Source organism: Niveispirillum sp. (assembly GCF_017996735.1).
Lineage (GTDB): Bacteria > Pseudomonadota > Alphaproteobacteria > Azospirillales > Azospirillaceae > Niveispirillum.
Map to the genome: position 1 here is coordinate 1 of NZ_JAGOGJ010000052.1, position 43661 is coordinate 43661.

38 protein-coding genes, 2 tRNA genes and 1 pseudogene are annotated in these 43661 nt (G+C 64.5%); 22 read left to right on the forward strand and 19 right to left on the reverse strand.

The window, feature by feature from the left end; genetic code table 11:
• Positions 1 to 186 precede the first annotated feature (186 nt).
• A complete protein-coding gene (locus tag KBA48_RS16765; RefSeq protein ID WP_292908395.1) occupies positions 187 to 615 on the forward strand; it encodes a hypothetical protein in 429 nt (142 codons plus the stop codon).
• 27 nt (positions 616 to 642) lie between these two features.
• Here the strand turns inward: KBA48_RS16765 and KBA48_RS16770 are convergent, their stop codons facing one another.
• A complete protein-coding gene (locus KBA48_RS16770) occupies positions 643 to 4443 on the reverse strand; it encodes a hypothetical protein (protein WP_292908397.1) in 3801 nt (1266 codons plus the stop codon).
• Entirely contained in the window at positions 4440 to 4895 is a 456-nt protein-coding gene (locus KBA48_RS16775; RefSeq protein ID WP_292908399.1) for a hypothetical protein, read from the reverse strand. The genes KBA48_RS16770 and KBA48_RS16775 overlap by 4 nt, the downstream gene beginning before the upstream one ends.
• Before the next feature lie 86 nt (positions 4896 to 4981).
• Between KBA48_RS16775 and KBA48_RS16780 the strand changes: the two genes are divergently transcribed.
• Positions 4982 to 5329 (forward strand): helix-turn-helix transcriptional regulator, encoded by a 348-nt coding sequence (locus KBA48_RS16780; RefSeq protein WP_292908401.1) that lies wholly within the window; start codon positions 4982 to 4984, stop codon positions 5327 to 5329.
• A gap of 434 nt (positions 5330 to 5763) precedes the next feature.
• Here the strand turns inward: KBA48_RS16780 and KBA48_RS16785 are convergent.
• Positions 5764 to 5838 (reverse strand) — tRNA-Gly (locus KBA48_RS16785).
• Positions 5839 to 5882: 44 nt separating this feature from the next.
• Positions 5883 to 5957: transfer RNA gene (locus tag KBA48_RS16790), tRNA-Gly, on the reverse strand.
• Positions 5958 to 6197: 240 nt separating this feature from the next.
• Between KBA48_RS16790 and KBA48_RS16795 the strand changes: the two genes are divergently transcribed.
• The 4 genes from KBA48_RS16795 to KBA48_RS16810 all read left to right on the forward strand — a co-directional run bounded on the left by KBA48_RS16795 (position 6198) and on the right by KBA48_RS16810 (position 8442).
• Positions 6198 to 7118, forward strand: a complete 921-nt coding sequence (locus KBA48_RS16795) for a co-chaperone YbbN (RefSeq protein ID WP_292908403.1) — start codon at positions 6198 to 6200, stop codon at positions 7116 to 7118.
• Entirely contained in the window at positions 7115 to 7774 is a 660-nt protein-coding gene (locus tag KBA48_RS16800; RefSeq protein ID WP_292908405.1) for an LON peptidase substrate-binding domain-containing protein, read from the forward strand. The genes KBA48_RS16795 and KBA48_RS16800 overlap by 4 nt, the downstream gene beginning before the upstream one ends.
• 70 nt (positions 7775 to 7844) lie before the next feature.
• Positions 7845 to 8054 carry a Trm112 family protein gene (locus KBA48_RS16805; RefSeq protein ID WP_292908407.1) on the forward strand — a complete coding sequence of 70 codons (210 nt, stop codon included), beginning with the start codon at positions 7845 to 7847 and terminating at the stop codon, positions 8052 to 8054.
• A gap of 1 nt (position 8055) precedes the next feature.
• Positions 8056 to 8442 (forward strand): DUF971 domain-containing protein, encoded by a 387-nt coding sequence (locus KBA48_RS16810; RefSeq protein WP_292908409.1) that lies wholly within the window; start codon positions 8056 to 8058, stop codon positions 8440 to 8442.
• 27 nt (positions 8443 to 8469) lie between these two features.
• Here the strand turns inward: KBA48_RS16810 and truB are convergent, their stop codons facing one another.
• From truB to KBA48_RS16825, 3 genes are all read right to left on the reverse strand, one after another.
• Complete coding sequence (gene truB, locus KBA48_RS16815; protein WP_292908411.1) at positions 8470 to 9408, reverse strand: tRNA pseudouridine(55) synthase TruB; 939 nt, start codon at positions 9406 to 9408, stop codon at positions 8470 to 8472.
• On the reverse strand, positions 9398 to 9862 hold the full coding sequence (gene rbfA, locus KBA48_RS16820; protein ID WP_292908413.1) for a 30S ribosome-binding factor RbfA: 465 nt from the start codon (positions 9860 to 9862) through the stop codon (positions 9398 to 9400). Before rbfA ends, truB begins: the two co-directional genes overlap by 11 nt.
• A 202-nt stretch (positions 9863 to 10064) precedes the next feature.
• The gene (locus KBA48_RS16825) at positions 10065 to 11114 is read right to left on the reverse strand and encodes a hypothetical protein (RefSeq protein ID WP_292908415.1); all 1050 of its coding nucleotides are present in this window, start codon (positions 11112 to 11114) and stop codon (positions 10065 to 10067) included.
• Positions 11115 to 11397: 283 nt separating this feature from the next.
• On the opposite strand from KBA48_RS16825, the gene KBA48_RS16830 reads away from it, so the two are divergent.
• The 3 genes from KBA48_RS16830 to KBA48_RS16840 all read left to right on the forward strand — a co-directional run bounded on the left by KBA48_RS16830 (position 11398) and on the right by KBA48_RS16840 (position 15670).
• The gene (locus KBA48_RS16830; RefSeq protein ID WP_292908417.1) at positions 11398 to 14190 is read left to right on the forward strand and encodes a TonB-dependent receptor; all 2793 of its coding nucleotides are present in this window, start codon (positions 11398 to 11400) and stop codon (positions 14188 to 14190) included.
• Positions 14191 to 14301: 111 nt separating this feature from the next.
• Positions 14302 to 15186 carry a prephenate/arogenate dehydrogenase family protein gene (locus tag KBA48_RS16835; protein ID WP_292908419.1) on the forward strand — a complete coding sequence of 295 codons (885 nt, stop codon included), beginning with the start codon at positions 14302 to 14304 and terminating at the stop codon, positions 15184 to 15186.
• Positions 15187 to 15220: 34 nt separating this feature from the next.
• Positions 15221 to 15670 (forward strand): DUF488 family protein, encoded by a 450-nt coding sequence (locus KBA48_RS16840; RefSeq protein WP_292908421.1) that lies wholly within the window; start codon positions 15221 to 15223, stop codon positions 15668 to 15670.
• Positions 15671 to 15675: 5 nt separating this feature from the next.
• Here the strand turns inward: KBA48_RS16840 and KBA48_RS16845 are convergent, their stop codons facing one another.
• The 4 genes from KBA48_RS16845 to KBA48_RS16860 are packed head-to-tail and all read right to left on the reverse strand — an operon-like array spanning position 15676 to position 19045.
• A complete protein-coding gene (locus tag KBA48_RS16845; RefSeq protein WP_292908423.1) occupies positions 15676 to 16545 on the reverse strand; it encodes a hypothetical protein in 870 nt (289 codons plus the stop codon).
• Positions 16542 to 17627 (reverse strand): glycosyltransferase family 4 protein, encoded by a 1086-nt coding sequence (locus KBA48_RS16850; RefSeq protein ID WP_292908425.1) that lies wholly within the window; start codon positions 17625 to 17627, stop codon positions 16542 to 16544. Before KBA48_RS16850 ends, KBA48_RS16845 begins: the two co-directional genes overlap by 4 nt.
• Positions 17627 to 18040, reverse strand: coding sequence for a 6-carboxytetrahydropterin synthase (locus tag KBA48_RS16855; protein WP_292908427.1), 414 nt, complete (start codon positions 18038 to 18040; stop codon positions 17627 to 17629). Before KBA48_RS16855 ends, KBA48_RS16850 begins: the two co-directional genes overlap by 1 nt.
• A gap of 12 nt (positions 18041 to 18052) precedes the next feature.
• On the reverse strand, positions 18053 to 19045 hold the full coding sequence (locus KBA48_RS16860; protein ID WP_292908429.1) for a zinc-binding alcohol dehydrogenase: 993 nt from the start codon (positions 19043 to 19045) through the stop codon (positions 18053 to 18055).
• Positions 19046 to 19211: 166 nt separating this feature from the next.
• On the opposite strand from KBA48_RS16860, the gene KBA48_RS16865 reads away from it, so the two are divergent.
• On the forward strand, positions 19212 to 21047 hold the full coding sequence (locus KBA48_RS16865; RefSeq protein WP_292908431.1) for an ABC transporter ATP-binding protein/permease: 1836 nt from the start codon (positions 19212 to 19214) through the stop codon (positions 21045 to 21047).
• Between the two features lie 9 nt (positions 21048 to 21056).
• On the opposite strand, the gene KBA48_RS16870 is transcribed toward KBA48_RS16865, so the two are convergent.
• The 4 genes from KBA48_RS16870 to prpC all read right to left on the reverse strand — a co-directional run bounded on the left by KBA48_RS16870 (position 21057) and on the right by prpC (position 27041).
• The gene (locus tag KBA48_RS16870; protein ID WP_292908433.1) at positions 21057 to 21917 is read right to left on the reverse strand and encodes an isocitrate lyase/PEP mutase family protein; all 861 of its coding nucleotides are present in this window, start codon (positions 21915 to 21917) and stop codon (positions 21057 to 21059) included.
• Between the two features lie 129 nt (positions 21918 to 22046).
• Entirely contained in the window at positions 22047 to 23231 is a 1185-nt protein-coding gene (gene prpF, locus KBA48_RS16875; RefSeq protein WP_292908435.1) for a 2-methylaconitate cis-trans isomerase PrpF, read from the reverse strand.
• Complete coding sequence (acnD, locus tag KBA48_RS16880; RefSeq protein ID WP_292908437.1) at positions 23231 to 25867, reverse strand: Fe/S-dependent 2-methylisocitrate dehydratase AcnD; 2637 nt, start codon at positions 25865 to 25867, stop codon at positions 23231 to 23233. The genes prpF and acnD overlap by 1 nt, the downstream gene beginning before the upstream one ends.
• Positions 25868 to 25877: 10 nt before the next feature.
• On the reverse strand, positions 25878 to 27041 hold the full coding sequence (prpC, locus tag KBA48_RS16885; RefSeq protein WP_292908439.1) for a 2-methylcitrate synthase: 1164 nt from the start codon (positions 27039 to 27041) through the stop codon (positions 25878 to 25880).
• A 320-nt stretch (positions 27042 to 27361) separates the two neighbouring features.
• Here prpC and KBA48_RS16890 point away from each other — a divergent pair, with 320 nt between their 5' ends.
• A complete protein-coding gene (locus KBA48_RS16890) occupies positions 27362 to 28798 on the forward strand; it encodes a short-chain fatty acyl-CoA regulator family protein (protein ID WP_292908441.1) in 1437 nt (478 codons plus the stop codon).
• Between the two features lie 58 nt (positions 28799 to 28856).
• Here KBA48_RS16890 and KBA48_RS16895 read toward each other — a convergent pair whose 3' ends face one another.
• Positions 28857 to 29909: an alpha/beta hydrolase gene (locus tag KBA48_RS16895; protein ID WP_292908443.1), complete on the reverse strand. Its 1053-nt coding sequence runs from the start codon at positions 29907 to 29909 to the stop codon at positions 28857 to 28859.
• A 341-nt stretch (positions 29910 to 30250) separates the two neighbouring features.
• On the opposite strand from KBA48_RS16895, the gene rpmI reads away from it, so the two are divergent.
• The 9 genes from rpmI (at position 30251) to KBA48_RS16940 (ending at position 39160) form a co-directional block, all read left to right on the forward strand.
• Complete coding sequence (rpmI, locus tag KBA48_RS16900; RefSeq protein ID WP_029012316.1) at positions 30251 to 30451, forward strand: 50S ribosomal protein L35; 201 nt, start codon at positions 30251 to 30253, stop codon at positions 30449 to 30451.
• 13 nt (positions 30452 to 30464) lie between these two features.
• Complete coding sequence (gene rplT, locus KBA48_RS16905; RefSeq protein WP_094455779.1) at positions 30465 to 30827, forward strand: 50S ribosomal protein L20; 363 nt, start codon at positions 30465 to 30467, stop codon at positions 30825 to 30827.
• 130 nt (positions 30828 to 30957) lie between these two features.
• A complete protein-coding gene (locus KBA48_RS16910; RefSeq protein WP_292908450.1) occupies positions 30958 to 31200 on the forward strand; it encodes a hypothetical protein in 243 nt (80 codons plus the stop codon).
• On the forward strand, positions 31197 to 31643 hold the full coding sequence (locus KBA48_RS16915) for a type II toxin-antitoxin system VapC family toxin (RefSeq protein ID WP_292908451.1): 447 nt from the start codon (positions 31197 to 31199) through the stop codon (positions 31641 to 31643). Before KBA48_RS16910 ends, KBA48_RS16915 begins: the two co-directional genes overlap by 4 nt.
• 12 nt (positions 31644 to 31655) lie before the next feature.
• Positions 31656 to 32732, forward strand: a complete 1077-nt coding sequence (gene pheS / locus KBA48_RS16920) for a phenylalanine--tRNA ligase subunit alpha (RefSeq protein WP_292908452.1) — start codon at positions 31656 to 31658, stop codon at positions 32730 to 32732.
• 162 nt (positions 32733 to 32894) lie between these two features.
• Positions 32895 to 33272 carry a spore germination protein GerW family protein gene (locus tag KBA48_RS16925; protein ID WP_292908454.1) on the forward strand — a complete coding sequence of 126 codons (378 nt, stop codon included), beginning with the start codon at positions 32895 to 32897 and terminating at the stop codon, positions 33270 to 33272.
• A gap of 127 nt (positions 33273 to 33399) precedes the next feature.
• The gene (locus KBA48_RS16930; protein ID WP_292908456.1) at positions 33400 to 34404 is read left to right on the forward strand and encodes a cupin-like domain-containing protein; all 1005 of its coding nucleotides are present in this window, start codon (positions 33400 to 33402) and stop codon (positions 34402 to 34404) included.
• A gap of 175 nt (positions 34405 to 34579) precedes the next feature.
• Positions 34580 to 36973, forward strand: a complete 2394-nt coding sequence (gene pheT / locus KBA48_RS16935; RefSeq protein WP_292908458.1) for a phenylalanine--tRNA ligase subunit beta — start codon at positions 34580 to 34582, stop codon at positions 36971 to 36973.
• Positions 36974 to 37474: 501 nt separating this feature from the next.
• On the forward strand, positions 37475 to 39160 hold the full coding sequence (locus KBA48_RS16940) for a methyl-accepting chemotaxis protein (RefSeq protein WP_292908460.1): 1686 nt from the start codon (positions 37475 to 37477) through the stop codon (positions 39158 to 39160).
• A gap of 265 nt (positions 39161 to 39425) precedes the next feature.
• Here the strand turns inward: KBA48_RS16940 and KBA48_RS16945 are convergent, their stop codons facing one another.
• The 3 genes from KBA48_RS16945 to KBA48_RS16955 form a co-directional block, all read right to left on the reverse strand.
• Positions 39426 to 40301, reverse strand: a complete 876-nt coding sequence (locus KBA48_RS16945; protein ID WP_292908462.1) for a hypothetical protein — start codon at positions 40299 to 40301, stop codon at positions 39426 to 39428.
• A gap of 127 nt (positions 40302 to 40428) precedes the next feature.
• Positions 40429 to 41010, reverse strand: a complete 582-nt coding sequence (locus KBA48_RS16950; RefSeq protein WP_292908464.1) for an ActR/PrrA/RegA family redox response regulator transcription factor — start codon at positions 41008 to 41010, stop codon at positions 40429 to 40431.
• A gap of 52 nt (positions 41011 to 41062) precedes the next feature.
• A complete protein-coding gene (locus KBA48_RS16955) occupies positions 41063 to 42379 on the reverse strand; it encodes an ActS/PrrB/RegB family redox-sensitive histidine kinase (protein ID WP_292908466.1) in 1317 nt (438 codons plus the stop codon).
• Positions 42380 to 42469: 90 nt separating this feature from the next.
• On the opposite strand from KBA48_RS16955, the gene KBA48_RS16960 reads away from it, so the two are divergent.
• Positions 42470 to 43240, forward strand: a complete 771-nt coding sequence (locus KBA48_RS16960) for an ABC transporter ATP-binding protein (protein WP_292908467.1) — start codon at positions 42470 to 42472, stop codon at positions 43238 to 43240.
• 276 nt (positions 43241 to 43516) lie between these two features.
• A pseudogene (locus tag KBA48_RS16965) lies at positions 43517 to 43661 on the forward strand (IS110 family transposase); the annotation flags it as partial.

The window sequence follows — 43661 nt, forward strand, 5'->3', positions numbered from 1 at the left end:
GTACGATCCCGACACCATCGATGAAATCCCGATGCAATACGCCCTCAGCCGCATCGCAAACCGCAGAAACGCTGCCGCTAAACGCCTCAAAAACAAAAAAGACGCGGGGAACAGCTGACGCTTACCAATCACTTCCCCTTGGTTCGGATCATCCGTGCCCGTCCGGGGCGACGCGCGACCGCGATCTTGACCGAAGCCCAATCCGCCCTTGCCCGCGCGCCAGCGGGCGCGGCTGGTGTTCTTGTCGAACGGATACAGCGTCATTCATTGGATGACGGAAGCGACGGCGACATCATCCTCCTGGATCACGGCAAGGTGGTCGGGAAATTCAGCGCACCGCCGAAACTCGGAGCGGGAAAGGAGGCGTTCGACGACGCGCTTCGACACATGCTCGCCAATGGCTACACCGTCCCGCGCCGCGCCGGTGGCGAGGTTGACCGCAGCCGCCGCGACATCGACGTTGCCGCCTTCATGCTCTGCTGCGACTTGCCGCCCGATAGCGTGGAAGCCGCGATCATGGTCGGCAGCGACAAGGCGGTGGAACGCACCATCGAGAATACCCGATCCTACGCGCGCAACAGGTTGTCTCGCGCAATACAAAAGCTCAAGCCTTAGTATCCGCTATCGAATTCACGATGATGATCACCATTCTGTCTGACGCCGTAGTTCTCCATCCCGTTTGTGGCGCTCCGAATTCCTTCGGAAAGTCTCGGACAGGTGATTTAGAACATTCGCGACATGAGGATGAGTTATCACGCGACCTTCCGACCATGCTTTGTACTGAAGCGCCAATTCAGCATCCGGCTCGCCCTCACCGACGAAACGTGCTCCAAGTTTGTTATGAGCACCACATGAGAACCCCCGGCCGAGATCATCTGACCAAAATCGCTCCATCGCATTGCAGATGTGTTCCGGGGGCCACAACTGACCATGTGCCTCCGGTGCCCTGGCGAGCGATTCCCCAATCTTTATTGTGGCCAGAGTTTTTCTGGACACCCGTTCGGCTTGAACCAATGCTTCCTCAATCCAGACCATCAGCTTTTGCTCTGCTTCAGCACCATGTTCCTTCAATCCCGGTATCGCATCAAAGTCATGAAGCAGATTGAAGAGGTGATGAGCAATAGCGTCGGCGTGGGGCAATGTGCGCCACGATGCAGCCTCTTCGTCCTCGGCACCATCTTCGCGCTTGTAGCTCATCTTTATCGCTTCAATGAAAAACGCCGGATCGTTTTCGAACGCCTTTGTTAGAAATGGGAAGCCATATCCGGTATGATCGAGAAGTGAATAGCATTCGAATTCCAGCCTTAGCATCACCTGCTCATCTCTATCATCGCACCTTCCCATTTTCTTGAAGAGTTCGACGGCATCAAATCGCAAATTATTAATAGAATTTCCATCCTTCTGCCCCGACAAAATTGTTGAAATTGCTTCAAGCGCCCGCAAATGAAGGGCAAAAGAGAGCGGCACATCCGCGTGGCATATGGTCATCACGGCGTTATAGTTCTGACCATACCGGAACAGGTAATTTACGGCACGAGTGACAACTTCACTCGTATCGCCATAACGGCACCAACCAGCACCTTTCCAATACGCTTCCTCCGCATCTTCCCCACGCTGAGCGAGCAAATCCCACAACTCCGGCGTTGCCGGAAACCCCTGTGCCATCCTCCCAAACGAACGGCTATCAAGATTATCTGCGTACCTCCACGCCTCTTCTGCGATCTTTGAATAAACACTAGAAATAAAGCACCGCGCCACCACTCCGCTGGTTTCATTGCCGGTCACAAACATAGAAAATATGCGCTGTTTACCTTCATCATCGATATCGGAGTTAGCGATAGCCTCACCAACAAACCCCGGAAAGTTTGTCGAGCTAGCTAGGCGTTCAAGTCCTTCAAAGCCATGCTTTGCGTATATCGCCGCCACCGCATTCGCTCTATGGCAACTGAGGTCCTTATCGCCCCCTTGCAAATACCGGTGGGGAAAATGCTCAATGAAAAGCCACCTTACCACCTCCACCACATCGTCCGGCTCAATGTCCGTAGCCAGATTCTTAATTGCCGCCAGCCTCTCTTTCGGCATCACCCAATTTGCATCCGGAAACGCCTCATGTCGCCGGTACAAAGACATCAAATGCTGATAAATCGTCACGGCCTTATCAGAAGGTGCCGACGGGTGAGCATAGTTTGCGCGCAGATGACTCAAGATTACGTCTGCTGCCTCCGGGCGGACGTCGTCCAGCATATCAATCAGCTTGCACCAGTGCTCGACATCATCACCAGCATGTTCGATAAGGAGAGCGAGCAGTGTGTCGCAACGCATCCAAAGATCGCCCCAGGTGACGGGCTGATCGGGCGTTCCGGCAATCTGACGGAAACGCGGTCCATGATCAACGATCCTAAATGATCGTCCAGTTGGGATGATCGAGAAAATAAGACTCCAAACTGCATTCCCGTGACTGCGCATGAATATTGAAAGCAGGGTCAATTGATCAGAGTACGCCGCCACGTTATCCGGCATTTGGGGACAAAAGGTCTCACTAAATACGGTATTCGGGCGTGGCGAAGAATTGTCGCCCGGATCGAGCGCATTGAGTGCAATCAAGCAATCCCCGCAGCGGCGCAAAGTGCGCGGGAACCACCGCGCACGCTGAATAGCCCACATGACGTATACGTGAGGGGAGGTGGAAGACATAAAGTCCGATTTCTGAAATAGGAGTCGGGCACTCTCTGGACTTCGGATCAATCCTTCAAGTTGACTAAGAAATTCGTCGGGGGCAACCTCTGCCAGATCAGGAAGCAGGGGGCCAATAGATATCCAACGTTCAATTTCTGTCGGAGGTGAAAGCGCTTCGCGTAGCAGATAGCCAGCAATAGCTCCAGCCGTCGGGTTAACTCCAAGCCCTATACGGTCTTCGCTCCCTGCAATCCGTGCCAGTTGTTCGACAAGGCCATCCCGCAGTTGCGCAGAATGACGGAAGTCCTTTCCATATATGGATGAAAACCAACGTTTTTCAGGTGGCAAATCCAATCGAGGATCGCGCTCTTGAAGAAGTGCAAGAATAAGGTTGCGATATCGATCCCAAGTCGCTTGAGATATCTCTCTTCCAAGCAGACGCCACGCATCAACTGGTGATGTCAAAACCACGATGTCACCGTATTGACGAACTGGTGCATCTTGAATATTAAAGAATGGACGAATGCTATTTTCCCATTGATCGTAAGCTTGCCCGGCAAGAATGCTCAGCGCCTCTTGATCACCTTCATGACACCTGTTCCATCGGCCGGCAAGTAGAGCAGGGATCAACGCCTGAGCAGACGTTGGAGTAGCCCACGATGGAGCTTGTCGTTCAACCGCCTTTGACAACTGTCGTGCCAGCACCTGTAGACTGCGTCCACAATTATCAGCATAACGGCGAGCAATTTGCTCAGAGAGGCCGGTGCCTTCCAAAGCAACCTTCAGCTTTTCGCGATCCAACCAAGGCGCAACCACTACATCATCTTCGCCTGCCGACCAGCCACTTGGAATAATAATCCAATGTCCTCGCCTAGTGGCGTCGCCAAGACCAAGTGCACCGTTTGGAAAAAACGGAATCAATACCAATGGACGGTGCTGTGCCGCAATTTGACGCCAAGCATTCTCTGAGTAGACGACAATTGCGTTAGAAAACAAAAATTCCTCTGCATCGCCTTTTTCCAATTTCGCCCATGCCGCTATAAGAAGGATAGCCTCCTCTGCGGTGTCTGCTTTGATGCGGATGATAGGACTGTTCCCTTCGCTCCATTCACAGAGTTTTTCTCCGAGCGACTCTCGACCAGCCAAAATGATTCCAGGTGTAAGTTCCGGGGTGGTATCTGTTGTGCATCTATCCCAGAATGCGTCCAGTGCTTCAATCCCGTCCGTTGGCTTGCCATGTACATGCCCGAGCCATGCCGCGACCGATGGCGTTTGCTCAAGCCACGTTTCAAGATCATCAGCGTCAAGTACGCAAACGTTCTTCCAAGGACCAGCGGTCCTTTTGGTGTTGATCCAATCCTCTTTCGTCTGCGTTCCTATCGGCCAACGGCGAGCGGTCACGATCACAAGTGTTGTCTTTGATGGTGCCTGTCCGATTGGGTTGGTGGTTCGGGTTCGGTAGTCTCTGTTTGCCTTGTCGATGACCTCGCTGCTTGTTCCAAACTCCCATGCTGAATGGCCTTCGGGAACGAAGAATGCCGCTTGCTCACACGTAAGTGTACCGTCCCATCCGGGTCGATTAACGCTGTCACCGCCGGGCATCGAAATATGTTCTATCCGATCAACGCTGGCGAAAATCAGTCTGCGGACGATCACCGACAGTTCTTCCTGGGAAATCCGCGTGTCGGCCCAGTGGTGAAGATCGGTCGCCGTAATCCATCGCATACCGCGCTCCATCGTGCAGACGCGCGGCAGTATACCGCTCAAGGGGTTGCCGGCAAAGCCCGCATGGTTTGATCGGCTTCCGATTGCTCCCAAATTCGCTTTCGCAGCGCCTCAGTACATCCCCCTGTGGCATACAGGCCGCTGGTGCGCTGCATCGGCGCGTTTGCCCCGCGTGCAGTCAGCACCGCTTCCGTTTGCCGACGTTCACGGGCCGCGTCGTCGTACCGCTCCGCCAGATCATCCCACGCCGTCACGTCCACGCCTTGCTTGATCGCTGCGGCGAGGAACGGTGTGCGGAGATCGATCATGCCCCAGCCGCATATTTCGTATGTAACGGCATCGTTCGCGGCCACGTCCGCTGCGTGAAGCCACCGCTGAAACGCGAGAAAGCCGGAGCCGCGTTCTTCTGCCTGTGAGTCACTTGTGGCGACGGAGAGCGTAAAGGCGGCAGCAAGGACGGCGTTTGCGCGCACATTGTAGCGAAGAGGCAGCACGGCCAACACTCCATGCCGTTATGGGCGGCTCGATAAGCCCATAACGTGCATAGATACGGGCCGTCTGGCTAGTCCATTTTGTTCCTATGCAGGGATTTGGCGACAGATTGCGCGAACGGGCGCGGCTCTTGGGGATATCGGACGCGGAAGTGGCCCGACGTGTCGGCTTGGGTGAGCGTCGGTACGCCCATTATGTCGCGGACACGCGCGAACCCGACCTTGCGACGCTGGTGAAGATCAGCCGGACGCTCGACGTCACGCCGAACGAACTGCTTGGCGTTGCCGACGTGCGGGAAGAGCCGGAAGAGCGCGAGCGGCTGGTGAGCGAGCTTCTGTCGGTGATTCGTTCGCTGTCGGATGAGGGGCTGCGCATCGCCATCAAGCAATCCGCCGTCTTGATGGACTTCCACCGCACCGATTCGGTGACGGAGTAGCGCAATCGGGATCGTTGTCCCGTGCTACCAGCAACGGAAAGGCTTCCGTGCGGCGATATGCGTGGTGTCGGACCTGACAAGGGGTGCGCGGCGCTCATGAAAGCCCCCTTTTGGATTTGGCGGGGGGAGTGTGGGGGATGGTCGAAGGTGAACCCTCCCGCCCCGCGCCGATCACGCACCGTCATGTGCTGACGATCCCGCGCGGGTGCGACGCTCGCCACTGAACGAAGCGCCGCTTCCGATACGGGGGCGCGTCGCCCGACTCCGGTTGGGCGTCGCCCCGAGCATCCCGCCGGACGGACGGTGGACACCACGGACGGCGATGGTGTCCACCACTTTCGTTCCGGTGGACACCATGTGGACACCAGCCCAAACGACTAGGGGCCGTCTGCTGAACAGACGGCCCCTAAGTCATTGATATTCCGCTCTAAAACTGGAGCGGGCGAAGGGATTCGAACCCTCGACCCCAACCTTGGCAAGGTTGTGCTCTACCCCTGAGCTACGCCCGCATCACCAGACAGGCCCGCCCTTTCAGGCGGTGGGTTTTCGGAACTGGAGCGGGCGAAGGGATTCGAACCCTCGACCCCAACCTTGGCAAGGTTGTGCTCTACCCCTGAGCTACGCCCGCCCATTTCCGAAGTCCGTCCGGGTCGTCCCCGGCGGTGAGCGCGGAATATAGCCATCAAACTTTGCCATGCAAGGACTTTTTTTGCCCTGCTTGCGGATTTTTCCAACCGCACCATCTCCCCCGTGCCCGACATCCCATCGGGAGATTTGCCGCCGGGCCATGGGCGCTCTATATAAGCCAGTGACGATCCCCGCGTGACGGGGCCATAGATTGATCACCCGATCCAGGAACAGGAACCCCATGTTCTCGCCCACGCCCGCCCCCCAGCCCAAGCCCGCCGCAACCGACCTGATCAAGGATGGCAGCGACGCCGGTTTCATGGCCGATGTCATCGAGGCGTCGCAGCAGGTGCCCGTCATCGTCGATTTCTGGGCCACCTGGTGCGGCCCGTGCAAGACGCTGGGCCCCATCCTGGAAAAGGCCGTGATCGCCGCCAAGGGTGCCGTGAAGCTGGTGAAGATCGACACCGACAAGCATCCGGCCGTGGCCGGGCAGTTGCGCGTGCAGTCGATCCCCACCGTCTATGCCTTTTTCCAGGGCCGTCCCGTGGACGGGTTCCAGGGGGCATTGCCGGAAAGCCAGATCAAGGCCTTCATCGAACGGCTGGTGAAGCTGTCGGGTGGCGCGGGTGCCATCGACATCGCCGCCATCCTGGCCGAGGCCAAGGACCTGCTGGATGCCGGGGATGCACAGGGTGCGGCCGCCATCTATCAGGAAGTGCTGGCGGAGGAGCCGGAGAACGCGGCCGCCTATGCCGGCGTCATTCGCTGCCTGCTGGCCGTGGGTGAGACGGATGCCGCCAAGGGCATGGTCGCCGACGCACCGGCCGGCATCGCCAAGTCGGCTGAACTGGCGGCGATCAAGTCGCAGATCGAACTGTCCGAGCAGGCGGCCCAGGCCGGTCCGCTGGACGACCTGAAGGCTGCCGTCACCGCAGACCCGGCCAACCATCAGGCCCGCTATGATTACGCCCTGGCGCTGTACGCCGCCGGCCGCAACGAGGAAGCCCTGGATGCGCTGCTGGAGATCGTGAAGCGCGACCGGGAATGGAACGACAAGGGCGCCCGCACCCAGTTGCTGAAAATCTTCGAGGCGCTGGGCCCGATGGACAAGCTGGTCATCCAGGCTCGCCGCAAACTGTCATCGCTGCTGTTCGCATGAGCCAGAACCCGTTCGACCTGCCCCATGACCAGTTGCCGGAAACTATCCCCGTCTTTCCCTTGACGGGGGTGCTTCTCCTGCCGCGCGGGAAACTGCCGCTCAATATCTTCGAGCCGCGCTATCTCAACATGGTGCAGGACGCGCTGGCCACGAACCGCATGATCGGCATGATCCAGCCCCGCGACGGCGGGGCCGGGCCTAACCCGCCGCTCTATGATATCGGCTGTGTCGGCCGCATCACCAGCTTCAGCGAGACCGAGGATGGCCGTTTCCTGATCACCCTGACGGGGGTGAGCCGGTTCCGCATCACGCAGGAGATGGCAACCACGCGCGGGTACCGGCGCATCGTGGCCGACTGGGCGGGGTTCGCCGCCGATCTGGCCGAGGATGCCCCCTGCGACGTGGACCGCGCCCGGCTGGACGGGGTGCTGCGCGCCTATTTCAAGCAGCAGGGCATCAGCGCCAATTGGGATTCGGTGGCCCAGGCGCCGCTGGACCGGCTGGTCACCTCGCTGGCCATGATCTGCCCCTTCGACGCGCCGGAAAAGCAGGCCCTGCTGGAAAGCCCGGACCTGAACGCCCGCGCCCAGCTTCTGCTGGCGCTGGTGGAGATGGCCGTGCATGAGGATGGCGACAGCGGCGGCGCCCGTCACTGATACCTGCGCCCGTCGGCGCGGATACGAGTTGATTTCCGACCCCGAGACCTGTCCCGAAAGGACCCCCGTGATGACCGACGCCAACAGCCCGACCGACAGCGCCCGCGTCGATCCCCGTTTGCTGGAAATCCTGGTCTGCCCGCTGACCAAGGGGCCGCTGCGTTATGACGCCGTGGCACAGGAACTGATCTCTGATCAGGCGAAGCTGGCCTATCCCATCCGCGACGGCATTCCCATCATGCTGGTGGACGAGGCGCGCCGTCTGGACGCCGCCGCCTGACATGGCCGAGGAACGATTCGCCAGCGAGGCCGGGGGGTCCAGCCGCTGGCCCACGGAACTGCGCCTGAAAAGCGCCGAACGGATGCTGACCGTCAGCTTCGACGATGGCAGCCGCTTTGACCTGCCGGCCGAATTCCTGCGGGTGGAAAGCCCGTCGGCGGAGGTGCAGGGCCATACGCCCGCCCAGAAGCGGCTGGTTCACGGCAAGCGCGACGTCGCCATTACCCGCGTCGATCCCGTGGGCAATTATGCGGTCCGCCTGACCTTCGATGACGGGCATGACAGCGGCATCTATAGCTGGACCCTGCTGCACCGGCTGGGCCGGGAGCGGGAGACGCTGTGGCAGGCCTATCTGTCGGCCCTGGCGGCGCGGGGTCTGGAGCGGTAGGGCCGCCAGCGGCCCCATAGGCGCCCGTCAGAGGTTCAGGACCCGCGCCGGGCGAATTTCCCCGCCTTCCAGGCGGACCAGCGCCACCGGGCGCCCCCCGGTCAGGGCGAGCGCTGTCGCCTCCTCCCCCCCTGCATCACGCAGCGACTCCAGCCGGTCCAGGTCGCTCCGCCGCAGCAGCGACACGCCCTGGCCATGGCGCAGGCGGTCGGCCTCCACCGGGGTCAGGTCGATGGCGGGCAGCCGGTCCAGCGGCGCCGCGACGGGCATCAGCAGCCCGTCCGGGTCCCCTTCCGCCACGATCTTTTCAAGCTGTTCCAGGGTGACGGCATTGGCCAGGGTGAAGGGCCCGACCGACAGGCGGCGCAGCACCGTGATATGGCCGACCGTCCCCACCGCCAGCGCCAGATCCCGGGCCAGCGAGCGCATATAGGTGCCCTTGCCGCATTCCACCTCGAATTCGGCATGGTCGATATCGGGCCGGCCCGTCAGGTGGAAGCCGTCGATCCGCACGGTCCGGGCGGCCAGTTCCACCGCCTCCCCTTCCCGCGCCAGATCATAGGCGCGCTCGCCATCCACCTTGATGGCGGAATATTGCGGCGGCACCTGGCTGATCCGGCCCTGGAAGCCTTCCAGCGCCTTTTCGATCTGCTCGTCGGTGGGGCGCACATCGCTGGTGGCGATGACCTTTCCGGCGCGGTCGTCCGTGTCGGTCGCTTCGCCGAATTTCATCACGAAACGGTAGGTCTTGTGCCCGTCCATGGCATATTGGACGGTCTTGGTCGCCTCGCCAAAGGCGATGGGCAGGATGCCGGTGGCAATGGGGTCCAGCGTGCCGCCATGGCCCGCCTTTTCCGCATTCATCATCCAGCGCACTTTTGCCATCGCTTGGGTGCTGGTCATGGTGCCGGGCTTGTCCAGCACCAGCCAGCCGTGGCGGGGAACGCCCTTGCGCTTACGCGCCATGGTTCTTGTCCCCGCCCTCTTCCTCATCCTCGGCATCGGTGTTGCCGGTATTGATGATGCCGGTCATGTCGCGGGCGACATGCGGATCGTGCAAAATCCGGTCGATCTTTTCCGCGTAATCGAAGCTGGTATCCAGTTGGAAGGACAGGCGCGGGGCATAGGGCAGGCGCATTTCATGCGCCACGTGGGTGCGCAGATACGCCGACGCGCGGTTCAGCGCGGCCACCAGTTCCGGCTTGGACCCGCCCAGCGGCATCACGAAGGCCGTGGCGTTCTTCAGGTCGGGGCTGATGCGCACTTCCGACACGGTGACGTTCAGATCCATCAGTTCCGGATCGCGGAATTCCCCGCGGCGGAAAATGTCGGCCAGGGTGTGGCGGATTTCCTCACCCACGCGCAACTGGCGCTGGCTGGGTCCCTTGGCGGCATGGCCGCCGTCGCGTCGCTTGCTCATCACTTCGATCCTCTGCCCTGGCGGGGGATGGGACCCCGGACCCGGGCGCTGCTACGTCTGGTCAAGGGGCCGTGCGTAGCATAGCGGGCAATGGATGAGACAGGGAAGTTACGCATGGAAGGGGTGGCGGGACTTTGCGGTTCCCCCCACCCGGCAGGGCCTGCCCCGGCGGCCGGACCATGGCCGCCGGGGTCGGTCGCGATCACCGCGCCAGCGGCAGCATCTCCCGCATGCTGCCCGGCAGGTGCGGGACCAGCAGGCGGCGGGCGGCTTCCCAGCGGGTGGAGAGCAGCAGCAGGCCCGACCCGATGACCAGGGCGGCCAGCGCCATGTTCATTTCCTTCGCCGTGCCGGCCATGGAGAAAAGCTGTCCCATGGCATAGAGTACATAGACCAGGGCCGAGACCAGCATGGCCCGGCGGTCGATGGCCAGCGACACCAGCGCGATCACCAGATAGGTGCCGATGCAGGTGGCCAGCGCCAGACCGGGGCTGACCATCTGCACCGCCCCATTGGCCCCCACCCAGGAAAAGACCGGGTGGATGATCATGGGCGAGGCGGACAGGTGCAGCCAGAAGGCCACATCCGACCGGCGGGTGTTGCGTTCCCGGTCCTGGCTGTCCCAGCGCATGGCGATGGCAAACATCACCAGCCCGCCGATCAGCACCAGCACCCGGATGCTGTCGCGCAGCGACGGCACCGCCACCAGCAGCAGGGCACAGGCGGCCACCAGGGCGATGGCGGACCCGGCCGCCACCGTGATGGGCACCATGAAACGCCGCCAATGGGCATAGGCGCCGATCCCGGCCAGCACGGTCGCCCCGGCCACCGCGCCGGCTACATCGGCCGGATCCTTGATCTGCGCCTGGTCCAAGGACAGCAGGTCGACCAGACCCGTCAGGCCAGCCACCAGCGTGCCACCGGCAAAGCCGATCAGCAGCACGATGCTGGACAGCGACAGGCGCAGGCGGCGGGTGAAATATTCGGCCAGCCCCCATCCGGCCACGGCCGCCGCCAACCCGCCCAGCACCGGATGCACCCGGCCACCCAGATAGCCGGCGGCCACCAGGATCAGGCCGCAGCAGACGGAGACAAACACATCGTTGAAGCCGGTCAGCAGGCGGAACCGTTCATGCTCCACCATGTCCACCGCCCCGCGCCGGTCGGCAACAAAGCGTCGGAAACCCGCGACATCCTTGTCCGCCAATATTCCAGCCGCCGCCGCGGCATCGAGTTCTTCATCTGTATACATTATTCCCCCCTCCCTATTCGATAAGGGAAGTATGCAGGGTGACACCGGTGGCTGCAATCACTGGTACCGACTGTTTAGATGCAGAAAAGAAACAGTCACCAACGATACAAAGCAGTTGCAATCTGGGGGCTTCCACACCGGGTTCATGTTCTGTTAACGATCCTGCGCGCGGGCTTGAAACCGCGTTAAAAAACAAACCTTTCTCGGACAGGGGTACCATATGCGATCCATCACCAACCTGTTTCTCAGGTCGTCTTCGCTTGCCTTGGTGGCGGCGATGGCCATGCCGGCGCTGCCCGCGCACGCCCAGGACACATTGGATGAAATTGTCGTCACCGGTTCGCGTATCCGGCAAAGTCCGCTGAACCAGACGCAACCCGTGATCCAACTGGACAGCGAATCCATCGCCCGCACCGGCCTGTCAAACACGGCCGAGATTCTGCAGCGTCTGCCCATCTCCGGCGGCGGCCTGAACAGCAAGTTCAACAATAGCGGCAATTTCGGCAACCCGCCCGATGGCGGCGGCGTGGGCGCCGGTTCGGCCGAAGTGGATCTGCGCTATCTGGGCTCGCGCCGCACCCTGGTGCTGGTCGACGGGCTGCGCTGGGTGAACGGCGCCTCGGCCTCGGGCATCCCCTCCTCCACCGACCTGAACACCATCCCCAAGGGCATCATCGACCGGATCGAGGTCCTGCAGGAAGGCGCCTCCCCCATTTACGGGTCCGACGCCATTTCCGGCGTGGTGAACATCATCACCAAGAAGAAGCAGGACGGCTTTGCCGGCTCCGCGCAGGTCGGTGCCTTTGACGAGGGCGACGGCGTCACGCAGGAATATGACCTGTCCTGGGGCGCCTCTTCCGGCGGCACCAAGATCGTGGCCGACCTGACCTATGTGAAGCAGGAAAGCGTGATGTCGGGCGACCGCTCCATCTCGCAATTCCCCACACCGGGCGTCACCGCGTGCGACAGTTCCTGTTCGTCGGGCACGCCGCTGGGCCGCTTCATCGTCAACAACCCGGTCACCGGCGAGGGTATGAACCTGACCCTGAAGAATGCCGTGCTGACGGGCCGCCCGACCTTTGACCCGCTGAACCCCACGGCCGGCAGCTTCAAGAACTTCACCACCGCCGACCGGTTCAATTTCCAGCCCTATAACTATATCCAGGCCCCGTCGGAACGGATCGGCACCTATTTCCAGGTGTCGCAGGAAATCACGCCCGACATCAATTTCCGCCTGAAGGCCGTCTATAACAACCGGAAATCCGCCAACCAGGCCGCCCCCATCCCGCTGTTCGTCGGCCCCGATGCCGGGAATGGCAACCTGCTGGACACGATCAGCATCGACCGCACCAACCCCTACAACCCGTTCGGCGTGACCCTGTCGTCGGGTGGGGCCAATGGCCCGGCCAACTACGCCTTCATCGGCCGCCGCTTTGTCGAGGCGGGGCCGCGCCATTACGAGCAGGAAGTGAACACCTGGTACGTGTCCGGCACGCTGGACGGCTCGCTGATGCTGGGCGAGAACAAGTGGTACTGGGACCTGAACACCATCTTCTCCCGCAACAGCGCCACGCAGAAATTCACCGGCAACGTGAATGCGCAGCGTCTGGCCCAGGCCCTGGGCCCGGTCGCCAACTGCACCGGCTCCTGCGTGCCCTTCAACATCTTCGGCGGTGCGGGGTCGATCACCCAGCCGATGATCGATTACGTGCTGTTCACGCAGCAGGACAGCAGCAAGCAGCGTCTGGCCGACACGTCCTTCAACCTGTCGGGCGACCTGTTCCAGCTCCCGGCCGGTGGCGTCGGTCTGGCCGTGGGTTACGAATATCGTGACCAGCGCGGCGAGTTCCAGCCGGACGCCGTCGTGGCCGCCGGCCTGGGGTCCGACATCCCGGCCCAGCCGTCCAAGGGCAGCTTCGACGTGAACGAGGCCTATGGCGAATTGCGCGTGCCCCTGATCGCCGACCTGCCCATCGCCAAGCTGCTGGAAGTGTCGGGTGCGGTCCGCTACTCCGACTATTCCACCTTCGGCAGCGAGACGACCTATAGCGGCCGCGTCAACTGGCGCGTAACCGAGGATGTGCTGCTGCGCGGGTCATGGGGCCAGGGCTTCCGCGCGCCGGGCATCGGCGAACTGTTCGGCACGCCGTCGCGCTTCGACCAGGAACTGGTGGACCCCTGCTCCGACATGCTGGGCCTGTCGGGCGGTACGGCGGCATCCGCCGCCATCCGCGCCAACTGCGTCGCCCATGGCGTGCCGGCCAATGGTTCCTATGTCCAGGCCAACCCGCAGCTTTCGGTCATCACCGGCGGCAACAAGAAGCTGAAGCCCGAATCCTCGGAAAGCTGGGTGTTCGGCGGCGTGTTCAGCCCGTCCTGGGAAATGTCCTGGGCCGACCGTCTGGATTTCGAGGTGAATTATTATGACATCTCGTTGAAGGACGCGATCCAGCCGATCGGCGCGGACACCATCCTGGGCCGTTGCGAACAGAACAACGACGCCTTCTCCTGCGCGTCCATCACCCGCACCGCATCGGGCGCCATCAACCAGATCAGCGGCCTGTTGCAGAATATCGGCGCCATCGACACTGACGGCATCGATTTCACCATCAACTGGCAGGGTCCGGAAAGCGACCTGGGCACCTTCCGGTTCAGCCTGAACCAGACCTTCCTGCTGAACTATACGGAGACCGTTCCGGCCACCAGCGGCACGTCGAAGATCGAGCGTGAGGGCACGGAAAAGGGCAGCCCCGATCAGGCCTTCCCCAAATACAAGGCTACCGCGATCCTGGACTGGGCGAAGGATGATGTCTCCGCCTCGCTGACCAACCGGTATGTCCGGAGCGTGGAGGAAAGCCAGGCCGACAACAAGCTGAACGCCCGTCTCTATACCGACGTGCAGGTAAGCTGGTTCCCTTCCATGTTCGAGAACAAGGTCGGCCTGACGCTGGGCGTCAACAACCTGTTCGACAAGGACCCGCCGGCCTGCTTTAGCTGCGGCCTGAACAATTTCGATCCCACCACCTATGACGCGCCGGGCCAGTTCGGCTATGCGCGCCTGACCTTCAAGATGTAAGGACCGCATGCGGGGAACGCCCCCCGCTGCTACATCCCGATTTGGACGGACCGGGGTTCACTGTGATAGTGAACCCCGGTCTTTCTTTTTCCGGATACAAGGTTCCGTCCCATGAACGCCCCGCTGTTCAACAAGGTTGCCATCGTCGGCTTCGGCCTGATCGGTTCCTCGATCGCGCGGTGTGTGGCGGAATATCCGGGTCTGGCGGGTGGCGTGGTCTGCGTGGACCGGTCGCAGGCCGTGTGTGACCGGGTCCTGGAACTGGGTCTGGCGGTGGAGGCCGGGACCGATCCCGCCCTGGTGTCGCAATGCGATCTGGTTGTGCTGGCCACCCCCATCGGGGCCTTCGCCGACTTAGGCGCCGTGATCGGTCCGCACCTGACGGAAGGCACGATCCTGACCGATGTCGGGTCGGTGAAACAGTCGGTGATCCGCGACATCGCCCCTTATGTGCCGGAAGGCGTGCATTTCATTCCCGGCCACCCCCTGGCCGGCACCGAACATTCCGGCCCCGATGCCGGTTTCGCCGCCCTGTTCAAGGGCCGCTGGTGCATCCTGACGCCCGTGCCCGGCACCAATCAGGCGGCGGTCGACAAGCTGTCAGCCTTCTGGAGCGGATGCGGATCGATGATCGAGGTGATGGAGCCCGGCCATCACGACCGCGTGCTGGCCATCACCAGCCACCTGCCCCACCTGATCGCCTATACGATCGTCGGCACCGCCACCGACCTGGAGGAGCATCTCCAGTCCGAGGTGATCCGCTTCTCCGCCACGGGTTTCCGCGATTTCACCCGCATCGCGGCATCCGACCCCACCATGTGGCGCGACATCTTCCTGAACAACCGGGAGGCGGTGCTGGAGGTGATCCAGCGCTTCACCGAGGATCTGACGGCCCTGCAGCGCGCCATCCGCTGGGGCGAGGGGGATAAGCTGCATGAGCTGTTCACCCGTACCCGCGCCGTCCGCCGCTCCATCATCGACGCCCGCCAGGCGTAAGGACCGCCCGGTCGGGGCGGGAAGGGGAACAAGGATGATCCTGCACACGATCGGTTACGAAGGGGCGTCGCAAGCGGCCGTCATCGCGGCGCTGAAGGCGGCGGGGGTGACATTGCTGCTGGATGTGCGGGAACTCCCCTCCTCCCGCCGGGCCGGGTTTTCCAAGTCGCCGCTGCGCGCCAGCCTGGAAGCCGAGGGGATCGGGTATCTGCACCTGAAAAAGCTGGGCACCCCCAAGGAGGGCCGGCTTGCCAACCGGGCCGGCCGGATGGAAGCGTTCTGGTCCATCGTCGATGAAGGGCTGGCGCGGCCGGAAGCACAATATGAGCTGGCGCTGGCAGGGTCACTGGCCCTGGAAAAGCCGGCCTGCCTGCTGTGTTTCGAGGCTGACCACACCCTTTGCCACCGGCTGACGGTGGCCAGCCGCCTGACCGAGGCGCATGGTTTCCAGGTGGAGCATCTGCGCCCCGACCCCGGTTTCTGACCACCCTACCGCCGGGCCAGCAGGTCCAGGTGCCCGACCAGCAGGCGCGCGCCCTGCTCGCTGGCCAGATGCCGGCGGCGCCCGGCCCAGGCATGGACGCGGGCGGCACTGCCGGGATCCTGTTCGATGGCCGCCCTTTCATAGCCGGCGATCATGGCCAGATGGGCGGCGATCTGCTTCGGCCCGATCTTCCAGTCGGCCTGCGCCTTTTCCACCTTGTACCCCGCCGCGGTCAGCGTGGCGACCAGGACCCCCGGCGCGGCCATGCCCAGCGCCGGCCCGCCCAGCCCCTTGGCCCGGCCCATATGGGTATGGAACAGGTCCAGGACAAAGCCGTCATCCTCGTCCGGGATGGAGAATTCCACCCGGCCATCCACCGTCAGCGTGGCCAGCAGCGGCGGATAGCCACACCCGGCCAGTTCCTTGACGAACCGTTCCAACCAGGGTTGCGACACAAGGTCGAACAGCGCCTTGGCCGTGATGCCGTCATACTGGTTCAGGCCCAGTTCGGCCGGGTCCTGTGCCAGATCGAAACTGCGCATCTCCACCCGCACGGCCATGTCGTCGCAGGTGATCATGTAGGCGCGACGCTGTTCCTTGTGTTCCCAGCCATTGCGGTCGGCCCAGCGGCCGATCTCCCCCGGCGCCTTGGCCAGAAGCTTGCGATCCTTTTCAATCAGGGTCCAGTCCTGCTCCCCCCGGCCCAGTTTCATGGCCAGTTGGCGGACATTGCTGCCCGTGCCCGCCCCCAGATCGATGATCATGGGATGGGCCGGCAGGATGCGGCCGAAAGCCCAGGCCAGCCCCACGGCGCGGGCCGCATCGTCCAGCGGTTCGCGCAGGCGCAGCCAGTCCGAGTCGAAATCCAGATTCATGCCCGTATCCGATCGCTTTCCCCGGAAACCAGCATGCCGGAGAGGGCGTCGCGTATCAATGACACAGAATGTTGCCATGTCGGCAATAGCTCTCCCGCCCCGCGCGCCGCCCGGCGGGCCGCATCCAGCGCCGCAGGATCGGAGAGAAGCCGGTCGAACGCCGCCGACAGGGCGGACACGTCACCCGGCGGCACCACGGCCCCGGCGGCGGGCGGTACCACCTCCGCCAGCCCGCCGGCATCGGTGACGATACAGGGCAGGCCGCGTTTCAACGCATCGGCGGCCACCATGCCATAGCCTTCATGAAAACTGACCAGGGTGAACAGGTCGGCGGCCCGCCATTGCGTCTCCAGCGCCGGCCCCGACAATTCCCCCAGCATCCGCACCCGGTCGGCCAAATCGTGCCCGGCCACGGCCGCGGTAATGGACGCCGCCTGTCCGGGATGGCGGACATCGCTGCCCACCAGATGCAGGCGCCAGGGCAGATGCTTCACGCGGGCCAGTGCGTCGATCAGCACCAGATGCCCCTTGCGCGGCGTCAGGGTGGCCACGCACAGGATCACCGGCCCGTCCGCCCCGCCGCTGCCCGCGGCCGGTTCCGCCGGGTCGGTGCCTGGATTGGCGATGGTGATGCGGCCGGCCGGGACCGACAGATCGATGACGCCGCGCATCGTGGTCCGCGACGGCACGATGACATGGTGCATATGGGCCAGCGTGTCACGTTCGATGCGGAACAGGATATCGGCCTGTTCGGGGGTCAGGCCATTTTCCAGGTGCAGCGGATGATGGACCAGGGCGGCAAAGCGCAGGCGGTAACGGTCGACCCAGATGGCATGCGCCGCCACCGGCAGGGCCAGACCGTCGATCAGCACCCTGGCCCCGTCCGGGATGGCGGCCATCATGGCGTCGGCCGCATCGCGCGACGGGTCATCGACAAAGGGATGCGGCCCCGGCAGTTCATGCACGGTGACCGCTTCGCCCAGGTCCCGCAGGCCGGCCACCAGCCGGCGCAGATAGCCATACCCGCCTGTCAACTGATTGATGTCGCCGGGGCAGATGATATGCAGCGTGCGATCCGGCATCAGGCAGCTTCCCCGTTCAGCGGTGCCTCATAGGCGCCCCAGGCCACATGGCTTTCCGACAGGGTAATGCGCAGACTGTCCAGCGCCGGCCCGTCCGCGCCCAGCGCGCCGGCCCGGATGCCGGCCGCCAGCTTGCGGTGGATGTCGCCGGCCAGGAATTCGGTGGTGGTGTTGCGGCCGCGATATTCCGGCAACTCGTCCAGGTTTTTGTAATTCAGCGGCGCCAGCACCTGTTTCAGCAGCACCGATGCCGCCCCGATATCGACCACCAGCCCCTCCGGCGACAATTGCCGGCGGCGGAATTCCGCATCCACCACAAAGGTGGCGCCGTGCAGCGCCTGCGCCGGCCCGAAAATGGCGCCGACAAAACTATGGGCGATCATGATGTGCTCTCGCACCGACAGGAAATACATGCGGGCAGCCTTTCAGGGGACGGAGCGCTGATAGCGGACGACAGGGCAACCGAATGGCAGACGGGAAAGTTCCGCCATGGCCTTTGGCAGGTCGGCGAAATCGATGCGCGGACCCAGCAGCAGGTCCAGCACGGGATCGGCCAGCAGCGACAGCGCCTTGTCCAGCCGGCGCGACAGGGTCCAGCGCGGGCGGAAGGCTGGCGATACCTTGCCCACCTGCGACGACACGATGCGATGGCGGTTGGGATGGAACCCGCCGCCCAGGGCCACGGTGACGGGCCGGTCGCCATACCAGGACGCCTCCACCACCGTCGCCTCCATCCCGGCCAGACGCAGCGCGGTCTCCAGGCCCTCGCCCGTGGCGCTGGCATGCACCACCAGATCACAATCCCCGGCCTCCAGCTTGTCCGGCGTTGCGAAGCGGGCGCCGAAGGCCTGTGCGATGTCGGCGCGGGCCGGATCGATATCGACCATGGTCACGTCCGCCCCCGGCATGCGGGCGGCAAGGTAGGTGACCAGACCGCCGACGATGCCACCGCCCACCACCGCGATGCGCTGCCCCGGTGCGGCCCCGCCATCCCACAGGATGTTCAGCGCCGTTTCCATGTTGGCGGCCAGGACCGCGCGTTCGGTGGGCACGTTGTCGGGCACGGGCCGGCATCCCTCCACCGGGATCACCGCCACATCCTGATGCGGATGCAGGGAAAAGACGCGCCGCCCGGCCAGATTGGCGGGGCCGTAATCGGCGATGCCGACCAGGGCATAGCCATATTTGACCGGCCCCGGAAAATCCCCCTCCTGAAACGGACAGCGCATGATCGGGTACAGGTCGGCCGGCACCCCACCCCGGAAGACCAGCGACTCGGTTCCCCGGCTGATGCCGCTGACCAGGGCGCGGACCAGCACGTCACCCGCCAGCGGTTCCGGCAATTCCTGCTGGCAAAGCGCCCCTTTGCCGGGGGCAAGCGTCCAGAAGGCGGTGGCACGGTCGGGCAGGGGCGGCATGCGCGGGCGACCTCCATGAAGGGGCTGGCAGGATAAGGGAGAACGGATGACGGAATAAAGCGCCGTCAGGCGCGGATGGCAGCCATGAGAAGCGACCGCGCTGTCAAACAACACCGCTCCGGCCATATCATCCCATTCCCCCGCGACATCTCTCCCCTGGATCAATATGCGCCGTCACGACCGCCCCTCCGGCCACGACCCGTCACAGCCCAGGAGGCAGCCTCTGTCCGACGGGCAGGTGCTGCGTCAGTTGCTGCCCTATCTGTGGCCGGCCGGGCAGACGGGTATCAAGGTGCGGGTGGTCACGGCGCTGCTGTTCCTGGCCGCAGCCAAGGCGGCGAATGTGTCGGTCCCCATCTGGTACAAGGGGGCGGTCGATACGCTGACCAAGGCCGGGGACGCCGCCGGCAACCCGCTGCTGGTCATCCCGCTGGGCTTCATCCTGGCCTATGGTCTGGCGCGTGTGCTCAGCCTGGCCTTCGGGGAACTGCGCGACGCCATCTTCGAACGGGTCAGCCAGCGGGCCATGCGCGTGGCGGCCCTGAATGTCTTCCGCCATCTGCACGCGCTGTCGCTGCGCTTCCATCTGGAACGGCAGACGGGCGGGCTGTCGCGGGTGGTGGAACGCGGGACCAAGGCCATCGACAGCCTGCTCAGCACCTCGCTGTTCAATATCCTGCCCACCCTGCTGGAAATCGCGCTGGTGACGGGCATCCTCTGGCACCTGTTCGATGTGCGCTTTGCCGCCGTCACCTTCGGCACGGTCGCGGGCTATATCTGGTACACGATCGCCGTCACCAACTGGCGCACCCGCATCCGCCGCGACATGCTGGACGCCGATACCCGCGCCAGCGCCAAGGCCATCGACAGCCTGCTGAATTTCGAAACCGTCAAATATTTCGGGAATGAGGAGTTCGAGGCCCGGCGTTACGACAAGGCGCTGCACGCCTATGAAAACGCGGCCGTGCGTACCCAATCCTCCTTGTCGCTGCTGAATGTGGGCCAGGGCATCATCATCGCGGTGGGCGTGGTGGCCGTGATGTGGATGGCGGCCGACGGCATCGTGCAGGGCCAGCTTTCCATCGGCGATTTTGTGCTGGTGAACACCTATCTGCTGCAGCTCTACCAGCCGCTGAACATTTTCGGCTTCGTCTATCGCGGCATCAAGGAATCGCTGAACGAGATGGAGCGGATGTTCGAGCTTCTGTCCGTGAACCGGGAGGTGCAGGACGCGCCCGGTGCCCCGGCGCTGGCCCCGCACGGCGGGGAGGTGCGGTTCGACGCGGTGGAATTCGCCTATGATACACGCCGCCCCATCCTGAAAGGGCTGGATTTCACCATACAGGCCGGCCACACGGTGGCGGTGGTGGGGCCGACAGGGGCCGGCAAATCCACCCTGTCGCGCCTGCTCTATCGGTTCTACGACACAACGTCGGGCAGCATCCGCATCGACGGGCAGGATGTGCGCTCGGTAACGCAGGAAAGCCTTCGCGCTGCCATCGGCATCGTTCCGCAGGACACGGTCCTGTTCAACGACACGATCCGCTACAACATCGCCTATGGCCGTCCCGGTGCCACGCAGGCGGATCTGGACCGCGTGGCAGAGGCCGCGCAGATCCTGGATTTCATCAAGGCGCTGCCCGATGGCTGGGACACGATGGTGGGTGAACGCGGCCTGAAACTGTCGGGCGGGGAGAAGCAGCGCGTGGCCATCGCCCGTACCCTGCTGAAGGACCCGCCCATCCTGATCCTGGACGAGGCGACATCGGCGCTGGACACACATACGGAGCGGGAGATCCAGGCGGCGCTGCGCGACGCGGCGCGCGGCCGCACCACCCTGGTCATCGCCCATCGCCTGTCCACCGTCGTGGACGCGGACGAGATCATCGTGCTGGAAGCCGGGCGCATCACCGAACGGGGCAGCCACGGCGTCCTGCTGGCCCAGGGCGGCGCCTATGCCGCCCTGTGGGCCAAACAGCAGGAGGCCGTGCCGGCGCCCTGAACGGCAGGCTCAGGAATAACGCTTGTCCAGCGCGTCCCACTGGGGCTTGCCAACCAGACGCTGACGTTCGGCGAAGGGGGTGACGAGGCCGCTATCCTCCGTCACCGCCTTTTCATCGCGCAAGGTCGTCAGCGCCTTCTGCATGCCCATCACCGCCCCCTGCAGGGCCGCGTTGGCATAGAGCACGATGCCATAGCCCAAGCCCGCCAGTTCGGTGGCGTTGAAGATCGGGGTCTTGCCGCCGATCACCATGTTCATCAATTGCGGTTTGTCCAGGCGCTGCGGCAGGGCGCGGACTTCATCGGCCCTGGTCACCGCCTCCACGAACAGGATATCGGCCCCGGCTTCAGCGAATTTCTGCGCCCGCTCCACCGCCGCCTCGAACCCATGTACCGCCGCCGCATCGGTGCGGGCCATGATCAGCAGGTCCGGATCGCGCCGCGCATCCACGGCGGCCTTGATCTTGGACACCGCCTCCTCGGTGGAGATCACATCCTTGCCGTTGAAATGGCCGCAGCGCTTGGGCGCCACCTGATCCTCAAGCTGGATGCAGTCGGCCCCGGCCCGTTCCAGGGTGCGGACGGTATGATAGACGTTCAGGGCATTGCCGAAGCCCGTATCGGCATCAACCAGCAGCGGGACCTCCACCGTGTCGCGGATGCGGGCCGTATGGTCGGCGATCTCCGCCAGACCCATGAAGCCCTGATCCGGCATGCCGAACCACATGTTGGTGACGCCGGCCCCGGTGACATAGATGGCCTCATAGCCCAGATCTTCCACGACCTTGGCGGACAGGGCGTTGAAGGCGCCGGGCACGATCACGCCACGGCGGGCTTCAACCAGGGCCTTGAGCTGTTTGCGGGTAGACATGGTTTTTCCTTGAATCTTGAGAGAGGTTTTCGGGGAACCGAAAACCTCTCCGGCGGCGACTGCCGCCGCGCCGCACATGCGGCGTGAAGCCAAGCCGCATGTGCGGCGCCGGCGCTTGAGGAACACGAACTAAAAACTGTCGGCGGGGACGCGGACCCAGCCTTCCATGAGGATGCGGGCGCTGCGGCTCATCACCGCCTTGGTCACCTGCCACTGGCCATCGACCAGGGCGGCCTGTGCGCCCACACGCAGGGTGCCGGACGGGTGGCCGAAGCGCACGGCATCGCGGGTTCCGCCGCCAGCCGCCAGATTGACCAGGGTACCGGGAATGGATGCGGCGGTGGCGATGGCAACCGACGCCGTGCCCATCATGGCATGGTGCAGCTTGCCCATGGACAGGGCGCGGACGCTCAGGTCGATCTCCCCGGCCTTTACCTGTCTGCCGCTGGCGGAGACATAGTCGGCGGGCGGGGCCACAAAGGCGATCTTGGGCGTATGCTGTCGCCGGGCCGCTTCCGCCGCCTCCCGGATCAGGCCCATGCGCAGGGCACCGGCGGTGCGCAACGCCTCCAGCCGGGCGAGGGCCGGACTGTCCCCGTTGATATCGCCCTGCAACTCCGTGCCGCGATAGCCGATATCGGCGGCGTTCACAAAGATGGTGGGGATGCCGGCATTGATCAGCGTGGCAAGCAGCCGGCCACCCTCGAAATCCAGTTCATCGACCAGATTGCCGGTGGGGAACAGGGCGCCGCCTTCACCCCCCTCTTCCGCCGGGTCCAGGAATTCCAGCACGATCTCCGCCGCCGGGAAGGTCACGCCATCCAGGTCGAAATCACCGGTTTCCTGCACCTGTCCGCCGGTGACGGGCACATGGGCGATGATACTCTTGCCGATATTGGCCTGCCAGATGCGCACCGTGCAGATGCCATCCGTCGGGATACGGTCGGGATCAATCAGGCCGGCATGGATGGCAAAGGCCCCGGCCGCCGTGGACAGGTTGCCGCAATTGCCCGACCAGTCCACGAAGTCGCTGTCGATGGAGACCTGACCGTAGAGATAATCCACGTCATGGCCGGGCCGCGCGCTTTTCGACAGGATGACACATTTCGACGTGCTGGAGGTCGCCCCCCCCATGCCGTCGATCTGCTTGCCATAGGGATCGGGACTGCCGATCACCCGCAGGAACAGCCGGTCGCGCGCCGGACCAGGAACGCGACAGCGTTCGGGCAGGTCCTCCAGACGGAAAAACACGCCCTTGCTGGTGCCGCCACGCATATAGGTGGCGGGAATACGGATTTGCGGTGCGCCGGCCATCAGACGGCTTCCTTCCGCGGGGTGTGCGAGGCCAGGAAATCCTGGGCGAAACGCTGCAACACGCCGCCCGCCTCATAGATCGACAGTTCCTCTTCGGTATCCAGGCGGCAGGTGACGGGCACCGCCACCCGTTCCCCGTTGCGCCGGCGGATGACCAGGGTCAGGTCGGTACCGGGGCGGCGTTCGCCCGTCACGTCATAGGTCTCCGTACCGTCCAGGCCCAAGGTCAGGCGGGTCGTGCCCGGTTTGAATTCCAGCGGCAGCACCCCCATGCCGATCAGGTTGGTGCGGTGGATACGCTCGAACCCTTCGGCGACGATCACCTCCACCCCCGCCAGCCGCACACCCTTGGCGGCCCAGTCGCGGCTGGACCCCTGGCCGTAATCGGCACCGGCAATGATGATCAGGGGGCGGCGGCGGTTCAGATAGGTTTCGATGGCTTCCCACATGCGCATCACCTTGCCGTCCGGTTCCAGGCGGGTCAGCGATCCCTTCTTCACCACCCCGTCGACCAATGCCATTTCATTGACCAGTTGCGGGTTGGCGAAGGTGGCGCGCATGGCGGTCAGATGGTCGCCGCGATGGGTGGCGTAGGAATTGAAATCCTCTTCCGGCACGCCCATGCGCGTCAGGTACTCACCCGCCGCCGAATGGGCCAGGATGGCGTTGGATGGGGACAGATGGTCGGTGGTGATATTGTCCGGCAGGATGGCCAGCGGCCGCATATCCTTCAGGCTGCGCGGCGTGGCGGCCAGCGCCCCCACCCCTTCGGTATCCCAATAGGGCGGGCGGCGGATATAGGTGGATTGCGGACGCCAGGCGTAAAGCGGGCTGACCTTGCCCGCCTTTGCCCGGCCCGCGCCGAACATCGGTTCATAGACCTGACGGAACTGTTCGGGCTTCACGCTGGCGGCCACGATGGCGTCGATCTCCGCATCCGTGGGCCATAGATCCTTCAGGGTGACGGGGTTTCCCTGCGCATCGCTGCCCAGCACGTCACGTTCGATATCGAACCGGATCGTGCCGGCAATGGCATAGGCGACCACCAGCGGCGGGGAGGCCAGGAAAGCCTGTTTCGCATAGGGGTGGATGCGGCCGTCGAAATTGCGGTTGCCGGACAGCACCGCCGTCGTGTGCAGGTCACGGTCGATGATTTCCCGCTGGATGGCCGGGGCCAGGGCGCCGGACATGCCGTTGCAGGTGGTGCAGGCATAGGCGACGATACCGAAGCCCAGCTTTTCCAGTTCCGTCAGCAGACCGGCTTCTTCCAGATAAAGCCGCGCCACCTTCGACCCCGGCGCAAAGGAGCTTTTGACCCAGGGCTTACGGATCAGGCCCAGGGCATTGGCCTTCTTCGCCAGCAGACCGGCGGCCACCACGTTGCGGGGGTTGGAGGTGTTGGTGCAGCTTGTGATGGCCGCGATGATGACGGCGCCATCGGGCAACATCCCCTCACGTTCCTGCGCCACCGCCTTGTCCAGATCGACGGCGATGCCGCGTTCAGCCAGATCGCTGGTCGGCAGCCGCCGGTGCGGGTTGGACGGCCCGGCCAGGGTGCGCACAACCTGACCCAGGTCGAAACTCAGCACCCGCTCATACTCCGCCGTCCGCAAGGTATCGGACCAGAGGCCCAGCACCTTGGCATACTGCTCAACCAGCGCCACCTGCTCCGGCTCCCGCCCTGTCAGGCGCAGATAGTCGATGGTCTGCCCGTCGATATGGAACATGGCGGCCGTGGCGCCATATTCGGGGCACATGTTGGAAATGGTGGCCCGGTCGCCAATGGACAGGATGTCCGCCCCTTCCCCGAAAAATTCCAGCCAGGCCCCGACCACCCGTTCCCGGCGCAGGAATTCGGTGAGCGACAGGACGATATCCGTGGCGGTGATACCCGGCTGCGGCCGGCCCGTCAGGCGCACACCGACAATATCGGGCAGGCGCATCATGGACGCGCGGCCCAGCATGACCGTTTCCGCCTCCAGCCCGCCCACACCGATGGCGATGACGCCCAGCGCATCCACATGCGGCGTGTGGCTGTCGGTGCCGACACAGGTATCGGGGAAGGCCACACCGTCACGGACCTGAACGACGGGCGACATCTTTTCCAGATTGATCTGGTGCATGATGCCGTTGCCGGCCGGGATCACGTCGACATTCTCGAACGCCTGCCGGGTCCATTCGATGAAATGGAACCGGTCCTCGTTGCGCCGATCCTCGATGGCGCGGTTCTTCTCGAACGCCTGACGGTCGAACCCCGCATGTTCGACGGCCAGCGAATGATCGACGATCAACTGGGTCGGGACCACGGGATTGACCCGGGACGGATCGCCCCCCTGGTCCGCGATGGCATCGCGCAACCCCGCCAGATCGACCAGAGCCGTCTGCCCCAATATGTCGTGACAGACCACGCGGGCCGGATACCAGGGGAAATCCAGGTCCCGCCGCCGCTCCACCAACTGGCGCAGCGCATCGCTCAGCCGCGCCGGGTCGCACCGGCGCACAAGCTGTTCGGCCAGCACGCGGGAAACATAGGGCAGGCCGGCCCAGGCGCCGGGACGGATGGCGTCAATAGCGGCGGCGGCGTCGAAATAGTCCAGCGACGTGCCGGTCAGTGATGTGCGATAGGCTTTGTTCATGGCCACGCCCTCACTGACGCTGGTCGATGGCGACGAAGGCGCGGTCTTCCGGGCCGACATAATTGGCGCTGGGCCGGATGATCTTGTTGTCGACGCGCTGTTCGATGATGTGGGCGGCCCAGCCCGAGGTGCGGGCGATCACGAACAGCGGCGTGAACATCGCCGTCGGCACGCCCATCATGTGGTAACTGACGGCGCTGAACCAGTCGAGGTTCGGGAACATGCGCTTCACTTCCCACATCACCGCCTCCAGCCGGGCGGCGATATCGAACATCTTGGTCGATCCGGCCTCAAGGGAAAGCTGGTGGGCGACGCGCTTGATCACCTCGTTACGCGGGTCGGACACGGTGTAGACGGGATGGCCAAAGCCGATCACCACCTCCTTGCGGTCCACCCGCGCGCGGATATCGGCTTCCGCCTCGTCCGGGCTGTCGTAACGTTTCTGGATCTCGAACGCGACCTCGTTGGCACCGCCATGCTTGGGGCCGCGCAGGGCGCCGATGGCGCCGGTGATGGCCGAATACATGTCCGATCCCGTGCCGGCGATCACCCGGCCGGTAAAGGTCGAGGCGTTGAACTCGTGCTCGGCATAGAGGATCAGGGACGTGTGCATGGCCCGTTCCCACAGGGCCGACGGCTTCTTGCCATGCAGCAGGTGCAGGAAATGCGCCCCGATACTGTCATCGTCGGTATCCACCTCGATCCGCTTGCCATTGGTCGACCAGTGGTACCAGTAGAGCAGCATGGACCCCAGCGACGCCATCAACCGGTCGGCGATATCACGCGCGCCGGGGATATTGTGATCCTCCTTCTCCGGCAGGGCGCAGCCCAGGGCCGACACGCCCGTGCGCATCACATCCATCGGATGGGCCGAGGCCGGCAGGCATTCCAGCGCCTGACGGACATTGGTCGGCAGGCCGCGCATCGCTTTCAGCCGCGCCTTGTAGGCCTTCAGTTCCGCCAGGGTCGGCAGCTTGCCATGGACCAGCAGGTGGGCCACCTCCTCGAAGGTGCAGCGCTCGGCAATGTCCAGGATGTCGTAACCCCGGTAATGCAGGTCGTTGCCGGATTTGCCAACGGTGCAAAGGGCGGTATTGCCGGCCGTGACGCCCGACAGCGCTACGGACTTCTTGGGCTTGAAAACGGACATCGTCTCGGGCGCCATCGCACTCATGGGGCGTTTCCTGTTCTTGAATGTGCCGGACCGCAGCGGCAGCGTCCCCGCCGCCCGTCACCGATGGCGCATCATCGGGAGATCACCCCCCGTGGTGAATGGCTGAAATGGTGAAGAATTGCCGAGGCAATCCTGTGAACCTGTGAATGTTGTGAACACGCCATCCCCGCCGGGGCCGCCCCGACTGACCTCTCTCCAAATCACTTGCCAATCTCTCCGGTATTCTCAATATTTACAAACCTCGGCCCTTGAAATCCCCCACTTTGCAAAGATTTGTGCAGGGGGCGTGGCGGAATAGTGAATGTTGTTAATGGTGACCTATGCGCAAACAATTTGTCGGTGTCCGGCTGCGCCGGTTGCGGGAGGAAAGGGGGCTGAGTCAGGCGGCATTGGCACGGTCACTGGCGCTGTCACCCAGCTACCTGAACCAACTGGAGCAAAACCTGAGGCCTCTGACGGTGCCCGTGCTGTTGAAGATCAACGCCGTTTTCGGCGTCGATGTGCAACTTTTCTCGGAGGATGAGGAAACCCGTCTGGTCGCCGACCTGCGCGAAGCCTTGACGGAAGCGGGGGTGGCCGATGGCGTGGCGCTGGCAGAACTGAAGGAACTGGCCTCCAGCATGCCGTCGCTGGGCAAGGCGCTTCTTTCCCTGCACCGCCGCTATCGGGAGGTGGCGGGCCGGCTGGAACAGGTTTCCGCGCGGCTGGGCGAGGATTGGCAGGCAACGCCCAAACCCCTGATGCCGTTCGAGGAGGTGCGCGACTTCTTCTACGCCCGCCATAACCATATCGACACGCTGGATACGGCGGCAGAGAAGCTGCATCGCACCGCCGGCCTCGCCATCGGCAACATGGCGCCGGGCCTTCTGGTCCATCTGGCCCGGCGCCATGATGTCCGGGTGGTCATGGTCGAAAGCGGGATGGGGGGTGACCGCACATCCCGCCGCTTCGACCGATCCAGCCGCACGCTTTACCTGTCCGCCGATTTGTCCGCCGGCCAGCGGGCCTTCCATATGGCCACGCAGGTGGCCTTTCTGGAACAGGCGGAGGAATTGGACCGGCTGACAGCCCAGGCCGATTTCTCGGGCGAGGAGGCGCGGCGGCTGGCGCGCATCGGGCTGGCCAACTATTTCGCCGGTGCCGTCATTCTCCCCTATCAGCCCTTCCTCACCGCTGCGGAAAGCCTGCGCTACGATATAGAGCGGCTGGAGCGGCAGTTCGGGGTGGGGTTCGAAACCATCTGCCACCGGCTGTCCACCTTGCAGCGCCCCGATGCGCGCGGGGTGCCGTTCTTCTTCGTGCGGGTGGACCGGGCCGGCAACATCTCCAAACGGCAGTCGGCCACCGATTTCCACTTCTCCCGGGTGGGTGGTTCCTGCCCCTTGTGGAACGTGTATGAAGCCTTCGCACAGCCCGGCCGCATCCTGACCCAGCGGGCATTGATGCCGGACGGGCGGCATTATCTGTGGGTGGCCCGGACCGTCAGCCATGGGGCGGGAGGGTATGGCAACCCACCCAAACAATTCGCCATCGGCCTGGGCTGCGACATCCGCCATGCGGGGCGGCTGGTCTATACCAAAGGCATGGACTTGTCGGAGCGGGAGGCCGCCACGCCCATCGGTGCCGGCTGCAAGGTCTGCGAACGCACGGACTGTGCCCAGCGGGCCTTTCCGGCCATCGGCCGTCCCTTGACGGTGGACGAGGCGGTGACCCGCTTCGCCCCCTATCAAGCGGAAGGCACCGGCCCCGCGCCGTAACGGGGGCGGGACGCATCGTCGACACGAAGGGGGCGGCGCAAGACCCCCGGATCATCGCTCATTTAAGCCTGTCGAGCATGAACCGTGCGATGACATCGTAAGCCTCCCGCGATTCCGGCACCCGGACGTCATAGAAGAAGGCATGGCGACCGCCTTCCCAGACATGCAGCCGGGCATCGACACCCATAGCGACCAGCCGGGAATGCAGATGGACAGCACCGCTCAACGCGGAATCGCGGGTGCCGGCAATGACCAGCGTCGGCGGAAAGCGGCGCAGCACGTCGGGAAAGCGCCCCGGGTAGGCATTGCTGTCCGTCTCGGCGGCGTCACGCATATAACCAAGGGCGCTGCGGGTGCCGTTCTGCGGCATCGGGTTCTCCCCGTCGCCCAGTACCTTGCCGATGATGCGGGAATCCCCGCCCATGCCGGGATCGGCCCCCGCGCAGAGGATGCCCGCCGCCGCCGGCATCGGCAGTCCGTGCGACTGGAACCAGGCCAGCGACTGGGCCGCCAGCAGCCCGCCGGCCGAACAGCCATAAAGCCCGATCTTCTGCGGCGGCGTCTTTTTCAGCACTTCGCGATAGACGGCGGCCACATCCTCCGACGCGGCCGGGAACTGGGCGGCCGGCGCCAGGCGAAAGTCGACGCTGACCACGCGGATACCCGTCAGCGCCGCGACGGGAATGGATTCCATGCCGCCACATTCCACAAAACAGGCCACCAAACCGCCGCCATGCACGTTGATCAGCAGCTTGTCGCTCTTTTCCGGTGCAATACCGTCCTTTGGTTCATAGACCAGCACCGGCACGCCCGCGATCATGTCCGCCCGGATGGTGACGGGGAAAGCGGCCTTGGTCCGTTCCAGACGCGGTCCGTACAGGGCGGCGGTGAAGGCGGCAACAGGCTGTCCCTTCACCGCCCGTTCGGCCAGGATATGTTCGACGCGGGACTGGTTTCCCTCCGCGCTCATCAGGTTGGAATCGGGGATGGTCATCGCCGGCACTGCCATGCTGCCATCGGGCCGCACCTCCACCGGCTGGGCAATGGCGGGAAGGGCCAGCGTGAAACCCAGGGCGGCGGACAGAAGCCATTTTGATAGTCGGTTCATCATGCGTGCCTTCACTTGCGGACAGTCGCGCGGGCAGGGCCGGTAAAGACCGCACGCCCCTGGCACCAGGGCCGGTGCGGCCGCCGCCCCATACATGTTATCGATCCCCAGCGGGGAGCGGCATGTAGCATGCCATCGTCACTTGCCCCCTTACCACATTCGCCGCAAAGGCGGCGCAGGCCACATTTGCCGGCCTGAACGCCGGGCGCCCATGTGGACTCCGCTTACCTTGGCGCCTTGCCAAGCAAAGCCACCTCCTCTATAAGCTCCGGCTCCATCGGACGGTGCGGCCGGGCGAGAAGCCCGGGGCATGCCTGCCGTCCACATGTGAAGAAGGACCGAAAATGCCCAAGTTGAAGAACCATTCGGGCGCCAAGAAGCGGTTCAAGTTTACCGCTTCGGGCAAGGTGAAGGCCCAGGCCGCCGGCAAGCGCCACGGCATGAGCAAGCGCCCCCTGAAGATGAAGCGTAACGCACGTGGCACGTTCGTTATGTTCAAGGCCGATGGCGAGAAGATCGCCGAAAACTTCCTGCGGGTTAAGTGAGGAGGGCTGACTAATGGCACGCGTTAAGCGGGGCGTCACCACCCACGCCCGTCACAAGAAGATCCTGAAGCTCGCCAAGGGCTATCGTGGTCGCGGTTCCAAGTGCTATCGCGTTGCGATTGAAAAGGTCGAAAAGGCGCTTCGTTACGCCTATCGCGACCGTCGCAACAAGAAGCGCGATTTCCGCGGCCTGTGGATTCAGCGTATCAACGCCGGTGCGCGTCTGCACGGGCTGAAGTACAGCACCCTGATCCACGGCCTGAAGCGCGCTGGCATCGAACTGGACCGTAAGGTCCTGTCCGACATCGCCGCCCGCGAGCCGGAGAGCTTTAAGAGCCTGTGCGATCAGGCCCAGGCTGCTCTCAAGGCCGCCTGATTTCCGGTAACGGATTTCAGAACGGTTGCAAGTTGAAAGGGGGAGCAGGCCCGGCGGGCCCGCTCCCCCTTTTGCTTGTGCGGCCGCCATCTGTGCTATCATCGGGGCCCCACCGGGACCGGAGGACGCCATGGGTTCGCTGACCATCCGCATTGATAATGAAGCGCTGATCAAGGGACTGGAAGATCGCGCCCACATGTCGGGCCGGACGGTAGAGGCGGAAGCCGAGGCTGTCCTGGCCAGCGTGGTCCGCCCCGCTGCACCGGATCGTCGGGACCTGTTTGCCCGGATGGAAGCGCTGCGGGCGCTGACGGCCGGTACGCGGCAGACGCCATCCGAAGTTCTCCTGCGTGAGTTGAGAGACGAGCGGTGACCATCGTCGTTGACGCCAGTGTAGCTGTTAAGTGGCTGGTGACCGAGGATGACTCCACCGCAGCGGTGCGGTTGTGCGCCTTGCCTCTGGCTGCGCCAGATCTGCTTTCGGCGGAGGTGGCGAGCATCATGTGGAAGAAGGTCCGGCGAGGCGAGGTGACGCCCGCCATCGCCCAGGCGGCATTGCTTGTCCTGGCAGAGATGGGCATCGGCCTCGTTCCCGGCAGCAGACTGGCCGGCAAGGCGTTGTCGCTGGCTTGTGAACTGGACCATTCGCCCTATGACATGTTCTACGTGGCGCTGGCTATCGAACGCGACATACCCCTGGTCACCGCCGACAACCGGTTGATCAACAAGGTACAGCAGGTCGGGTTTGGCTGGGCCCGCCTCGTCACTCCGCTCACCGAATCCAAACCGGGCGCTTTCGCCCCCTCCCTTTCCTGATCCGGACCCCTCATGGACACGCTCGATACGCTCAAGGCCGAAACCCTGGCCACCATCGCCTCTGCCAATGACAGCGCCGCCCTGGAAGAGGTGCGGGTTGCCGTCCTGGGCAAGAAGGGAAGCATCACGGCCCTGATGGGCGACATGCGGTCCCTGACGCCGGAGGAGCGCAAGGCGCGCGGCGCGGCGCTGAACGCGGTGAAGACCGCTGTGGAAGCGGCCATCGAGGGCCGCCGGGCGGAACTGAAAACCATCGAGCTGGAAAAGCGCCTGTCGGCCGAACGGATCGACGTCACGCTTCCCGCCCGCCCCGAAACCCAGGGCCGCATCCACCCCATCAGTCAGACGGTGGACGAGATGGTTGCCATCTTCGCCGCCATGGGCTTCACCGTCGCCGAAGGGCCGGATATCGAGACGGATTTCAACAATTTCACGGCGCTGAACATCCCGCCGGAGCACCCTGCCCGGCAGATGCACGACACCTTCTACCTGCCGCCCTCGGCGGAGGGTGCGGCGCGCGTGCTGCGCACCCATACCAGCCCGGTGCAGATCCGCACCATGCTGAAGCAGAAGCCGCCGATCCGCATCATCGCGCCCGGCCGCACCTACCGGTCCGACTATGACCAGACGCACACGCCCGTCTTCCATCAGATCGAGGGGCTGGTGATCGGCGAGGATATCCATATGGGCCATCTGAAGGGCTGCATCCTGGAATTCTGCCGCGCCTTCTTCCAGATCGATGATCTGCCCATCCGCTTCCGCCCCAGCTTCTTCCCCTTCACCGAGCCATCGGCCGAGGTGGATATCGGCTGTTCGCGCAAGGGCGGGGAGCTGAAGCTGGGCAATCATGGCGACTGGCTGGAAATCATGGGCTCCGGCATGGTCCACCCCAAGGTGCTGGAGAATTGCGGCATCGACAGCACCAAGTACCAGGGCTTCGCCTTCGGCATGGGGATCGAGCGCGTGGCGATGCTGAAATACGGCATCCCCGACCTGCGCTCCTTCTTCGATGCCGACCTGCGCTGGCTGCGCCATTACGGTTTTGTGCCGCTGGACCAGCCGAATCTGGCGCAGGGTCTGTCGCGGTAAGGAGGGTGGCGGCCCGCAGCACGGATCAAGGCCGGCCCTTGCCGTGCTGCGGGCTTGTTCCGCACCTGTCCGGCTGATCTCAACCCCTTTTCCCTTTCGCGCTTGCGAAATGAGATGGATGCATAGCATCATCTTTTCTCAACCCTTAAGGGGATATGGGCTATGCTTCCTGCCATCCTGTCCGCCAATCCGCTGTTCGCGCCCTTTGTCACCGATCCCGCGCAGTTGATGATGACCGCCACCATGACGGCATTCGAACAGTTGCTGGGCAAAGGTGTGCTGGGCACGCCCGTCACGGTTGGCGATACCACCATCATTCCCGTCACCATCACCACCTTCGGCGTCGGCACGGGTGGCGGGTCGCTGTACGGAGAGCCGGTGGGGGGCGGCGGGGGCGGCGGTGTGATTCCGGTCGCCCTGATCATCATTTCCCCCGACGGAACACGGGTCGAGCAGTTGCCCAAGGAAACCACGGCCGCCGCCCTGGAGAAGCTGACCAGCATGGCCAAGGAGATGGGTGGCCGGCGTCCGGCGCGTTGAGTGGACCTTGCCATGGAAGCGATGTGGCGGCATTGTGCCGGCCAGCCATCAGGGCAATCCGACGGCGCCTTGCGTTGCGCAATGCCGCGTCCCGTCCCTGTGGGTGTGGGTAAAGCGGGAGAGCGCGATGGCCGGCAGCCTGGACGAATATCACGGCGTGGATGCCCAGCGGTTCCAAATGGAAATCCAGCCGCATTATCGGCCCGCACTGTTGCGCGGCGCCGTCGCCCATTGGCCCGCATTGCGCGAGGGTAAAACCTCGCCCCAGGCACTGGCCCAGTATCTGAAAAGCTTCGACCGTGGCGAACTGACGGAAACCATGGTGGGGCCGCCCGCCATCAAGGGGCGGTTTTTCTACCGCGACGATATGCGCGGCTTTAATTTCGACCGGCGGCAGGAAACGCTGACCGCCGCCATCGACCGGTTGCTGGCCCATCTGGACCATCCCGATCCCCCCTCCTTCTATACCGGTTCCGTGCCCACAGACGTGAACCTGCCGGGTTTCGGGCAGGACAATGTCCTGGATCTGATCGCCCGGTCCACGGGCGCGCGCATCTGGATCGGGAATTCCGCCACGATATCGACTCATTACGACCAGTCGGACAATGTAGCCTGTGTGGTGGCGGGGCATCGCCGCTTCACCCTGTTCCCGCCCGACCAGTTGCCCAACCTCTATGTCGGGCCGCTGGACTATACGATGGCGGGACAGCCCAGCAGCATGGTCGATCTGGCGCATCCGGATTTCGCCCGTTATCCCCGCTTCCGCGCAGCGCTGGACGCCGCCGTCACGGTCGATCTGGAACCCGGCGACGCGATCTACATCCCCTCCATGTGGTGGCACAATGTGGTCTCCACCGGCCCCTTCAATGTGCTGGTGAATTACTGGTGGACCGATGCCAAGCCCTGGGCCGGCAACCCGTTCCAGGCCCTGGTCCATTCCATCATGGCCATCGGGGAACTGCCGCCGGAAAGACAGGAAGTCTGGCGCGGCGTCTTCGACCATTACGTGTTCCGTCGTCATGGTGACCCGATGGCCCATATGGCACCGGAGCACCGGTCCATCACCGGTCCCCTGACGCCGCGCCTGGCACAATATATCCGGGGCTGGCTGCTGCGGTGCCTGGGCGGCTGATGCCGCCGCATCCCTGCGGGATTGGCGGATCAGGGTTGCCGCCCTTTGCCGCCGTTCCGGCGACAGGACGGTCTTACCTGCGGGCCGTGGCCCGTGTTACACCCCTTCACGATATCGCCCCGCGCTGTCCGCCGGCCGTCCGGCGGGCAGGGATGTTTGCATCAGGACCATTCCCATGAAGTTCACGCTTTCCTGGCTGAAGACGCATCTCGACACCGATGCCACGCTGGATCAGATCACCGACGCGCTGACGGCCCTGGGGCTGGAGGTCGAGGGGGTCGAGGATCGGGGCGCCGCATTGGCCGCCTTCCGCATCGCCCATGTCGTCTCGGCCGAAAAGCACCCGAACGCCGACAAGCTGCGCCTGTGCATGGTCGATACCGGTGCAGGTGAGCCGGTGCAGGTGGTCTGCGGCGCCCCCAATGCGCGGGCCGGCATCAAGGTGGTGTTTGCATCGCCGGGCACCGTCATTCCCGTGTCGGGCGACACGCTGTCCATCGGCACCATCCGGGGCGTGGAAAGCCGGGGCATGATGTGTTCGGAGCGGGAGCTGCTGCTGTCGGACGAACATAACGGCATCATCGAACTGCCGGCCGATGCGCCCGTGGGCGGCTCCTTTGCCGATTGGCGCGGCCTGTCCGACCCGGTGATCGAGATCGCGCTGACCCCCGATCGTGTGGACTGCGCCGGCGTGCGCGGCGTGGCCCGTGACCTCGCCGCTGCCGGTCTGGGCACGCTGAGGCCGCTGGCCGCCGCCCCCGTGGCCCCCGCGTTCGACAATCCGCTGAAGGTCACGCTGGATCATCCCGGCTGCCCCCAGATTGCCTTCCGCCTGATCCGGGGCGTGAAGAACGGCCCCAGCCCGAAATGGCTGGCCGACCGGCTGCTGGCCGTGGGCCTGCGCCCGATCAGTGCCCTGGTCGACATCACCAATTATTTCAGCCTGGACCTGTGCCGCCCCCTGCATGTCTTCGACGCGGCCAGGCTGACGGGTGGCATCACGCTGAAGCCGACGGCGGAGGGCGACACGCTGCTGGCGCTGAACGGCAAGGAATATGCCCCGCCCGCCGGCCTGATCGGCATCTATGATGACGCCCACATGATCTCCATGGCCGGCGTCATGGGCGGGGAAACCACGGGCGTTACCGCCGACACCACCGATGTCGTGCTGGAAGTGGCGACGTTCGAGCCGGTGCGCATCGCCGAGGCCGGCCGCGCCCTGCAACTGGACAGCGACGCCCGCTATCGGTTCGAACGCGGGGTGGACCCGGCCAATATCCTGGAAAAGGTCGAACTGGCCACGTCCCTGATCCTGGAACTGTGCGGCGGGTCCGCCGGTGCCGTCAGCCTGACGGGCGCCGAGCCCGCCTGGCAGCGCACCCTGACCCTGCGCCCGGCACGCGTGGCCGCCCTGGGTGGCGTCGATGTCGCCGTCGATGAACAGGTCCGCATCCTGACCGCCCTGGGCTTCACCGTCGCCCGCCGCGATGACGGCGTGCTGGTGGCAGACGTCCCGTCCTGGCGCCGCGATGTGGAGGGTGAGGCCGATCTGGTGGAAGAGGTGCTGCGCGTCACCGGCTTCGACAAGATCCCGGCCACGCCGCTGCCGCGGGAGGTGGGCACACCCGCCCCGGCGCTTACCGCCGATCAGCGCCGCCGCTTCAACGCCCGCCGTGCGGCGGCGGAGCGCGGCCTGCTCGAATCGGTGACATGGTCCTTCGTCGATCCCAAGGTCGCGGCCCTGTTCGATGGCGACAAGGATGAACTGCGCCTGCTGAACCCGATCAGCGCCGACCTGGCCGTCATGCGGCCCAGCATCCTGGGCACCCTGGTCCCGGCCGCCGGCCGCAACGCCGCCAAGGGGTTCAAGGATATCGGCCTGTTCGAGGTCGGCCCCGCCTTCCGCGACGGGTCGGAGAAGGGCCAGGATCTGGTGGTGGCCGGCGTGCGCGCCGGGGCATCGGTTCCGCGCAACTGGTCCAAGGGTGAACGCCCCGTTGACGCCTTTGATGCCAAGGGCGACGCCCTGGCCATCCTCGAAGCGGCCGGTGCCCCCGTCACGAACCTTCAGGTCACGCGCGACGCGCCCGGCTGGTACCATCCGGGCCGGTCGGGTGTGCTGCGCCTGGGCCCCACGGTCCTGGGCCGTTTCGGCGAGCTGCATCCGGGGCTGCTGGAGGCGCTGGACGTGTCCGGTCCCGTGGTGGCGTTCGAACTGTTCCTGGATGCCGTGCCGGCACCCAAGAAGAAGGGCGGTACGGCCAAGCCGCTGCTGGTCCTGTCACCGTTCCAGCCTGTCGATCGCGACTTCGCCTTCCTGGTGGCCAACAGCACCGACAGCGACAAGCTGGTCAAGGCCGCGAAGGGTGCCGACAAGGCCCTGATCAGCGATGTCAGCCTGTTCGATGTGTATGAGGGCAAGGGTGTCGAACCGGGCTTCAAGTCCGTGGCCTTGACCGTCACGCTGCAGCCGGTCGACAAGACCCTGACGGATGTGGAAATCGAAGCCGTCGCCACCAAGGTGGTGGCAGCGGTCGCCAAGGCCACGGGGGCATCCCTGCGCGGTTGATCGGGCGGGGTTTCCCTCCAAGACAGAATCAAGGGGCATCACGCTGGTGATGCCCCTTTTTTCATGCCTATTATGTGGTTCCCGCATGTCAAACCATACACCTTACGCAGACGACATGCTTACATGACGTTTACGGAAAGTGGGTTGAACAGGCTCCCTGCTGTCAGCATTTTCATGATTCCATTTGGGTAGCAGAACCTAAATTCTTCCTCTCGGCATGATTTCACCCTATGGGTGGCATGGTTTTATCTTGCCATGCACAATAAATAATCAGCTTATATAAAAATCAATTCAAATATACGGTGCGAACCGGCGAAGTCCGCAGCGGTCAAATAGCGTCACGCTTCTGTCACATCCCTTGCCAATCAAAGGAAAAGTGCCATTTTCCGACAGGTGACCTCTTGGCTGGACTGTCAAAAGCCAGCTAGAGTGAAAGAAAACAAAACAGGCACCCCAAGCCAGTTCAGGAAGGGTGACCACAAGAAAGTGTCGGGAGGCACCATGCACGCGCTGAAGAATCTTCCCATCGTCTGGAAGCTGGTTCTGCCATTGCTGCTGATGGGCGTATTGACCATCGGCACCTCGCTTTACGCCCTGTCGCAGATGGAGACGGTCGGGGACGAATACCGGGCCATGCTGGACCGGTCCGAACGGGCCAAGGCCATCCTGTCGGCGCGGGAAACCGCGACGGACCTGGGGCGGCTGGGCTATACGATGGTGGCGGAGAATGACAGCTTCATCCTGGACAGCATGCAGGATGAAATCTCGCTGAAACGGGACGAGCTGACGGGCCATCTGGACGCGGTCGAACGGATCCTGCCCGAACGCAAGGCCGATATCGACGCCATCCGCGAAGATACACGCCGCATGCTGGAAATCGTGGAACAGGCACGGCAGTTGGCGCTGAATGGCAAGGGCGATCAGGCCGCCGCCGTTCTGGTGGACCGGTTCGATATCAAGCTGACCGACGTGCTGGACAAGCTGGAGGTCACTACCGGCGACGTCCAGGCCAAACTGGATGCCGGCAAGGCCACAGCCCAGGGAAGATTCGACCGGGCCTTGATCGTGACACTGATCGTCGGGCTGAGCGGGACGGCCATCGTCCTGGCCCTGGGCATCGCCATGGGCATGGCCGGCATTTCCCGCCCCCTGCGCCGGATCGTCAGCACCATGACCCGGCTGGCCGATGGCGACCTGTCGGTCACCGTGTCCGGCGGCGATCGGCGGGACGAGATCGGGTCCACGGCCCGGGCGCTGGCCGTGTTCCAGAAGCGCATGCGCGAGGCGGAACGGCTGCGCGAGGAACAGACGGCGATGGAAGAGCGGGTGGAGGCGGAAAAACGCCTCACCCTGGTGCGGCTTGCCAATGATTTCGAAAGCAGCATGAACGCGGTGGTCAGCGCCGTTGGCGGCGCGGCCGACCGCATGCGCGGCACCGCGCAGGGTCTGAACAGCGTGGCCGATGAAACCAACCGGCAGTCGGAAGCCGTGGCCAGCGCCGCCGAACAGGCGGCGGAGAATGTGAATACCGTGGCCGCCGCCGCCGAGGAACTGACCGCCTCGATCAATGAAATCTCCCGCCGCGTGGCGGAAAGCGCCACCATCGCCCATGACGCGGTGGCGGAGGCCGAGCGGTCCAACAGCACGGTGACCGGTCTGGTCGATGCCGCCCAGCGTATCGGGGAGATCGTCCGCATGATCGGCGACATCGCCAGCCAGACCAATCTTCTGGCCCTGAACGCCACGATCGAGGCGGCACGGGCCGGCGATGCCGGCAAGGGCTTCGCCGTTGTCGCGTCGGAGGTGAAGGCCCTGGCCACACAGACGGCCAAGGCGACGGAGGAGATCGGCAGCCAGATCGCCGCCATGCAATCTGCCGCCGGCAACGCGGCCGATGCCATCCGGGGCGTGGGGGGCACGATCGACAAGATCAGCGGCATCGTCTCCACCATCGCCACCGCCGTGGAGGAACAGGGGGCGGCAACGCGGGAGATCGCCAATTCCGTCGCCCAGGCCGCCACCGGCACCCAGAATGTCAGCGCCACCATCGGTGAAGTCACCCGCGCGGCGGCCGAAACCGGCAGCATGGCCGGTGACGTGCTGAGCGCCGCCAATGATCTGGTCGGTGAAAGTGACGCGCTGAACCGCCAGGTGGCACAGTTCGTGGCCAAGGTGAGAGCCGGCTGATACCAGCGGCACGAAATCATGACCGATGGTCAAGATTTCGTGCCCCTTCAATCGCCGGCGGGCGCATTCGCGCCCTTGGCTACGCGGCATGGGCCGCGCGGCGGCAGTCGCCGCCGTACCATCGGTCAAGAATTTTGACCGATGGTACGATTGCGGGCGGGCTGATACCGCCCGCCCCCGACCCCCGTGTGGCCTTGCGCAAGGCCGGTGGGCCGGCACCCGCCGGCCCACTAGCCCGCTGTTTCGGGGATGCGCGACCTGCGTGTCAGGCCAAGCCCAGCCACGCCGCGTCAACCATGGCGGCCCGGCCCTCACCATGGCCATAGAGCAGGTAATGCTCCACCGCCGTGAACCCGCTGGCCGCGACGTCGGCATTGGCCTTCAGATAGGCTGCGCTGTCGAACAGCGGGCTGGCGTCGCGCCCCTCGGCGATGCCATAGGCCAGCCAATGGCTCAGCGCCGCCCGCCCGTCGGTGCCGAAGGCAGCCGACAGATCGGCATTGGTCGCCAGATAGTAATCGGCATCGAACAGGGCGTTGGGTCCGCGCCCCTCGAACTGTCCATAGGCTTGCCAATGGTCGGCGGCACTGGCGAAGGCGCCGGTCTTCACGGCCGCCGCGACATCGGCATTCTGTTCCAGGTAGAATTGTTCATCCAGCAGCCATGACTGGGCGTCCGCCTGTATGCCGACGCCGATCATGGCGGCGGGGGCGGCCTGGGCCCCGGCGGCGGCGGCACCCTGGGCACCGGGCACGAAGGACCCGAAAAACGCCTCCCGCCCGAACACCACGATGTCGGTGCCGGTCAGCCGGTCGAAACCGTCGGGGGAGCCCTCGCGCAGGTCGCGGACCTCCGTCACGGTGCCCCCGATGATGACGGTGCTGTAATCCTCACGCTGGCCGCCATAGACGGCGATGTCGATGCCGGCGGCGCCGTGCAGCCAGTCATCGCCGGCCCCGCCGACCATGACATCGAACCCGCCACCACCGGCCAGCGTGTCGTTGCCGCCATGGCCGATCAGGATATCGCCCGACGCGGTTCCCAGCAGGTGGTCATCCGCCTCGGTCCCCTCGATCACCGGGTCGCGCGGCTGTCCGGCCGCGAAAAGACGTGCTTCCTCGCCCAAATCGCTCGTGAACATGATTAGCTCCGTTCATGGGTCTGTAGCCGGAGCGGCGATCATCAGCCCCCCGGCCGACGGAACAACAAGGCCCGCCGGGACCGGGTCCGCGGCGGGCCTGTGATCAAGGGGTGACCGGGTGGAACGGTCAGGCCTTGGGTGCGTGCTTGTTCAGGATGCGCTGCAGGGTGCGGCGGTGCATCTTCAGCCGGCGGGCCGTTTCCGACACGTTGCGGTCGCACTGTTCGAACACCCGCTGGATATGTTCCCAGCGCACGCGGTCGGCCGACATCGGGCTTTCCGGCGGCGGCGGCAGGGGGCCGTCGGTCAGCAGGGCCGCTTCCACCGCGTCGGCGTCGGCGGGCTTGGGCAGGTAATCGACGGCGCCGAACTTCACGGCGGCGACGGCCGTGGCGATGTTGCCATAGCCGGTCAGCATGACGACGCGGGCATCGGGCCGCGCATCGCGCAGGGCCTTCACCACGTCCAGGCCCGACCCATCGCCCAGGCGCAGATCGACGACGGCGAAGCGCGGCGCGCTTTCATGCGCCACCTCGACCCCCAGATTGACGCTGTCGACCGCCACCACGTCGAAGCCGCGGCGTTCCATGGCGCGGGCCAGCCGGGTGCGAAAGGGCGCATCATCATCCACGATCAGCAGCGAGCGCGAGGCGTCGCCCGTGAAGGTCAGTTTCGGCTGTTCGCCGGCATCCAGCGCCGCGTCCGTCATGGTTCCGGGGTCCCTTCTTCGATTGGGCGTTCTTCTTAAATCAAAAAGCTTTCTACACGGTGAATGTAGGATGTTTCCAGCGAATGACCACCACGGCGCCGCCAGCCCTGCCATTCATGTAGCGAACAGTGGCGCCGGAGCGTTCCAGCAGGGTCTGCGCGATGAACAGGCCCAGGCCCATATTGCCCGCCGCCTCCCTTGCTGCCGGGTTGCGGCCGCTGACATAGGGTTCCCCCAGGCGCCCGACCACCGTGGCCGGATAACCGGGCCCGTCATCCTGTACCCGCAGGGTCAGGCCCGGCGCGGTCCAGTCCGCCGTCACCGTCACCCGTTCATGGGCGAACTGCATGGCGTTCTGAAGGATATTGGCCAGCCCATGGACCATTTCCGGCACCGACTGCACCTGTGGGGCGCCGTCTTCCGGCTCCGCCACGGCTTCGATTACCAGATCGACGTCGTGACGGGCATAGGGGGCGGCCGTGGTTTCGATCAGGGCGGCCAGCGGCACCACCGGTTCCGCCCCGCCCGTATCACCGGGCCGCCGCGACAATTCGGCCAGGATGTCGCGGCAACGCGCCACCTGGCTTTGCAGCAGGGCCACATCCTCGGCAATCGGGCTGTCGGCCGGGGTGTCGCGGGCCAATTCCTTGGCCACCACGGCAATGGTGCCCAGCGGGCTGCCCAGTTCATGCGCGGCGGCCGCCGCCAGGGCGCCGACGGCGGAGGCACGCTGGGCCCGGGCCAGCGCATCCTGGCTGGCGTTCAACGCGCCCGACAGGCGCCGCGCCCCGTCCGCCACCTGATAGAGATAGGCCGCGATAAACCCCGCCGACAGGGTCAGCGCCGCCCAGACCCCGAACCGGTACAGGGCCGGCAGGCCCGCCGGTTCCGCCCCCGGCCAGGGCAGCGGCGTGGCCACCAGCGCCAGACCCGTGAAGCAGCAGACGGCCAGCGCCGTCAACAGGATGACCGCCATCCGGCCCAGGGTGCTGGCCGCCACCGTCAGCGGCGCCAGCATCAGGACCGCGAACGGATTGTCCAGGCCCCCCGTCAGGTAGAGCAGCACCGTCAACTGCACCATGTCATAGGCGAGGTAGAGCGCCGCCTCCCGGTCGTCCAGGAACGGGTGCGCCACCACCCGACGGGCGGCATAGAGATTGACCAGCACCGACACGCCGACACCGGCCAGCGCATGGGCCAGCGCCAGTTCAAATTCGAACAGGCCCATCACGGTAGCCAGGGTCGCGAACTGTCCCGCCACCGCGATCCAGCGGATGGTGATCAGGGTGCGTGCGCTGACCCGCCCTTCGGCGGCAGCCAGGGCCGGCCCCGGTCGAACGGACGTGCTGTTGGGGATTGCCTCGCTCATGCCTTTATCCCATGATCACTTTTTAAGCATCCTGCAGGGAGCCTTCTGCACTCTAGTTCCCGAACAGTTGAAAGACCATAAGCCGTTCCAATGCCCCTAGACGCCAGCAAGCCGCCCCCGCCCGCCATCCAAGTCGAGACGCTGACCAAGAGGTTCGACGCGCATACCGCGCTGGACGCCATCAGCTTCACGGTGCCGGCGGGACAGACGGTGGCGCTGCTGGGCGGCAACGGGGCCGGCAAGACCACCACCATCTCCATCCTGCTGGGGCTGCTGCTGCCGACATCGGGGACAGTACAGGTTCTGGGCCATGACATGCTGACGGAGCGCTATCGCGTGCTGCCGCGCATGAATTTCTCCAGCCCCTATGTCGACCTGCCTCACCGGTTGACGGTGCGGGAGAATCTGATGGTCTATGGTCATCTCTATGGCCTGACCCATCTGAACGACCGGATTGCGCGGATCGCGGAGGAACTGGACCTGACCGCGATCCTGGCGCGTCCGTCGGGCAACCTGTCAGCGGGGCAGAAGACGCGCGTGGCCCTGGCCAAGGCGCTGCTGAACGATCCGGAATTGCTGCTGCTGGATGAACCCACGGCCAGCCTGGACCCCGACACGGCCGACTGGGTGCGCGGTTTTCTGGAGAATTTCCAGACCCGGACCGGCGCCACCATCCTGCTGGCCAGCCACAATATGGGCGAGGTGGAGCGGCTGTGCGACGGGGTGCTGATGATGAAGGGCGGGCGCATCGTCGACCGGGGAACCCCGGCGGATCTGCTGTCCCGCTATGGCCGCGACACGCTGGAAGAGGTGTTCCTGGACATCGCGCGCGACCGGCGTCAGACGGAAAATGTGGGGTGACCCGCCGGGGCCACCCCATCAAGAGCTTTCGCCGCACCGGTCAGCGCGGATACCAAGGCTCCTTGACCATGCCCCTTGGTATGTGTACTGGCCCTCAGACACCGGGCGGCGGCATACGCCGCCTTGGCTCACGGCAGCACGCGGTGCCGGGCCGGCCGTCGCCGGCCTCCAATCTGCCAAGGGTAAAACCCTCGGCAGATTGTTAGGGTGGACGGCCCCCCCGGCATCGCTGTGCCATAGTTGGGTTGTCAGACACCAACATCGGGAGCCGCCCAGATGGAGTATAAACGGATAGCGATCGACATTTCCAAGCATGTGTTCACGCTGCATGGTGTCGATGCCCAGGAACAGCCGGTCCTTCGGCGCAACCTGAAGCGCAGTGAATTTGAGATGTTTTTCAGCAAGGTTCCCGCGACCGAGG

Excerpts from the sequence above, each read along its gene's own strand:
- KBA48_RS16780 (WP_292908401.1), top strand. The coding sequence starts at position 4,982 with ATGCAGGGATTTGGCGACAGATTGCGCGAACGGGCGCGGCTCTTGGGG.
- KBA48_RS16795 (WP_292908403.1), top strand. The coding sequence starts at position 6,198 with ATGTTCTCGCCCACGCCCGCCCCCCAGCCCAAGCCCGCCGCAACCGAC.
- KBA48_RS16800 (WP_292908405.1), top strand. The coding sequence starts at position 7,115 with ATGAGCCAGAACCCGTTCGACCTGCCCCATGACCAGTTGCCGGAAACT.
- KBA48_RS16805 (WP_292908407.1), top strand. The coding sequence starts at position 7,845 with ATGACCGACGCCAACAGCCCGACCGACAGCGCCCGCGTCGATCCCCGT.
- KBA48_RS16810 (WP_292908409.1), top strand. The coding sequence starts at position 8,056 with ATGGCCGAGGAACGATTCGCCAGCGAGGCCGGGGGGTCCAGCCGCTGG.
- truB (WP_292908411.1), bottom strand. The coding sequence starts at position 9,408 with ATGGCGCGTAAGCGCAAGGGCGTTCCCCGCCACGGCTGGCTGGTGCTG.
- rbfA (WP_292908413.1), bottom strand. The coding sequence starts at position 9,862 with ATGAGCAAGCGACGCGACGGCGGCCATGCCGCCAAGGGACCCAGCCAG.
- KBA48_RS16825 (WP_292908415.1), bottom strand. The coding sequence starts at position 11,114 with ATGTATACAGATGAAGAACTCGATGCCGCGGCGGCGGCTGGAATATTG.
- KBA48_RS16830 (WP_292908417.1), top strand. The coding sequence starts at position 11,398 with ATGCCGGCGCTGCCCGCGCACGCCCAGGACACATTGGATGAAATTGTC.
- KBA48_RS16835 (WP_292908419.1), top strand. The coding sequence starts at position 14,302 with ATGAACGCCCCGCTGTTCAACAAGGTTGCCATCGTCGGCTTCGGCCTG.
- KBA48_RS16840 (WP_292908421.1), top strand. The coding sequence starts at position 15,221 with ATGATCCTGCACACGATCGGTTACGAAGGGGCGTCGCAAGCGGCCGTC.
- KBA48_RS16845 (WP_292908423.1), bottom strand. The coding sequence starts at position 16,545 with ATGAATCTGGATTTCGACTCGGACTGGCTGCGCCTGCGCGAACCGCTG.
- KBA48_RS16850 (WP_292908425.1), bottom strand. The coding sequence starts at position 17,627 with ATGCCGGATCGCACGCTGCATATCATCTGCCCCGGCGACATCAATCAG.
- KBA48_RS16855 (WP_292908427.1), bottom strand. The coding sequence starts at position 18,040 with ATGTATTTCCTGTCGGTGCGAGAGCACATCATGATCGCCCATAGTTTT.
- KBA48_RS16860 (WP_292908429.1), bottom strand. The coding sequence starts at position 19,045 with ATGCCGCCCCTGCCCGACCGTGCCACCGCCTTCTGGACGCTTGCCCCC.
- KBA48_RS16865 (WP_292908431.1), top strand. The coding sequence starts at position 19,212 with ATGCGCCGTCACGACCGCCCCTCCGGCCACGACCCGTCACAGCCCAGG.
- KBA48_RS16870 (WP_292908433.1), bottom strand. The coding sequence starts at position 21,917 with ATGTCTACCCGCAAACAGCTCAAGGCCCTGGTTGAAGCCCGCCGTGGC.
- prpF (WP_292908435.1), bottom strand. The coding sequence starts at position 23,231 with ATGGCCGGCGCACCGCAAATCCGTATTCCCGCCACCTATATGCGTGGC.
- acnD (WP_292908437.1), bottom strand. The coding sequence starts at position 25,867 with ATGAACAAAGCCTATCGCACATCACTGACCGGCACGTCGCTGGACTAT.
- prpC (WP_292908439.1), bottom strand. The coding sequence starts at position 27,041 with ATGAGTGCGATGGCGCCCGAGACGATGTCCGTTTTCAAGCCCAAGAAG.
- KBA48_RS16890 (WP_292908441.1), top strand. The coding sequence starts at position 27,362 with ATGCGCAAACAATTTGTCGGTGTCCGGCTGCGCCGGTTGCGGGAGGAA.
- KBA48_RS16895 (WP_292908443.1), bottom strand. The coding sequence starts at position 29,909 with ATGATGAACCGACTATCAAAATGGCTTCTGTCCGCCGCCCTGGGTTTC.
- rpmI (WP_029012316.1), top strand. The coding sequence starts at position 30,251 with ATGCCCAAGTTGAAGAACCATTCGGGCGCCAAGAAGCGGTTCAAGTTT.
- rplT (WP_094455779.1), top strand. The coding sequence starts at position 30,465 with ATGGCACGCGTTAAGCGGGGCGTCACCACCCACGCCCGTCACAAGAAG.
- KBA48_RS16910 (WP_292908450.1), top strand. The coding sequence starts at position 30,958 with ATGGGTTCGCTGACCATCCGCATTGATAATGAAGCGCTGATCAAGGGA.
- pheS (WP_292908452.1), top strand. The coding sequence starts at position 31,656 with ATGGACACGCTCGATACGCTCAAGGCCGAAACCCTGGCCACCATCGCC.
- KBA48_RS16925 (WP_292908454.1), top strand. The coding sequence starts at position 32,895 with ATGCTTCCTGCCATCCTGTCCGCCAATCCGCTGTTCGCGCCCTTTGTC.
- KBA48_RS16930 (WP_292908456.1), top strand. The coding sequence starts at position 33,400 with ATGGCCGGCAGCCTGGACGAATATCACGGCGTGGATGCCCAGCGGTTC.
- pheT (WP_292908458.1), top strand. The coding sequence starts at position 34,580 with ATGAAGTTCACGCTTTCCTGGCTGAAGACGCATCTCGACACCGATGCC.
- KBA48_RS16940 (WP_292908460.1), top strand. The coding sequence starts at position 37,475 with ATGCACGCGCTGAAGAATCTTCCCATCGTCTGGAAGCTGGTTCTGCCA.
- KBA48_RS16945 (WP_292908462.1), bottom strand. The coding sequence starts at position 40,301 with ATGTTCACGAGCGATTTGGGCGAGGAAGCACGTCTTTTCGCGGCCGGA.
- KBA48_RS16950 (WP_292908464.1), bottom strand. The coding sequence starts at position 41,010 with ATGACGGACGCGGCGCTGGATGCCGGCGAACAGCCGAAACTGACCTTC.
- KBA48_RS16955 (WP_292908466.1), bottom strand. The coding sequence starts at position 42,379 with ATGAGCGAGGCAATCCCCAACAGCACGTCCGTTCGACCGGGGCCGGCC.
- KBA48_RS16960 (WP_292908467.1), top strand. The coding sequence starts at position 42,470 with ATGCCCCTAGACGCCAGCAAGCCGCCCCCGCCCGCCATCCAAGTCGAG.